This is a genomic window from Nocardioides sp. SLBN-35 (assembly GCF_006715725.1).
Classification (GTDB): Bacteria; Actinomycetota; Actinomycetes; order Propionibacteriales; family Nocardioidaceae; genus Nocardioides.
On record NZ_VFNU01000001.1, the window covers coordinates 3,313,558 to 3,369,698 of the forward strand.

Genomic DNA, 56,141 nt, shown 5'->3' on the forward strand with positions numbered 1-56,141 from the left:
TCGCGGTACGGGTCCATGTAGCGCAGCTGCGCGATGGAGTTCGCGAAGTCCGGCCACGCCTTCTTGAACCGGTACGTGATCGTCTTGCCGTCGCAGGTGACGGCCTTGTCGTAGAGGTCCTGGCCCTTCTTGGTGTAGGGGCCCTTGTACTGCGGCAGGCCGTCGTCACCGGTCGGGATGTCCAGGTAGGTGAACAGGTAGTTGGCGGGACCACCGATGATCACGTCGGTCGCGAAGTTGCGCGACGCGCCGTACTTGAAGTCCTCACAGGTGATGTCCTTGCCGTCCTCCCACTTCACGCCGTCCTTGACGGTGAAGCTCCAGGACTTGCCGCCGTCGGTCGTGGTGCCGGTGTCGGTCGCCAGGTCCGGGACGGGCGTGGTGCCCTCGACCGGGTCGTTGGAGGCGGGCAGCGCCACCAGGCTGCGGTAGAACAGCCGGCCCGAGTTGTTGAGGTCACGGCCGATGTACATGCGCTGGGGGTCCCAGTGCTCGACGTTGCGGACACCGACGAGGAAGATGGCGTTGCCACCCTTCTCGGCCTTGCCCCCGCTGCTCCCGCTGTTGTCGCCGTCGTCACTGCCACCGCCGCACGCGGCGAGTGTCGCCGCGAGCGCTGTGGCAGCCACGGCAGCCAATGGCTTCTTGAAGGCCATCCAACTATCTCCTTTTCGGTAGTGACGCCGGCTCGGCCGGCGCCGCGATGCTCCGGGTCCCGTGTGATGTCGGCGGAGCACCGGGTCCTTTGTTGTTATCGGTGCGACTTGGGGTCGAGCGCGTCGCGGGCGCCGTCACCGACGAGGTTGAACACCACGACGATGAGGGCCAGCAGGGCACCCGGCAGGAAGAAGTACGTCGGGTCGGCGCTGGTGTAGCTGACCGAGTCGGCGAGGATGTTGCCCAGCGTCGGGGTCGGCGGCTTGATGCCGACGCCCAGGAAGTTGAACGCGGCCTCTGCGGAGATGTAGGCCGGCACGAGCAGCGTCACGTAGACCAGGACGGGCGCCCACACGTTGGGCAGCACCTCCTTGAAGTACAGCCGGCGGCGCGACGCACCCAGCAGGCGGGCGGCCTCGATGAACTCGCGCTCGCGGATCGAGAGCACCTGGCCGCGGACCACGCGGGCCACCGGCGGCCAGCCGAAGGCCGCGAGGATGACGATGACGAAGGCACCGTTGGCGAGGTCGGGGTTGCTGAAGAAGCCGAGCCCCGGGAAGTCGGACACGTCGCCGCGGATCATCACGACCACCGGGCCGGACAGGGCCAGCAGCATCAGGGTCTGCGGGAACGACAGCGTCAGGTCGATGATCCGGCCCACGACCGCGTCGACGAAGCCGCCGGAGAAGCCGGCGACGATGCCGAGGATCGCACCGATGACGACGGTGATGATCGTGCCGGTCAGCGCGATGGTGAGCGAGGACGTGATCGCCAGCATCAGGCGGGCGAGCAGGTCGCGGCCCAGGCCGGGGTCGACACCGAAGGGGTGGCTCCACGAGATCCCGCCGAAGGCGCCCTCGGGCACCACGCCGTCAGCCGACAGGAGGTTCTGGTGCTGCTCGTTGGGCGCCAGCACGCCGAGGGCCACCAGGATCGGCGCCGCGATCGCGCAGATGATGATGAACGCCGTCAGCACGAAGGAGATCATCGACAGCTTGTCGGCCCGGAACCGGGCGATGGCCAGCTGGGTGGGTGACCGGCCGGCCACCGAGACGACTGCGTCGTCCTCGACCGGGGTCTCGGTCTCGTGGATCTCCAGTTCGGAGCCCGGGATCGTCATCTTCACCTCGTCGCCGTGCGTCACGGATGCGACGCGGGCCACATCGGCCACGCGCCGTCCGTGACACTAGGCGCACCAGGTGCGTCAAGGCGATAGCGACGCGGTAACGGTTTGGTCTCGACGCCCGGCAAACCGTCCGGCGGAGGGGCCTCAGCCCTTGTTTTCCTCCGTCGGACGGGCATCCACACCGGCTTCCTTCCGCTGCTCCCGCGTGATCGGCGCGGGAGCGGCGGTCAACGGGTCGTAGCCGCCACCGGTCTTCGGGAAGGCGATGACGTCGCGGATGGAGTCCGTGCCGGCCAGCAGAGCGACCACCCGATCCCAGCCGAACGCGATGCCGCCGTGCGGGGGCGCGCCGAACTTGAACGCCTCGAGCAGGAAGCCGAACTTCTCCTCGGCCTCGGCCTCGCCGATCCCCATCACCTCGAAGACCCGCTTCTGGATGTCCTCGCGGTGGATACGGATCGAGCCGCCGCCGATCTCGTTGCCGTTGCAGACGATGTCGTAGGCCCACGCCAGCGCGTTGCCGGGGTCGGTGTCGAAGGCCTCGAGGTCCTGCGGGCTGGTGAAGGCGTGGTGGACGGCGGTCCACGCTCCTCCGCCGACCGCGACGTCACCGGCGGCGGTGGCCTCGTCGGCGGGCTCGAACAGCGGCGCGTCGACGACCCACAGGAAGCTCCACGCGTCCTCGTCGAGCAGGCCGCCTCGGCGGCCGATCTCGAGCCGGGCGGCGCCGAGCAGGGCACGGCTGGACTTCACCGCACCCGCCGCGAAGAAGATGCAGTCGCCGGGCTGCGCGCCGACGTGGGCGGCCAGGCCGGCCTTCTCCTCGTCGGTGATGTTCTTGGCCACCGGACCGCCGAGCTCGCCGTCCTCCTGGACCAGGACGTACGCCAGGCCCTTGGCACCGCGCTGCTTGGCCCACTCCTGCCAGGCGTCGAGCTGCTTGCGGGGCTGGCTCGCGCCGCCCGGCATCACCACGGCACCGACGTACGGCGCCTGGAAGACGCGGAACGGGGTGTCCTTGAAGTAGTCGGTGCACTCGACGAGCTCGAGGCCCATCCGCAGGTCGGGCTTGTCGGAGCCGTAGCGGGCCATCGCGTCGGCGTACGTCATCCGCGGCAGGGGTAGCGGGACGTCGTAGCCGATCAGCTTCCACAGCGCTGCGACGATCTGCTCGCCGAGGGCGATCACGTCGTCCTGGGTCACGAAGCTCATCTCGATGTCGAGCTGGGTGAACTCGGGCTGGCGGTCGGCGCGGAAGTCCTCGTCGCGGTAGCAGCGCGCGATCTGGTAGTAGCGCTCCATGCCGGCGACCATGAGCAGCTGCTTGAACAGCTGGGGGCTCTGCGGCAGGGCGTACCAGCTGCCGGGCTGCAGGCGCGCGGGCACCAGGAAGTCGCGGGCGCCCTCGGGGGTGCTGCGCGTCAGCGTCGGCGTCTCGATCTCGACGAAGTCGTGGCCGGCCAGCACGTCGCGGGCGGCCTTGTTGACGTTGCTGCGCAACCGGATCGCGCTGCCCGGGGCGCTGCGCCGCAGGTCGAGGTAGCGGTGCTTGAGGCGCACCTCCTCCCCCACGTCGACGTGGTCGCTGATCGGGAACGGCAGCGGCGCGGCGGCGCTGAGCACCTCGACGTCGCTCGCGACGACCTCGTAGTGGCCGGTCGGCAGGTTGGGGTTGATGTTGCCCTCGGTGCGCTCGACCACCTCACCGGTGACCTTCAGGCAGAACTCGCTGCGCAGCGGGTGCGCCACCTCGGGGTCGCGGATGACGACCTGGACCACGCCCGAGGCGTCGCGCAGGTCGATGAAGGCCACACCGCCGTGATCGCGCCGGTTGGCCACCCACCCGGTGAGGGTGACGGTCTTGCCGACGTTCGCAGGCACGGTCAGGTCGCCGGCGACATGGGTGCGGATCACTTGGATTCCCCTTCATCGATGGTGATGACCTGCGGTCGCAGGTCCTCGGTCGGAGGCTGCCACGTCGCCGGATCGGCGGCGACCTGGTTTCCGGAGCGGATGTCCTTGACCTCGCTCGTGCCGTCGGCCTGGCGGAACCAGACGTACGGGATGCCGCGCCGCTCGGCGTGGCGGATCTGCTTGCCGAACTTCGCGGCGGTGGGCGCGACCTCGCACGAGATGGCGCGGGCTCGCAGGGCGGTGGCGATCTCGTCGGCGTCGGCGCGGGACTCCTCGTCGGTGACCGCGACCAGGACCACGCTCGGCACGGAGCGGTCGGCGGTGAGAGCCCCGCGCTGGACGAGCGTCACGAGGAGCCGGCTGAGGCCGAGCGAGATGCCGACGCCGGGGTAGGTCGTACGCCCGTCGGAGGCGAGGGCGTCGTACCGGCCCCCGGAGCAGATCGAGCCGAGCGACTCGTAGCCGTCGAGGCGGGTCTCGAAGACGGTGCCGGTGTAGTAGTCCAGTCCCCGGGCGATGGACAGGTCGGCCTCGATGCGGGCGCGGTCGGTGGCGAGCGGCGCGCAGGCGCGGACCAGGGTGGCGAGCTCGTCGAGGCCCTCGTCGAGCAGCTCGTGGCTGACGCCGAGGTCGCGGACCCGCTGGACGAAGGAGTCGTCGACCGCCTTGATGGTGGCCAGGGCGAGGGCCTTGTCGGCCTGCTCCTCGCTGACTCCGGCCTCGGCCAGCAGCAGCTCGCGGACCTTGTCGGCCGGCAGCTTGTCGAGCTTGTCGACCAGGCGCATGACCTCGTCGATGCCGTCGCCCGACACGCCGAGGCCGGCGTAGAAGCCCTGGATCAGCTTGCGGTTGTTGACCTGGAGCCGGAAGCCGGGCAGACCGATCGAATCCGGGTGGGCCAGCTTGCCGAGCGCCTCGAGCATCACCCGCGCGACCTCGACGTCGTGGTGGAACGGGAGCGTGTCGCGCCCGACGATGTCGATGTCGGCCTGGGTGAACTCGCGGAAGCGGCCCTCCTGGGGCCGCTCGCCGCGCCACACCTTCTGGATCTGGTAGCGGCGGAACGGGAACTCGAGCTTGCCGGCGTTCTCGAGCACGAAGCGCGCGAAGGGGACGGTCAGGTCGAAGTGGAGCCCGATCCCCTTGTCTCTGTCACTGGCGGAGCCGTCGTCCGCTGCCTGCAAGCGCCGCAGGACGTAGACCTCCTTGGAGGTGTCGCCCTTGCGCAGCAGCTGGTCGAGCGGCTCCACGGCCCGGGTCTCGATGTTGGCGAACCCGTGCAGCTCGAAGGTTTGCGCGAGGGTCGCGATCACCTGCTGCTCGACGTAGCGCTGGGCAGGCAGGAGCTCGGGGAAGCCGCTCAGCGGCGTGGGCTTGGCCATCTCTACAGTCCTCGGGTGACGCGGCCGGCCGCGTTGTCGGTGCCGGAGTCGAGCAGGTCGAGCAGGAACGGGTTGGTGGCGCGCTCGCGGCCGATCGAGGTCTGCTCGCCGTGGCCCGGGAGCACCACGACGTCGTCGGCCAGCGGCAACACCTTGGTGGCCAGCGAGGCGAGCATCTTCGTATGGTCGCCGCCGGGCAGGTCGGTGCGGCCGATCGAGCCCTGGAAGAGCAGGTCGCCGGAGAACATGACCTCGGAGATGTCCGGGCCGCCGGATGTCCGGCCCCAGGGAGTGCGGAAGGTGACCGAGCCCTCGGTGTGGCCGGGGGTGTGGTCGACGAGGAAGCGCAGGCCCGCGAGCTCCAGGCTGGCGCCGTCGGCCAGCTCCGCGACGTCGTCGGGCTCGGTGAACTCGTAGTCGCCGCCGAGCAGCATGCCGGCCGACTCGCGCGAGATGCCCGCCATCGGGTCGGCGAGCAGGTGCCGGTCGCCCGGGTGGATCCACGCGGTGGCGTCGTACGTCCCGGCGACGGGGGTCACCGACCACATGTGGTCGATGTGGCCATGGGTCAGCAGCACGGCGACGGGCTTCAACCGGTGCTCGCGGACGACCTCCGCGACGCCGGCCGCGGCGTCCTTCCCGGGGTCGATCACGACGCACTCGGCGCCGGGTGCGGTGGCCGCGACGTAGCAGTTGGTGCCCCACGGTCCGGCGGGGAAAGCGGCGATCAGCACCGGCCCAGCCTATCGAGCGCTCCGGCTTTGATTAGCATGGGCCACTGTGACTACCTCCGACTGGGGCCGCGTCGGCGACGACGGCACCGTCTACGTGAAGACGACCGATGGCGAGCGGGCGGTCGGGCAGATGCCCGACGCGACGCCCGAGGAGGCCTTGGCCTTCTACACCAAGCGGTACGAGAACCTCTCGCTCGAGGTGGACCTGCTCCACCAACGGGTGCTGACCGGCGTGCTGTCGCCCGAGGAGGCGACGTCATCGGTCAAGCTCGTGCGCGAGCAGCTGGTCGACGTGCACGCCGTCGGGGACATCGCCGCCCTGGTCCGCAAGCTCGACGAGCTCGGGCCGGTCATCGCCACCCAGCGCGACGCCCGGCGTGCGGCCAAGGCGCAGCGGGTCGCCGACGCGCGGGCCGAGAAGGAGCGACTCGCCGGTGAGGCCGAGAAGATCGCCGCCGGGCGCGACTGGCGCAACGGCGCCAACCGGCTGCGCGAGCTCCTCGAGGAGTGGAAGAAGCTCCCCCGCATCGACAAGGCGGCCGACGACGAGCTGTGGCGGCGGTTCTCCTCGGCGCGCTCGGCGTACACGAAGGCGCGCAAGTCGCACTTCGCCGAGCAGGACGAGAAGCGCGAGGGCGCCCGGGTCATCAAGGAGCGCCTGGTCACCGAGGCCGAGGCGCTGGCGTCGTCGACCGAGTGGGGCCCGACCTCGGGCCGCTACCGCGACCTGATGCGCGACTGGAAGGCCGCCGGCCCGGCCCCCAAGGCCGTCGACGACGAGCTCTGGCGCCGCTTCCGCGGCGCTCAGGACACCTTCTTCGGCGCCCGCGACGCCGCCAACGCCGCCCTCGACACGGAGTTCGCCGCGAACGCCGTGGTCAAGGAGGAGCTGTTGGTCGAGGCCGAGGCGATCGCCGCCGCCCTGGAGTCGTCCGGGGACCTGGCGGCCGCGAAGACGGCCTTCCGCGTCGTCGCCGAGAAGTGGGACGAGGCCGGCAAGGTCCCGCGCGATCGCATCAAGGATCTCGAGGGCCGCATGCGCGCCGTCGAGCAGGTCATCCGCCGCGCCGAGGACGACCAGTGGCGTCGTACCGACCCCGAGAAGTCGGCCCGCGCCGACGACATGGTCTCCAAGCTCGAGGCCGCCATCGCCGAGGCCGAGGCCAAGCTCGACGCCGCCCGGGCGCGCGGGGACGAGAAGAAGGTCCGCGAGCTCGAGGAGAACCTCCAGGGGCGCCGGTCGTTCCTCGAGATGGCCAAGAAGGCGTCGGCCGACTTCAGCTGACCTGGCTCGGGCTGTTGCATGGATCCCCGGACATCCGGGGATCCATGCAGCTGCTACTGCGTGACCCGGTAGGCGTCGAACACACCGGGGACGGAGCGGACCGCGTTGAGCACCGTGTCGAGGTGCTTGGCATCGGCCATCTCGAAGGTGAAGCGGGACTTCGCCGTGCGGTCGCGGGAGGTCGTGAGGTTCGCCGACAGGATGTTCACGTGGGCGTCGGACAGCACCATGGTGATGTCGGACAGCAGGCGGGAGCGGTCGAGGGCCTCGACCTGGATGTTGACCAGGAAGGTCGACTGCCCGGTGGGGGCCCACTCGACGTCGACCAGCTTCTCGGGCTGGGCGAGCAGGCTGGCGGCGTTGGTGCAGTCCTTGCGGTGCACCGAGACTCCGCCGCCCTTGGTGACGAACCCGAGGATCGTGTCGGGCGGGACGGGGGTGCAGCACTTGGCGAGCTTGACCCACACGTCGGGCGAGCCGGTGACGATGACGCCGGCGTCGCCGCTCGTGGGCCGGCGGGGACGGCCGCGGCGGCCGGTGATGGTGACGGCCTCGGCGAGATCCTCCTGGGCGCCCTCGTCGCCGCCGTGGAGCTCGATGACCTTGCGTACGACGGTCTGCGCGCCGAGGTTGCCCTCGCCGACGGCGGCGTAGAGCGCGCTGACGTCGGTGAGGCGGAACGCGGACGCGACGAGGGTGAGCGAGTCGTGGGACAGCAGGCGCTTGAGGGGCAGGCCCTCCTTGCGCATCAGCTTGGCGATCTCGTCCTTGCCGCGCTCGATCGCCTCCTCGCGCCGCTCCTTCGTGAACCACTGGCGGATCTTGGAGCGGGCGCGCTGCGACTTGACGAAGTTCAGCCAGTCGCGCGACGGGCCGGCGCCCTCGGCCTTTGAGGTGAAGACCTCGACGACGTCGCCGTTCTCGAGGGTCGACTCGAGCGGCACGAGGCGGCCGTTGACCCGGGCGCCGATCGTGCGGTTGCCGACCTCGGTGTGCACGGCGTACGCGAAGTCGACCGGGGTGGAGCCGGACGGCAGCGCGATGACGTCGCCGCGCGGGGTGAACACGTAGGTCTCGGCCTGGTTGATCTCGAAGCGCAGGGACTCCAGGAACTCGCCCGGGTCCTCGACCTCGCTCTGCCAGTCGAGCAGCTGGCGCACCCAGCTCATGTCGTCGAGGTCGCCGGGCCGGTCGGTGTCGTTGCCGGCCCGCCCGTCCTCCTTGTACTTCCAGTGCGCCGCGACGCCGTACTCCGCGCGGCGGTGCATCGCGAAGGTGCGGATCTGCATCTCGACCGGCTTGCCCTGCGGGCCGATGACCGTCGTGTGCAGCGACTGGTACATGTTGAACTTCGGCATCGCGACATAGTCCTTGAACCGGCCCAGGACCGGGTTCCACCGTGAGTGGAGCACGCCGAGGACGCCGTAGCAGTCGCGGTCCTCCTCGACGAGGATGCGGATGCCGACGAGGTCGTAGATGTCGGAGAAGTCGCGGCCGCCGACGATCATCTTCTGGTAGATCGAATAGTAGTGCTTCGGCCGGCCGGTGACCGTCGCCTTGATCTTCGCCTCACGCAGGTCCTTCTCGACCTGGGAGATGACCTCGGCGAGGAAGGAGTCGCGCGACGGCGCGCGCTCGGCGACCAGGCGCACGATCTCGTCGTAGATCTTGGGGTGGAGGGTCGCGAAGGCGAGGTCCTCGAGCTCCCACTTGATGGTGTTCATGCCGAGCCGGTGGGCCAGCGGGGCGTAGATGTCGAGCGTCTCGCGGGCCTTTCGCTCCTGCGTGGACTGCTTGACGAAGCGCAGCGTGCGCATGTTGTGGAGCCGGTCGGCGAGCTTGATGACCAGCACCCGGATGTCGCGCGACATCGCGACGATCATCTTGCGGATGGTCTCGGCGTTGGCCGAGTCGCCGTAGACGACCTTGTCGAGCTTCGTGACGCCGTCGACGAGCAGCGCGACCTCGTCACCGAAGTCGCGGCGACACTCCTCGAGGGTGTACGGCGTGTCCTCGACCGTGTCGTGCAGCAGGGCGGCCACCAGGGTCGGCTCGGTCATGCCGATGCCGGCGAGGATGGTGGTCACCGCGAGCGGGTGGGTGATGTAGGGATCGCCGCTCTTGCGCTTCTGGTCGGCGTGCAGCCGCTCGGCAGTGAGGTAGGCGCGCTCCAGGAGCTGAAGGTCGGCCTTCGGGTGGTTGGCCCGCACCGCGCGGAACAACGACTCGAGGACCGGGTTGGACACCTGGCCGCGACTGCCCATCCGGGCCAGCCGGGCACGCACGCCGCGCCCGCCGCCGGGCTCGCTCGGGACCGGGGTGGGCGCTGTCGGCACCCGCGGCGTCGTGCGCTCCTCGGTCATGAGGTGAGTCTAGTGCCGCCCTCAGATCCGCTGCAGCGCGTGCACGGGAACCTCGCCGAGGGCGGTGCGCCCGTCGAGGAAGCCCAGCTCCATCAGTACGGCGAAGCCGACCGGCTCCGCGCCGCAGCGCCGGACCAGGTCGCAGGTGGCGCCCGCGGTACCGCCGGTGGCGAGCACGTCGTCAACGAGGAGTACGCGCTCCCCCGGTGCGACGGCGTCCTGGTGGAGCTCGAGCACGGCCTCGCCGTACTCGAGGGCGTAGTCGACCTGGTGGGTGTCGTGCGGCAGCTTGCCGGCCTTGCGGACCGGGGCGAAGCCGACGCCAAGGGTCAGCGCGACGGGCGCCGCGAGGATGAACCCGCGGGCCTCCATGCCGACGACCTTGTCGACGACGACCGCGCCGGTCTCGTCGCGCCCGGCCGCGGCCATCGCCTCGACGACCGCGCCGAAGCCGACCGGGTCGGCCAGCAGCGGCGTGATGTCCTTGAACACGATGCCCGGCTCCGGGAAGTCCGCGATGTCGCGGACCAGCCGGGTGAGCGCGTCGACCGCGCGCTCGCGGACGTCGTCGCGAACGCTCACCGCGCTACTTCTTGCCGCGCTTGGACCGCGTCTGGCGCACCGGCTGCTTGCGACCCGAGCTCCCGCTCTCGTTGACCGGACGGCTGTTGGTCGGGACCACGCGGCCCTTGCCGACGGCCTCCGTGTTGGGTGCCGTACGACGGGGAGCCGGCTCCTCGTCGACCTCGATCTCGAACTCCTCCTCGAGCAGCTCGTCCGGGATCTCGTCGGGGTCGCCGCCGCGACGGCCGGCGACGGGCGTGTCGTCGGTGGCGGCGGGGACCGAGGCGTAGCGGTCGGCGAGCGCGCGCTGCTTGGCCTTGGCGCGCCGCGCCTGGACCTGCATCTCGCTCTCCTGCATCTTCAGGTGGACCAGCACGCGCGGGGCGAGCATCACCGAGGAGTAGACGCCGACGCCCATGCCGACGAACTGTGCGAGCGCGAGGTCCTGCAGCGAGCTGGCACCGAGCTGGACGGCGGAGACGTAGAGGATCGCGCCGATCGGGATGAGCGCGACGATCGAGGTGTTGATCGAGCGCACCAGGGTCTGGTTGACCGCGAGGTTGGCCGCGTCGGCGTACGACTGGGTGTTCTTGCGGAGAACGGTGGTGTTCTCCTTGATCTTGTCGAACACGACGACGGTGTCGTAGAGCGAGAAGCCGAGGATCGCCAGCACACCCGTGACCGCGGCAGGCGTCACCTGGAAGCCGGACAGCGCGTAGACGCCGACGGTCAGCATGACGTCGTGGATCAGCGCGACCAGCGCGGCGACCGACATCCGCCACTCGCGGAAGTAGCCCCAGATGAACAGCACGACGAGCAGCAGGAAGATGCCGACGCCGATGGCCGCGCGCTTGGCGACCTCCTGCCCCCAGCTCGGACCGATGTCCTGGACGGACAGGTCGTTCTCTGCGACGTTCGGGAACTCGTCGTGGACCAGCGCGGCGATCTCGCCGCGCTGCTTCTCGCTGAGGTTCTCGACCTGGATCACCAGGGCGGAGTCACCCTCGGTGGTGACCGTGGGGTTCTCGGCGTTCTGGATGCCGGAGTCGGCGACCTTGGTCCGCAGGTCGTCGGCGGCCGACTGGGTGGCCTCGCCGGCGCCCACCGGCACCGAGACCGTCGTGCCACCGGTGAACTCGACGCCCATGTTGAGCGGCTTGACGAACAGCACCAGCACCGCGAGCCCGACCAGCACACCGGAGATGAGGTAGAAGAGCCACGGCTTGCCGATGAAGTTGATCGACTTGCGGCCCTGGTAGAGCTCGTTGCCGAGCCGGGACATCTTGCCCATCAGGCGTCACCTCCGGCGACGGCGGAACGACGGGGGCGGGAGGGCGTGATGTCCATGCCCAGCGTCTCCTTGCTGAGGCCGGACAGCTTGTGCCCGGAGTTGAACGCCTTGAACTGCGCGAGCCAGGACACCATCGGCTTGGTGAACCAGAACAGCACCGCGAGGTCGATGAGGGTGGTCAGGCCCAGCGCGAAGCCGAAGCCCTTCACCGCACCGGTGGCGAAGATGTAGAGCACCAGCGCCGAGAGGATCTGGACCGTGTTGGCCGCGACCCGGGTGACTCGCGCCCGGGCCCATCCGGTCTCGACCGCGACCCGCATCGACTTGCCCTCGCGCATCTCGTCACGGATGCGTTCGAAGAAGATGACGAACGAGTCGGCGGTGATGCCGACCGCGATGACCAGTCCGGCGATGCCGGGCAGGGTCAGCGTGAAGCCGGCGGTCTTGCTCAGCAGGAGCACCAGGGCGTAGGTGATCGCCGCGGCCACGAACAGCGAGCTGACGACCACCAGGCCGAGGCCGCGGTAGTAGAAGAGGCAGTAGAGCATCACCAGGATGAGGCCGATGGCGCCCGCGGTCAGGCCCGCGGAGAGCTGGTTGCCCGCCAGCGACGGGCCGATCTCCTCGACGGAGGTCTGCTTGTCGTTGAACTTGATCGGCAGCGCACCGAACTTGAGGCTGTTGGCGAGGTCGAGCGCCTCCTGCTCGGTGAAGTCACCCTCAATCTGCGAGCGACCGTCGGTGATGACGCTGTTGAGGACCGGGTAGGTCAGCACCTGGCCGTCGAGGACCACGGCGAACTGCTCGTCGGTGCCGGCGAACGCACGGGTGACGGCCTCGAAGTCCGAGGCGGCGCCCGCGGAGCCCTTCGGGTGCGCGCGGTCCTTGCTGTTGCCCATCTCGATGGCGACGACCCAGCCGACGCCGTTCTGCGGGGTCTGGGCGCTCGCGTTGTCGAGCTCGGTGCCCTCGACGACGGAGCGGCTCAGCAGGAACTTGATCGCCGGGGTGGTCTCGTCACCGTTCTTGTCCTTCTCGGGCTCCGTGCACGCCACGAGCGGCTTGTCCGGGTCGTCGACCTGGTCGGCGGGCTTACCGTCGGCGTCGACGACGACGCCCTTGGCGTCGCAGGTGTAGCTGTTGAACAGCGCGATCGCGGCCTGGTCGGGGCTGCGGGACCAGGCGATGTCGTCCTTCACGGTCCACGCCTTGCCGTCGCCGCCCGGGTCCTCGGCGGTCGGGGTGCCGGTCGCGCCGTCGGTCGGCGTACCGGACGGGGCGTCGGTGGCCGGGGCGTCTGTCGCCGTGCCCGACGCGGTGTCGGTGGCGCCGTCGGAGGCAGCGTCGGAAGGGGCGTCCGACGGGGTGTCGGTCGGGTCGTCCTCAGCGAGCGAGAGCGGAGCGCGGCCCAGGCCCATGCCGCCGGTGCTGGCACCGGACGTGTCGCACCCGGCCGGGCGGGCGTCGGAGCAGGCGACGAGGCGGAAGCGCAGCTGCGCCTGGCGCTTGACGGTCTCCTCGAGCTGGTTGCGGTTCTTGGTCTTGCCCGGGACCTCGACCACGATGTTGCGGCCGCCCTGGGTGGTGACCGCGGCCTCGGCGACACCGGAGCCGTTGACGCGCTGGTCGATGATCCGGCGGGCCTCGTCGAGGTTCTCCTTCGAGGGCGCCTTGAGCGCGGTCAGCGTGATCCGGGTGCCGCCCTGCAGGTCGAGGCCCAGCGCGGGCCGCCAGGGGGTTTCGGGGTCCTTCACGCCGGCCTGCGAGAGCGCGGTGAGGCCGTAGAGCACGGCCAGGGCGAGGAAGAAGACGATCAGGTGGCGCCCAGGGCGCGGACGGCGGGACGCCATGCTCAGCGCTCCTCTTCGTCGTCGGGACGGTCGGTCAGGTCGTGGGAGGCGGTCTCCTCGGGTGCCTCCTCGGCGTCGCGACGCACGGACGCGACCGCGCCCCGCACCACCCGGATCACCACTCCGGGCGCGAGCTCGACCTCGAGGTGGTCGTCGGCCTCTCCCGTGATGGTGCCGAAGATGCCGGACGTCAGCATCACGTCGTCGCCGACGGCGAGGGACGCCTGCAGGGAGGCGGCCTCCTTGCGCTGGCGCGAGGCGGGGCGGATGATCAGCAGCCAGAAGATGGCCGCGATCGCCACGATCGGCAGCAGGGACGCAGCGTCTTTCACAGACAAACCTCTCCAAAGGGCACGGACGGACACCGCAGGACGAAGCCGTCCCCGGGACCGCCGGTCAGTGTAGCCACGGACCCGTGGGAAAACCTGATCGATGCCGGTCAGTCCTCGAAGAGGGTCGGCCCGGCCTCGTCGTACGGCAGCACGGGCGGGGTGAGCCCGAGGTGGATCCAGGCGGCCGGGGTGGCGATCCGGCCGCGCGGGGTGCGGGCGAGGAAGCCGTTGCGGACCAGGAAGGGCTCGGCGACCTCCTCGACGGTCTCCCGCTCCTCGCCGACCGCGACGGCCAGCGTGGAGACACCGACCGGTCCCCCGCCGAAGCGCCGGCACAGGGCGTCGAGCACGGCGCGGTCGAGCCGGTCGAGGCCGAGCTCGTCGACCTCGTAGAGGTCGAGGGCGGCCTGCGCGACGGGTCGGGTGACGACACCGTTGGCCCGGACCTGGGCGTAGTCGCGCACCCGGCGCAGCAGCCGGTTGGCGATGCGCGGCGTGCCGCGGGAGCGGCCGGCGATCTCGGAAGAGCCGTCGTGGGCCAGGTCGACGCCGAGCAGGTCGGCGGAGCGGCGCACGATCCGGTCGAGCTCGTCGGGCTCGTAGAACTCGAGGTGGGCGGTGAAGCCGAACCGGTCGCGCAGCGGGCCGGGCAGCAGGCCGGCCCGGGTGGTGGCGCCGACCAGGGTGAACGGCGGCAGCTCGAGCGGGATCGCGGTGGCACCGGGCCCCTTGCCGATCACGACGTCGACCCGGAAGTCCTCCATGGCGAGGTAGAGCATCTCCTCGGCCGGGCGCGACATCCGGTGGATCTCGTCGACGAAGAGCACCTCGCCCTCGCCCAGGCCCGACAGGATCGCCGCGAGGTCGCCGGCGTGGGTGATCGCGGGGCCGCTGGTGATGCGCAGCGGCGCGTTCATCTCGTGGGAGATGATCATCGCCAGCGTGGTCTTGCCGAGCCCGGGCGGGCCGGAGAGCAGCACGTGGTCGGGCGCCCTCCCCCGCTGCCGTGCCGCCTCGAGGACCAGGCCGAGCTGGTCGCGGACCCGGGACTGGCCGACCACCTCGTCGAGGCTGCGCGGACGCAGCGCTGCCTCGACCGCGCGCTCGTCGCCCTCGGCCTCGGCGGCGGTCAGCGAGCGGAGGTGGAGGTCCTCCGCCGCCTCGAGCTCGTCCTCGTGGAAGGGCATGTCCTACCTTCTCAGGCCTTCGAGAGCGAGCGCAGGGCGGCCCGCAGCAGCGCGCGTACGTCGGGAGCCGCGCCGGCCTCGCCCGCGACCGCGTCGACCGCCTTGTCGGCGTCCTTGGCGTTGTAGCCGAGCCCGACCAGGCCCTGGTGGACCTGGTCGCGCCAGGCCGCGTCGGCGACTGGGCCGGCGCCGGAGGTGCCGGGAGCGACGCCGATGCGGTCCTTGAGCTCGAGGATGATCCGCTGCGCGCCCTTCTGCCCGATGCCGGGCACCTTGGTGAGGGTGCGCACGTCGTCGGAGGCGATGGCGTTACGCACCCCGTCGGGCGAGAGCACCGCGACGATGGCCTGGGCGAGCTTCGGCCCGACCCCGGAGGCGGTCTGGACGAGCTCGAAGATCGTCTTCTCCTCCTCGTCGGCGAAGCCGTAGAGGGTGAGGGAGTCCTCGCGCACGATCATGCTGGTGGGCAGCGTTGCCGTGGACCCGGTGCGCAGCTGGGCGAGGGTGCCGGGCGTGCACATCAGCTCGAGGCCGACTCCCCCGACCTCGACGACGGCGCTGGTGAGGGAGAGCGCGGCTACCTGGCCGCGGACGAACGCGATCAACGGGTCCTCCTGCCCGCGGCCGCGAGGGCCGCGTCGATGCGCGCCTGCGAGCCGCCGCGCCAGATGTGGGTGATCGCCAGGGCGAGCGCGTCGGCCGCGTCGGCCGGCTTCGGGGCCGCGTCGAGGCGCAGGATCCGGGCCACCATCGAGCCGACCTGGGCCTTGTCGGCGCGGCCGTTGCCGGACACCGCGGCCTTCACCTCGCTCGGCGTGTGCAGCGCGACGGGCAACCCGCGCCGGGCCGCGCAGACCATCGCGATGCCGGCGGCCTGAGCGGTGCCCATGATCGTGCTGACGTCGGACCGGGCGAAGATCCGCTCGATCGCGACCGCGTCGGGCTGGTACTCGTCGAGCCGGGCGTCGATCCCCCGCTCGATGGTCACCAACCGCTCGGGCACGGCCAGCTGTGCTGACGTCCGCACGACGCTCACGTCGACCAGCGTCAGCGGACGGCCGATCGAGCCCTCGACCACGCCGAGGCCGCAGCGGGTCAGCCCCGGGTCGATCCCGAGCACGCGCACGTCGTCACCTTTCGCCCGAACATGTGTTCGGACCCAAGGTAGGCGACCCGGTCCCGCCGTGGCGGCGGGACACGCCGGGTCAGTCCTCGATCTGGTCGAGGACCTCGTCGGGGATGTCGGCGTTGGTGAAGACGTTCTGCACGTCATCGAGGTCGTCGACCGCGTCGACGAGCTTGAACACCTTGCCGGCGGCGGCCGGGTCGGCGACCGGGATGTCCATGGTCGCGACGAACTGGACCTCGGCGGAGTCGTAGTCGATGCCGGCGTCCTGCAGCGCCGTGCGGACCGCGACGACGTCGGTGGCCTCGGACTGGACCTCGAAGCTGTCGCCGAGGTCGGCGACCTCCTCGGCACCCGCGTCGAGGGTGGCCTCGAGCAGGTCGTCCTCGGAGACCTCCTTGGCCTCCTGGCTCTTGGCGACCACGACCACGCCCTTGCGGGTGAACAGCCGCGAGACCGAGCCCGGGTCGGCCATGGTGCCGCCGTTGCGGGTGACCGCGGTGCGGACCTCCATCGCGGCGCGGTTGCGGTTGTCGGTGAGGCACTCGACGAGGAGCGCGACGCCCTGGGGTCCGTAGACCTCGTACATGATCGTCTCGTAGTCGACGCCGCCGCCCTCGAGACCGCCGCCGCGCTTGACGGCGGAGTCGATGTTCTTGTTGGGCACCGACTGCTTCTTGGCCTTCTGGATGGCGTCGAAGAGCGTCGGGTTCCCGGAGGGGTCGGGGCCACCCATCTTCGCGGCGATCTCGATGTTCTTGATCAGCTTCGCGAAGAGCTTGCCGCGCTTGGCGTCGATCGCGGCCTTCTTGTGCTTCGTGGTCGCCCACTTGGAGTGGCCAGACATCAGTCCCTCTGTCTCTCAGCGTTGTCTCTGGGCAAGCGCAGGCACCTCCTCGGGCACCGACGCACCGATGCGCTCGGTGACGGCCGTGGAGTCTACCCGGGGCCACACGAACAGCGCGTCGGCCCAGCGGTGACGCCGCAGGCGGACCAGCAGGGCCCCCACCGCCAGCGGTACGACGACCGCCACCGGCACGACCAGCCGCGGCTCGGTCACGCCGAGGCGGTGGACCAGCCGGACGGCGTACACCATCACGATCAGGTGGCAGGCGTAGTAGACGACCGACTGACGCCCGATCGTCGCCAGGAACCCCCACCGGAAGCGGCCGACGAGGTCCGTCACGGCGCCCGGGACCCGCGGGCCGACGACGCGCCCGAGCAGGTCGCCGACGAGGAACCATCCGGCGAGCGTGACGAACCGGTGGAGGTCGCTGGACCCGATCGTGGCGCCGAGGAGCAGCAGCGTGGGCGCGGCGATGCTGCGTGCCCACGCGGGCAGCGGCGTTGCGAGCACGTGGTAGCAGAACAGGAAGGCGAGGAACCACAGGTAGCCCGACGGGTTGTAGAGCGCCAGCCGGGGCAGGTCGGGCGGCAGCGGCTCGCCGGTCGCGAGCAGGTGGAGGCACACCTGGGTGAGGTCCAGGCTCGCCCACACGACGTACGGCCACAGCACGGCGCGTGCCTTGCCGCTGAGGTGGCGCCGTGGCCCCTTCGCCAGCGAGCGGGCCAGCAGCAGGCCGGAGAGCCCCATCAGCAGCGGCATCCGGTAGTGCGCCAGCTCCTGGTTGACCTCCGACAGCCAGATCAGTGGCCCGCCGACGAGCTCGGCGTGGAACAGCACGACCGCCACGATCGCGAGGCCGCGCATCCCGTCCATCCACTGCTGGCGCACCCGCCGACGATCGCGCGCCGCGACGTCGTCCCGGCGACCACACCGGGAACGCCGGCTGAACTACCCGACGAGCTACCCGACGAGCTGCCCGACGAGGTCGAGGAAGTACCGGTGCACCCGGCCGTCCCCGTCGACCTCCGGGTGGAAGGACGTCGCCATCAGGTGCCCCTGCCGTACGGCGACCGGGTGGCCCTGCGCCTCGGCGAGCACCTCGACCTCGGGACCGGTGCGCTCGACCCACGGCGCGCGGATGAAGACGGCGTGCACGGGGTCGGCCAGTCCCGTGAAGGGCAGGTCGGCCTCGAACGAGTCGACCTGGCGACCGAACGCGTTGCGGCGCACGGTCACGTCGAGGCCGCCGATGGTCTCCTGGTCGGAGGTGCCCCCCTCGATCCGGTCGGCCAGCAGGATCATCCCGGCACAGGTGCCGAAGGTCGGCATCCCCTCGCGGACCCGGGCCCGCAGCGGCTCGAGCAGCTCGAAGGTCCGGGCCAGCTTGGCCATGGTGGTCGACTCGCCTCCCGGGAGGACCAGGCCGTCGCAGCGCTCGAGCTCGGTCGGGCGCCGGACGGGGAAGGCGTCGGCACCGAGGCCGGCCAGCGTGGCGAGGTGCTCGCGCACGTCGCCCTGGAGGGCGAAGACTCCGATCTGCACGAGGGAATCGTAGAGTCCGGCCGGCCGGCGCCCGCCTCAGGCCCAGCCGCAGCGCATGGCGGCGCCGATGATGAGGATGCTCACCCGCCGCACCTGGGTGGTGGTGGTGCTCGCCGCGACCCACGTGGTGGTGCCGGTGAGCCGGGCCCGGATCACGAGGCTGTAGTTGGCGTTGACGCCGATCAGGCCGGTGGTGACGTCGATCGTGACGGTGCCGCCGGTCGCCGTGCCGGCGCCGACGGTGCCGCTGGCGACGACGGTCCCGCCGGTGGTGCGCAGCTCCCAGGCGTACTCGTAGCGGTCGCTGACCTGGCTCCACGTCACGCGGGCGATGTTGCCGAGGACCAGCAGGCCGTCGAGGTCCTGGCAGGCGGGCGCGGCCTGGGAGGTGACGGTGTGCGCGACGACCCCGCCGCTGGTGGCGGCCGCGGTGTCGGTGAAGCTGGCGGCGGTGCCGGTGCTGGTAGCCGCGACGACCGCTGCCGCGAGCGGCGCCGCCGCGAGGACGCCGGCGCGTCTCCGTCCGCCGGGGCGGCGCGGGCGCAGGATCACGGCCAGCAGCCCGGTCACCATGGCGCCGAGGAGGAACAGGCCGAGGGGGCTGCCGAGCCACGCGAGGACATACCCGGCCACGGGGACGGCGAGCACGAGCCGGTCGGCTCGTCGTACCGGGTAGGTCTCGGCGTCGGGGACCGGGTTGGCGTCGCCCTGCAGGGTCAGGCGGCGGGTGGCGCCGCTGCCGTCGATCGCCACGATGCGGTGGGTGATCCGGGTGCGGTCGGCGGAGATGACGCTGACGACGTCGCCGACCTTGAGGTCGCCGGCCGCGGCCGGCCGGGTGATCCCGACGGAGCCCGCCGGGATCTCGGGCCCCATCGAGCCTGAGCGGAACACCAGCGCCTTCACCCCGAAGGCGAGGCCGGCGAGGGTGAGCACGAGGCACAGCGCGCCGAGCACCGCGCCGACGGTGAGCAGGACGTCGCGGACCCGGGTCACGACGTCACCTGGGTCGCGGTGAGGTCGAGGCGAAGCTGGCCCTGCTTGCCCTGGTTGGCGTTGTCCGCACTTGTGACCATGGTGACCAGCAGGCACAGCTGGCTGTCGCTGGCGCCCTTGTTGACCCGGCGCGGAGTGGTGACGACGGTGGTCGCGCCGACGACCACCGTGGCGGCCGGCGCGAGCGCCGTACCGCCGCAGGCCTGCTGGACCGGGTACGTCGCGTCGGTCGTGTTGGCAGTGCCGGCGAAGAGCTGGACCGTGATCGGGTCGCCGACGAAGGACCAGGCCGGGCTGGCGCCCTGGCGCACGGTCGCGGTGTAGGTGAAGTCGGCGGCGCCGACGTTGCGCACCGCGAGCGGGAACGCGTAGGCCTCGGACGGGGTCAGGTTGCTGATCGTGACGTGCGTGGCGGCGTACGCCGCGTCGGTGCCGACCGCGCTCCACGGTCCGGCCGTGGTCTGCGCGACCTGCAGGTCCATCGACCCCGACGCGATGGCCCCGGCGTCGACCTGCGCGGTGTCGGTCCAGGCCGCGGCGGTGCCGACGGCGCCCAGCGCCAGGAGCGTGCCGAGCGAGAGCAGCGCCCGGGTGCGGCCCCGACCGAACCAGGACCGCCAGGCCGACGCGCGGTGGCTAGGAGCGTGCTGAACAATCCGCACGGCTATGCGACGCCCGGTGGAGCGTTCGCTGCGTTCGGCTCGGTTGAAGTGACCCGCCACGCCTGCCCTCACCGCTCTGGCGACCGCACGCACCCGGCGTCGCTCGCGGTCGCCCGTCTTGTTCAGCAGGCCCCTAGCCACCGCCGGCCTCCTGCCGCCGGCGGCCGACCAGGCCGAGACCGCTGCCGACCAGCGCCGCACCGAGCAGCAACAGCCACGGCGTGACGCCGCTGCCGGTGCCGGGCAGCACCTCGCCGCCCGGGCTGTTCTCCCCCGCGACGACGTCGGCATCGCTGAGCCGCACCACGAGGTCGAAGGAGGTCCGCCGGTTCATCGTCGGGTCGGGCGCCTGCCAGCCGAACCCGACCCGCACGTCGACCTTCGCCGACCCACGCCGCACGAGCTCGCCCTCGACCAGCGGCATCGCGTCGGCGCCGTCCGGGACGCCCTGCCAGGCGCCGCCGGCGAGCCGCACGGCGAGCACGACCTGTCCGTCGGCCAGCAGGCCGTCCTCGTCGTGGGTGTCGACCCCGATCCGCAGCACGCTGTCGCTCGGCCCGGCGTCGCGCACCCAGAACGAGCGCACCCGGGTCTCGCCGGGCACCCAGCGCGCGCCGGCGTCGTACAGCGGGCTGCGCAGCTCGTCGCTCCATGTCTGGCCGTCGAGGCTGAGCCGGACCTCGTCCGCGGCGGCCGGCGCCGCGCTCGCCACGACGAGGAGGAGCGCGACGACGACGCCGATCCTCCGGCTCACGGAGCGACCTCCAGCTTCGGCCGGACCCGGCCGCGCAGGGCACGGGTGAACATCGCGGCGGCGTAGGCCGCGAGGCCGCCGGCGACGAGGTAGACGACCCCCTGCCGTTGCCGGCCGGTCAGCAGGTCGTTGACGCGGCCGAGGAGCGGGACGTCGTACCAGACCCGGCCGCGGACCTGGACCGCCCGGACCGGCTCGGGGTCGGCCACGCTGTTGGCATCGCCGCGGGTGACCAGCCGGGTCTCGCCGGCGAGCGTGACCTCGGTCGCCACGACCCGGTGGGTCACGACGGCCGCCCTGCCCGAGGTGAGCTGGTAGGTGACGACGTCGCCGACCCGGACCTCGTCGAACGCGACCGGCCGCACCACGACGAGGGTGCCGGGAGGCAGGCCGGGGCGCATCGACCCGGTCGTGACGGTGTACGGCGTCGCACCGGCCAGCCGCGGCACCAGCACCGCGATGCCCAGCACGAAGACTGCGCCGAGGACGACCAGCCACGCGACGACCTGGCCGCACCAGCCGAAGCCGGCCGGCCCCCTCCCCCGGGGTTGCCGCGCCATCACCGTGTCGCCGGTCAGGCGTTCGGGTCGTCCTGCGTCAGCGTGACCGTGAGGTCGTCGAGCGTCGCGACGAGGTTCTGGGTGTCGTTGAGGTTGACCGTGGTCGCGTCGCCGTACGGGAACGTGACGGTGATCGCCGCGGTCAGCGTCTGCCCGTTGTCGGCCGGCGTGATCGTGGTGACCGGCGCGCTGTTGATCGTGTACGCCGCCCCGACGGTGAGGCTCAGCGTCGGCGCCGGGTTCACGTCGCCCGCGGTCTGCTGGTAGGTGAGCGTCGTGGGCGTCGTCGGCGTCGCCGACAGGTGGTCGCCCTTCGCGAGCACGGTGAACGTGCAGCTCTTGGAGATCGCGTCGCCGGGCACGATCGTGGTCACGGCGCCACCCGCGCCGGCGTTGCCGGGCGCGTAGACCCAGCCGGCATCGCAGCCGACCGCGGTCAGCTTCAGCTCACCGGCGGCGATGGCGCCGCCGTTGACGTCGTCCTCGGCGGTCCAGAAGGCCAGTGTGCCCGCGCCCCCCATCAGCAGCACGGCGGCGGTCCCCGCCGCCAGCGCGCCCTTCGTGACGTTCTTCATGGTCGCTCCCTCGGGTCGGACGACCCGGGGCGTGGTCGGACCGGGCCGGTGCGGCCCACGCTCGTCGAGCGCGAGCCGACCGACCCATCGTCAGCGGCGCGCCGGACCTGAGCAATCAGGCCCGAGAAGTCAGGACGAAGTCCCGGAGGTCACCAGCCGCGCTCGGCGAACTGGATCGAGCGGGCCGGCTCGTCGACGTTGATGCCGACCATGGCCTCGCCCAGGCCGCGCGAGACCTTCGCGACCACGTCGGGGTCGTCGTGGAAGGTCGTGGCCTTCACGATCGCCTCGGCCCGCTGGGCCGGGTTGCCCGACTTGAAGATGCCGGAGCCGACGAACACGCCCTCGGCGCCCAGCTGCATCATCATCGCCGCGTCGGCCGGAGTGGCGATGCCACCCGCGGTGAACAGCACGACCGGCAGCTTGCCGGTGCGCGCGACCTCGACCACCAGGTCGTAGGGAGCCTGGAGCTCCTTCGCGGCGACGTACAGCTCGTCGTCGGCCAGCGAGCCGAGTCGGCGGATCTCGGCGCGGATGGTGCGCATGTGAGTGACCGCGTTGGACACGTCGCCGGTGCCGGCCTCGCCCTTGGAGCGGATCATGGCCGCGCCCTCGGTGATCCGGCGCAGCGCCTCACCCAGGTTGGTCGCGCCGCACACGAAGGGAACCGTGAAGGCCCACTTGTCGATGTGGTTGGCGTAGTCGGCCGGGGTGAGGACCTCGGACTCGTCGATGTAGTCGACACCGAGCGACTGCAGGACCTGGGCCTCGGCGAAGTGACCGATCCGGGCCTTCGCCATCACCGGGATCGAGACGGCCTCGATGATGCCGTCGATCATGTCGGGATCGCTCATCCGCGACACGCCACCCTGGGCGCGGATGTCGGCGGGGACCCGCTCCAGCGCCATCACGGCGACCGCGCCGGCGTCCTCGGCGATCTTCGCCTGCTCGGGGGTGACGACGTCCATGATGACGCCACCCTTGAGCATCTCGGCCATGCCACGCTTGACCCGGGTGGTGCCGTGCTCCTGCTGCTCGCTCATGTGACCAATCGTACGGCGGCGAGCCGGTGCGCTACGCGGGGGGCTGGCCCTCGGACGCGAGCGCCTGCCGGCGTACCTTCAGCACCCGGAAGACGACCGTGTAGGTGCTCGCCAGGGCCAGTGCCCAGAGGGTGACGTACATCAGGATCGGGAGGTCGAACATGCCCGCGAGACCGGTCATCACGAGGATCGAGACCAGCCGGTCGGCCCGCTCTGCGATGCCGCCCTTGGCGTCCATCCCGAGGGACTCGGCGCGGGCCCGGGCGTAGGAGGTGACCGAGCCCATCACCAGGCACCACAGGGTCACGCACAGGTAGAGGTAGCTGTCGCCCTGGTCCTCCCCGGTGCCGGCGAAGTAGAGGGCGAGGCCGCCGAAGATCGCGCCGTCGCCGATCCGGTCGAGGGTGGAGTCCCAGAAGGCACCGAACTTCGAGACCCGGCCGGTCTCGCGGGCCATCCGGCCGTCGATGAGGTCGCTGAACACGAACGCCGTGATGAACAGGACACCGATCAGCAGCTCGCCCTGGGGGAAGAAGATCAGGGCACCCGCGCTGACGCCGAGGGTGCCGACGAGGGTCACCGCGTCGGGGCTGATGCCCAGCCGGATGAACAGCCGCACCACCGGGTGCAGCACGGTCCCGGCCCAGAACTCCTTGAAGCGCTCCAACACGGGTCGAGAACATACCCTCGATCCCCCACAGGCTGACTACCGAGCACCGACATAGGGCGCGCTGGCTGCGTTGCAGATGCTCGATGGTGCACCCAGACCGCCCTTGCGCCTGCGCCTTGCCGTCACGCCGTCTGCCGAAGCTCGCCACGCCACCCTGCGGGCGATCGAGGGCTACTACTGCCAGGCGTCCGCGAGCAGATCGCGGGTCTCCCCCAGCAGCTGCGGCAGGGTCTTGGTGCCGCCGATCACGGTCATGAAGTTCGCGTCTCCCGACCAGCGCGGTACGACGTGCTGGTGCAGGTGGCCCGAGAGCGATCCGCCCGCGGCGCCGCCGAGGTTGAGCCCGACGTTGAACGCGTGCGGCTGGGACACCGCGCGGATGGTGCGCAGCGCCGCCTTGGTCAGCGCGGTCACCTCGTCGGTCTCCGCGTCGTCGAGGTCCAGGTAGTCGGCGACGTGGCGGTAGGGCAGCACCATCAGGTGGCCGGGGTTGTAGGGGTACAGGTTGAGCACGACGTAGGCCGTGCGCCCCCGCACCACCACGAGCTCGTCGTCGGTGGAGGTCGCCGGGTCGTCGGTGATCCGGCAGAACGGGCAGGCCGGACGCGGGTCGGCGTGCGCCGGCTCCTCCGGGTCGTCGGCCTCGCCGCGGACATAGGCCATCCGGTGCGGCGTCCACAGCCGGTCGAGCCCGTCGGGCCCGGTAGTGGGGCTCATGCGCCGCCCTCGGAGCTGGCGTCGTCGGTGGGGCCGAGGGTCTGGAGCAGCTGGGCGACCGGCAGGTCGGGGAGGTTGAGGCCGCGCGAGAGTGCCATGCCGTTGATCTGCAGCCAGATCGACTCGGACAGGATGCTGATGCACGCGTCGATGCCGGGCTCGCGCACGGGGCGCTCCAGCCAGCGGCGGACCGCGGCGAACACGGCGCCGATCATGCCGAACACCCACGGGTCCAGGGCGGCACGGTCGTCGTCGGAGAGCTCGACACCCATCGCCGCGACGACGATGGCCATGATCCCCTCGATGCCCTCGGCGACCTGCTCGACGGCCTGGCTCAGTGGGCTCGGGCCCCAGCCGGCGAGGTCGCGCTCGGCGAACCAGTAGAGGGTGGGGTGGGCCTCCGCCCAGCGGATGAAGCTGCCGACGATGCGGTGGATGATCTGGTCCGGGGTGCCGTCGTACGACAGTGCGGGCAGCAGCTCCACGCCGACCTGCTCGCAGACCGCGCGCTGCACGGCCCGGTCGAGGTCGGAGCGGTCCTCGAAGTGGCGGTAGATGACGGTCCGGCTCATGCCGGCCTCGTCGGCGACCGCCTGGACCTGGACCTCCTCGCCCGGCGCCTGGCGCTCGAGCACGGCGATCGCCGCGTCGATGATCACCTGGCGGCGCACCTGGTTGTGCTCCTGCCAGCGACGCCGGCGCCCGTCGAGCGGCTCGGTGTCCACACCCTCGCTGGTCATGAGGAAACCCTCTCACGTCGCCCCATGGGCACGACCCCGGTCACGAGAACCGGTGGAACCAGCGACCGAGGTCGGCCGCGATCCCCGGACAGGTGAGGTTCAGGTCGCGCTCCTGCTCCACCCACTGTCCCATGACGGCGATGCCACCCTGGATGGACCAGTCGGGTCCGCAGCGGTGGAGCGCCTCCTCGCGCGAGGTCTGGCCCGCGGCCCGCCACTCCGGGACGCCGCCGAGGCTCAGGTCGCCGACGACGCGCTGGTAGAGGTGAGGTGTGGAGTAGACGCCGATCGCGAAGCCGGCGTCGGTGTAGCCGCGGGCCACGCCCTCGATCACCGCCGCGTTGGCCTGCACGTCGGTGCTCCAGTCGAAGTTCGGCACCGGCTCGACGTCGATCCACACGATCGGGCTGACCACGCCGACCTGGCCCATGGTGCCGATGTTGAACCTGGCCTGCTGGTAGCCGACGTTGCGCAGCCTCCCGAGCCGGTCGGTCGCCTCGAACGGGCCGTCGGCACCGTACTTCTTCAGCGTGGCCGCGCTCGGGTAGCTCGACACGGCGTACACCGACACGAGGACGTCGTTGTCCTTCGCCCATGCGACCTGGTCGGCCAGGCACGGGTTCGGCGTGAACCCGGGGCCGTTGGTGAGCCCGAGGACGACGTACTCCGCCTCGGGCAGCGGCATCGGCAATCCCTTGCCCTGCTTCTCCGGGATGCCGGTGCCGGGCGGGCACTGCGGCCAGCTCACGTCACCGCCGAGCACCTCTCCGTCGCGCGGGGCGATGTCGCTGGTCGGCTGCTGACCGGCGTTGCGCGCGGCCTCCTCGGCCAGCTTCGCCAGGTCGCTGGCGTCGGCGCCGGGATCGCCGGCGTCACCGCCGGGCGCGCCGTCGACGGCCGTGTCGGTGGCGGTCGGCGTACTGACCGGCGGGAGCGGCGGGGCGCCCGAGGGCGTGGACCCGCCGCACCCGACGAGTACGGCGGCGAGCGCCGTGGCGGCGCACGTCAGCGCGACTCGCCGACCGGCGCCGCCCATGGCTCAGACCTGCTCGCGGGACTCGACCGCCGCCACGACGCGGGCGACGGCCTCGGCGATCGGGACGCCGTTGTCCTGGCGCCCGTCGCGGTAGCGGAAGCTGACCGCGCCCGCCTCGAGGTCCTGGTCACCGGCGATGACCATGAACGGCACCTTCTGCAGCTGGGCGTTGCGGATCTTCTTCTGCATCCGGTCGTCCGACTCGTCGATCTCGACCCGGATCCCGTGCTTCCGAAGCTCGGCGGCCACCTCGTGCAGGTAGTCGACGTGCCGCTCGGCGATCGGGATGCCCTGCACCTGGACGGGAGCCAGCCAGGGAGGGAACGCACCGGCGTAGTGCTCGACGAGGACGCCCATGAAGCGCTCGATCGAGCCGAACTTCGCCGAGTGGATCATCACCGGCTGCTGGCGGGTGCCGTCCGCGGCGACGTACTCCAGGTTGAAGCGGTCGGGCGAGGGCTGGTTGAAGTCGTACTGGACGGTGCCCATCTGCCAGGTCCGGCCGATCGCGTCCTTGGCCTGGACCGAGATCTTCGGGCCGTAGTACGCCGCTCCGCCCGGGTCGGGCACGAGCTCGAGCCCGGTGGCGCGGGCGACGTCCTCGAGCACCTGGGTCGCCTTCGCCCAGTCCTCGTCGGAGCCGATGAACTTGTCCTTGGACTCGTCGCGGGTCGAGAGCTCCAGGTAGAAGTCCTCGATCCCGAAGTCGCGCAGCAGGCTGAGCATGAAGTTCAGCAGGTGCTCGACCTCGGCCGGGGCCTGCTCCGGGGTGACGTAGGAGTGCGAGTCGTCCTGGGCGAAGCCGCGCACGCGGGTCAGGCCGTGGATCACGCCGGACTTCTCGTGCCGGTAGACGTGGCCGAACTCGAACAGGCGCAACGGCAGCTCGCGGTAGGAGCGCTGCCGCGAGCGGTAGATGAGGTTGTGCATCGGGCAGTTCATCGCCTTGAGGCGGTACTCCATGCCGTCGACGTCGAGCGCGGGGTACATCCCCTCGCCGTAGTAGGGCAGGTGCCCGGAGGTGTAGAAGAGCCCCTCCTTGGCGATGTGCGGGGTGCCGACGTACTCGAAGCCCTCAGCGATGTGGCGCTCGCGGACGTAGTCCTCCATCGCGCGCTTGATCACGCCGCCCTTGGGGTGGAAGACCGGCAGTCCGGAGCCGATCTCGTCGGGGAAGCTGAACAGGTCGAGCTCGCGGCCGAGCTTGCGGTGGTCGCGGCGCTCGGCCTCCTCGAGGCGGTGCAGGTGGGCGTCGAGCTCCTCCTTGCTCGGCCAGGCGGTGCCGTAGATGCGCTGGAGCTGCTTGTTCTTCTCGTCGCCGCGCCAGTAGGCCGCCGCGCTGCGCATCAGCTTGAACGCGGGGATCCGCTTGGTGGTCGGCAGGTGCGGGCCCCGGCAGAGGTCCTTCCAGGCGACCTCGCCGTTGCGGTTGATGTTGTCGTAGATCGTCAGCTCGCCGGCGCCGACCTCGGCGCTGGCTCCCTCCGCGGCTTCGCCCGCGTTGCCCTTGAGACCGATGAGCTCGACCTTGTAGGGCTCATCGGCGAGCTCGACCAGCGCGTCCTCGTCGGTGGTGACCCGCCGGTCGAAGCGCTGGTTCTCCTTGACGATCTTGCGCATCGCGGTCTCGAGCTTGACCAGGTCCTCGGGCACGAACGGGGTCTCGACGTCGAAGTCGTAGTAGAAGCCGTCCTGGATCGGCGGGCCGATGCCGAGCTTGGCCTCGGGGAACACCTGCTGCACGGCCTGGGCCAGCACGTGGGCGGTGGAGTGCCGCAGGATGTCGAGACCGTCGGGGCTGCCGATGAGCACGCCCTCCACCTCGTCGCCGTCGCCCAGGGCGTAGGAGAGGTCCTTGAGCTGGCCGTTGACACGCGCGGCGATGACGTCGGCGTCCTCGCGGAACAGCTCCCAGGCCTTCGTGCCCTCCGTGACCGTCTCCTCCTGGCGTGCGTCAGGGTTGAGTACGGCGACCTTGATGTCGGGCACGGAAGGGCTCCCTCGGTGGAACGTGGATGGCGGCGCGACCGGTCGGCGCGCCGGGTCACGATCGTACCGAGCCGAGCGGGGGTGCCGCGCGGCAGTTCGGCGACCCCGCCCTCGGACCGTGTGAACCCGCGCCGATCGCGTACCGCAGGACCATGGCAACCACTGCGACCCTGCATTTCACCACGCCCGGACTCGACGAGAAGGCGGCCGTGCGGGTCGTCGAGCTCCTCCAGAGTCGGCTCGACGCCTGCACCGACCTGCACCTGACGCTCAAGCACGTGCACTGGAACGTCGTCGGGCCGCACTTCATCGCGGTCCACGAGATGCTCGACCCCCAGGTCGACACGGTTCGCGGCTTCGCGGACGCGCTCGCCGAGCGGATCGCGACGCTCGGCGGCTCGCCCCAGGGCACGCCGGGCGGCCTGGTCGGGCGGCGGGCGTGGGACGACTACGACATCGGCCGCGGCACCACCCAGCAGCACCTCGCGGCGCTCGACCTCGTCTACCAGGGCGTCATCACGACCTACCGCGACGGCATCAAGGAGCTCGACGACCTCGACCTGGTCACCCAGGACATGTTCATCGCGCAGACCGAGCAGCTGGAGCTGTTCCACTGGTTCGTCCGCGCGCACCTCGAGGACACCGGCGGCCGGCTGAGCACCGCCGGCGACACGACCGAGAAGGAAGCCGCCGCGGACGCCTGAGTCCTGCCGGGACCTCAGGCCTTCTCGCAGGCGATCCCGTCCTTGTCACGGTCGCTCTTGGCGTTGGCGTTATAGAGCTTGGCGTTGCGGGTGAAGTTGGTGACCCTCGTCCCCGACGTCTTGTCGACCGCGCCGGGCTTGCCGACGCCGTGTGGGTAGGCCTTGTTGAGCGCCGTGCAGTTCCGGTAGGTCTTCGGGCCGGCCGCGTCCGCCGGGCCGGCGAGGGCGAGCGAGGCGGGCGCCAGCAGAGCGGCGGTGGCGAGGACAGCGGCGAGACGACGGCTCTTCATGGCGCTGGAGCGTAGGTCGGCAGCCGCGTCCTGTCCGGCGAATGCGGCAGGTCGGGACCGTCCCGGGACGTGCCGGCTCACCCCGGCTGCAGCACCACCGTGATCATCGCGGCCCGGCTGGACGCGTCGGTCGATGCGGTCAGGGCGGGCGCGGTCCCCTCGGGCGCCGCTCCCCCGCCGTCGGCCAGGAGCGCGTCGATGTGCCCGCCGCCGGTGCCGATCGTCTCGTCGCGGACCGCCACGCCCGCGGGCGGCTGCCAGTCGGTCGTCGCCGACGACTTGTCGGCCCAGTACGACACCACCCAGCGTCCGGCGCCGCTCACCGCGACGGCGGGGGTGGGGTGGCTCAGGGTGTTCGCGGGGTCGCCGCGGGTGGCGACGAGGGCGACCGGCGTCGTGCGGGAGGCGCCGGAGTAGGCCGCGACCTGGAGGGCGACCTTCGCGTAGCCGCTCAGCTGCACGCTCACCGGCGTCCCCGCGTCGGCGGCGCTCGCGACCCGCCGCCACAGCAGGGTCCGTTGCGAGCCGGTGACGAAGTCGGCCAGCTGGGTCCACCCGGCGGGTGTGGTCACGTTGAGGGTGGTGACGTTGAGCGTCGCGAAGAGCAGCAGCGCGTCCCCGTCGCGTACGGCGGCCGGCACCGTCACCGACGGCGCCGTGCTGTTCACGTTGGCCCGGGCGAGGGCCCGGAACCCGATCGGCGTGCTGTCCGCGACGCTGACCTGGTGGGTCACGGTGGCGGTCTGGCCGGCGGAGTCGGTCACGACGAGCGCGACGTCGTAGGTCCCCGGGGCGGCGTAGGTGCGGTTGGCGAGCGCGCCGGTGGCGGTGCCGCCGTCGCCGAACGACCACTGCAGCGAGGCCAGCGGGCCCTGGTCGTCGAAGGAGCCGGACCCGTCGAAGGTGCAGCTGAGCGCGCTGCAGCTGGACGTGAACGACGCGGTCGGCGGCGAGTCCTGCTGCTGCGGCACGGTGTAGGCGAGGTGCAGCACGGGCGGCGTCGCGCCGTCGTGGGAGGACGCGCGGCGCTCGCCGGTGCCGGTCATCACGAAGGCGAGCGCGTTGCCCTGCCGCCACCCGGGCCGGCCGACGACCTCCTGCACGATGCTCCTCAGGTCAGTGGTCCGCTGGGCGGCACCGCGCTGGCCCGAGGTCCAGGCCGGCGGGCTCCAGGCGACCTGCGCGGCGGTCCGCGGCTTGGAGGAGACCGTGGTGGACGAGGTGGTGAAGGTCGGGGTGTCGTCGGCCGCGATGCCGCGCACCTGGATCGACGTGGCGGTGCTGGTCGAGCCGCTCGCGGCGAACTGGATCCACGCCTCGGTGATGCTCGCGCCGACCGGCACGGCGAGGTCGGCGAAGCGGATCCCGACGGTCTGGGTGGTGGTGCCGGCGTTGGGGACGTTCAGGGTCGCGCCGAGCCAGTCGGCGTACCCGGTGGGTCGCTGCTCGACGTCGTCGAAGGCCTTGGCGACCGGGGTGTCGAGCGGGCGTGGGGCGCCGCGGGCGACGACGGTGATGGTGACGTCGTCGGACGCGGTGAGCTGGCCGTCGGAAGCCGTGGCGCGCAGGACGTAGCTGCCCGGCGTCGTGAAGGTGGCGCTCGTCTGCGGCTGCGTGGGCGCCGAGAGGCTCACCGGGCCGGGCCCGGACACGGCGCTCCACTGCAGGCTCGCCGGTGCCGGCACGCCGTCGTCGCGGACGGTGGCGCTGACGTCGATCGGCGTACCGACCTCGACGGGTGCGTCCCTGCTGACGTCGACCACCGGAGCCAGGTTGCCGATCGACGGCAGGTCGGCGCGCAGCTCGTAGAGCCGGCCGTCGTTCTCGTTGGGGTTGGCGTCGTTGTCGACTCCGCGGTCGACGACGTAGTAGTCGTAGCGGCTCGGGTCGTTGCTCGCCGGGGCCACCGCGACCCCGGCCGCGAACCGCTGGTTGGTCACCCCGATGTCGATCTGGGAGACCAGGACCAGGTCGCGGTTGAGCTCGTAGATCCGGTCCGAGGTGCTGTCGACGACCACGAGCGTGCCGCGACCCGGGTGGTAGCCGATGCCCTCGGGGTCCTCGGCGCCGTACCGCTGGATGTCGAACTCGGTGGCCGTGTCGTCCCCCGTGGGCGCGACGCCGTCGAAGACCCCGTTCGGCCCCGGCGAGACCCGGTGCACGTCGTTGTCGGCGCCGTCGAGAACGAACAGCTCGCCGGTCGGCGGGAAGTAGGTCACGTCCTCCGGGTCGGTGCTCCCGAACGCCGCCGTGCTGATCGAGGTGTGTCCGTCGTCGGCCGTGCCGTACCGCGCGTCCGCACCCGCGGTGATCTCGTGCACCCGGAACTGGTCGTCGTCCGAGACGTACACGTGCCCGTTGGCCGGGTTGCTGGCGATCCCCGCCGCCTCCTTGCTGTACGCCGTCGTGACGCCGCGGTCCACGATCGTCCCGGTCCGGGTCGTCTCCAGCACGTTCGCGTTCTGGAACACCGGCGTCTCGTCGACCTCGGAGTCGGAGATCAGGAAGTGGTCGCGCCCCGGCAGGTAGGTGATGCCCGCCGGGTCGGGCAGCGGCGTGGTCCAGGCCGCCGTCGAGATGTTCTGCACCAGGCTCGCCACCACCGTCGGCACCGCGGCCGATGCGGGCGGTGTCGCCGGGACGAGGGCCAGGCCCGTCGCGCCGAGCACGACGGCCGCCGCGGTGGGGAGCTTCATGGGTTCGACACTAGGAACGCTGCGGCGGCTCGCGCATACCCGGATTCGGTGAAGCCCGGAGACCGAGAAGCACAAGAGCCGCGCTCGATGAGCGCGGCTCTGCCGGTGCCGTCCGGTGGGCGATACTGGGTTCGAACCAGTGACCTCTTCGGTGTGAACGAAGCGCGCTACCACTGCGCCAATCGCCCGGACGCGGAACCGAAGGAACCGCGGTCGGAGACTCTAACGCATCTCGCGACCGCGGTTCGCATCGGGGTGGCTCGGGATCCTCAGCCGAGGTGATGGACCTCCTGGAGCCGGTGCACCGGGGTGTCGATCCCGACGTGCCGGGCCTTGAGCTGGAGGGCCAGGTAAAGCGAGTAGTGGCGCGACTGGTGCAGGTTGCCGCCGTGGAACCAGAGGTTCTCCTGCTGGGTCGGCTTCCACATGTTGCGCTGCTCGCCCTCCCACGGGCCGGGGTCCTTGGTGGTGTCGGAGCCGAGGCCCCACACCTTGCCGACGCGGTCCGCGACCTCCTGGCTGATCAGGTCGGCGGCCCAGCCGTTCATCGAGCCGTAGCCGGTCGCGTAGACGACGAGGTCAGCCGGGAGCTCGGTGCCGTCGGCCAGCACGACGGACGTCTCGGTCAGGTGGTCGACCTGGCCGTGCGCGAGCTTGACGTCGCCGTTGGCCACCAGCTCGGCCGCACCGACGTCGATGTAGTAGCCCGAGCCGCGGCGCAGGTACTTCATGAACAGTCCGGACCCGTCGTCCCCCCAGTCGAGGTCGAAGCCGGCGGCGGCCATCCGGTCGTAGAAGTCCTTGTCGCGCTCGCGCATCTTGTCGTACAGCGGGATCTGGAACTCGTGCATGATCTTGTACGGCAGCGACGCGAAGATCAGGTCGGCCTTCTCGGTGGTGACGCCGTTCTCGACCGCGCGCTCGGAGTAGAGGTCGCCCAGGCCGATGTCCATCAGGGTGTCGCTCTTGACGATGTGCGTCGACGAGCGCTGCACCATCGTCACGTCGGCGCCGGACTCCCACAGCGCGCCGCAGATGTCGAAGGCCGAGTTGTTGCTGCCGATCACGACGACCTTCTTGTCGGCGTACGCGTCCGGGCCGGGGTGCTGCGAGGAGTGGTGCTGCTCGCCCTGGAAGACGTCGGCACCGGGGTAGGTCGGCACGTTGGCCTTGCCCGACATGCCGGTCGCCATCACCAGGTGGGTGGGCTTGAGGACGAGCGGCTTGCCCTCGCGCTCGAGGTGGACGGTCCACTCCCCCGTGCCCTCGTCGTACGACGCACTGGTGGCGACCGTGTTCGACCAGTACGGCACCTCCATCACCCGCGTGTAGAACTCGAGCCAGTCGCCGACCTTGTCCTTGGGCGCGAAGACCGGCCAGTTGTCGGGGAACTTCAGGTAGGGCAGGTGGTCGTACCAGACCGGGTCGTGCAGGCACAGCGACTTGTAGCGGTTGCGCCACTGGTCGCCCGGGCGCGGGTGCTTGTCGATGACGAGGGCCGGTACGCCGAGCTGGCGCAGCCGGGCGCCGAGGGCGATGCCGCCCTGGCCGCCGCCGACGACGAGGACGTAGGGCTGGGTGTCGACGCCCAGTGCGGCGTCCTCCGCCTGGCGCTTCTCCAGCCAGGTCACCCGCTCCTTGGTCGCACCGTGCACGGCACCCATCGGGCGTCGTACGCCCTTGGGCTCCTCGTGGCCCTTGAGCTCGTACAAGGTGGTGAGGAAGGTCCACGCCTTCGGTCCGTCCTCGTCGACGACGCGCACGAGGCCGCGGCCGCGGCCGACCGACGTCTCGAACTCGAACCACGCGGTGGTGACGCCGTCGGCGGTGTCGGCGGGCTCGGTGAGCCGGAAGCCGCGCGGGTCGACCCGGTCGAGGGTGTGGGTGAGGAGGTCCGCGACGCCGTCGGGGTTCTCGACGGTGGTGAGGTTCCAGGAGAAGGCGATCAGGTCGCGCCAGAAGCTGGTCGCGGCGAACAAGCCGGCGGCGCGGTCGACGTCGCGGGCGGTGAGGGCGTCCTCGAAGGCCGCGAACCAGGCGGTGGCGGGATCGATCTCGGGGTCGGTGTCGGCCGTGGTGACGGGCCGGTCGTCGAGCTGGGTCATGCCGAGAAGTCGACCTCCGGACCGCCGTTGCCGGGAACCGTTGCACGTTGTTGCATGTGGCCTCGATCACACCGCACCGCCTACGGTGGTGACATGGCCACGCACGACCTCGCGATGCGGGCCCGCGACCTGGTCCGGATCCACGACGCGGTGCTCTCCGGGTCCGCGCCGCCCGAGCGGCCGCGGGCCGTCGTCGCGCGGTCCTGGACCCGGGTGCTGAGCCTCGGGATCGATCCCGACGGCCGCAACGGCCGTGACCCGCTGCCGCCCTCCGACGTCGAGGAGCGGCGTCGTACGTCGCGGCTCTCGCTGGTCATCGACGAGATCCGTGAGCTGTTGCTCAGCGCCGCCGACGCGTCGAACTACCTGGTCGTCGTGACCGACGCCGAGGGTGTGGTGCTGTGGCGCAGCGGCTCGCCGCGGGTGAAGCGGCAGGCCGACGGGCTCGGCTTCGCCGACGGCGCGACCTGGACCGAGCAGGCCGTCGGCACCAACGCGATCGGCACCGCGCTCGCGGAGGCCGCGCCGGTGCAGCTGTTCGCGGCCGAGCACTTCGAGAACGCCCAGGTGCCCTGGTACTGCACCGCCTCCCCCATCCACGACCCGATCGACGGCTCGCTGCTCGGCATCGTCGACGTCAGCGGACCCGCGCTCACGCTCCACCCGGCGATCGAGGCGCTCGTCACGGCATCGGTCCGGCTCGCGGAGGCACGGTTGTGGCGCCACCACGAGGAACGTCTCGACCAGCTGCGGCGCACGGCGGAGCCGCTGCTCTCCGGCGCCAACGGCCCGCTGCTCGTGGTCGACGACCACGGCTGGGTCGCCGCGCACCAGGGCGTCGCCGTCCGCGACCGGGTCGAGGCGCCCCAACCCGACCGGGCCCTCGCCGTACCGGGGATCGGGCTGTGCCTGCCCGAGCGCCTGCGAGGTGGCTGGCTGATCCGGCCCTCGGCCTCCGCGCACGTGCTCTCGGCAGTGCTCGATCTCGGCGCCTCGCCCGCGACCCTCGAGGTACGCGGCGGCGACTCGCCGTGGCGGGTCGCACTCACACCCCGGCACGCCGAGCTCCTCGCAGCCATCGCCGCCGCCGGCCCAGCCGGCGTCTCCGCGGGCCGGCTCAGCCAGGTGCTGTACGGCGACAGCGGGCGCCAGGTCACCGTGCGCGCGGAGATCTCGCGGATGCGCCGGGTGCTCGGCGCGCTGCTGGCGACCAACCCCTACCGCCTCGGTGAGGGCGTGTCGCTCAGCGTGGTCGGCGCTCGCTAGCTGTCGATTCCGAGCAGCTCCGGCTCGCGCTCCCGCCAGGCCGCCGCGGCCTGCTTCGTCACGGGGCCGGGCGCCTCGAGGGTGCGGTCGTCCCAGCGGTGCACGCCCTGCACGTCGCGGGTCGTCGAGACCAGGAAGATCTCGTCGGCGCCGGCCGCCACGTCGATCGGCTCGTCCACCTCGACCGCCCCGACCCACTCCAGGACCAGCGCCCGCGTCACTCCGGCCAGGCAGCCGCTGGCCAGCGTGGACGTGCGCACCTCGCCGTCGACCACGTAGAACACGTTGGTGCCGGTGCCCTCGCACAGGTTCCCGGCGAGGTTCGCGAACACCGCCTCGCTCGCGCCCTGCTCGCGCGCAGCGGCCAGGGCGACGACGTTCTCGGCGTACGACGTCGTCTTGAGTCCCGCCAGCGGCCCCCGCTCGTTGCGCGGCCACGGCACGGTGATCACCGCCGTCGTCTCCTGCGCCGGATCCATCGGGGCGGCCACCACGATCGCGGTCAGCGGGTCGTCGCCGCGCCCGCTGCCCAGCGGTGCGTTGCCGCCGGTGACGGTGATCCGCAGCCGACCCAGCGGCAGCGGTTCGCCTTCGAGCACGGCGGCCACGCCCCGTCGTACGTCATCGACGTCGAGGCCCACCAGCCCCAGCCCGGCCGCCGACCGCTCCAGCCGGTCGAGGTGGCGCCCCAGCGCGAACGGCTTGCCGTCGACGACCTTGACCGCCTCGAACACCGCGTCCCCGACGGTCAGTCCGTGATCGGTCACCGGCACCGCCGGCGCCATCGGGTCGGACAGGACTCGGCCGTTGATCCACACGCGCATGGGCCCAGCGTAGAAGGGGCCGACATGCCGGAAGTGGACCCCCGTTTTGGCGCGGTTCACGCAATCGGCTACTGTTCTCAACGCACCGCAGGGCGGGCCGAAAGGCACGCAGGGCAGTGCGATGCGGACGTAGCTCAGTTGGTAGAGCGCAACCTTGCCAAGGTTGAGGTCGCGAGTTCGAGCCTCGTCGTCCGCTCGGAGTGGTCAGACCCACTGCCTGACCAGGCCAGTGTGTAGGGCCGCCGCGGTGGGTTGGCCGAGAGGCGAGGCAACGGACTGCAAATCCGTGTACACGGGTTCAAATCCCGTACCCACCTCACAGACAACTCCACAGGGGCGATTGGCGCAGCGGTAGCGCGCTTCCTTGACACGGAAGAGGTCACTGGTTCAAACCCAGTATCGCCCACCAGCCTTCGGGCACCGAGCCGGCTCGGATCCTCACGGATCGGGCCGGTTTGTTCGTTTCCGGTGCCCGTTCAAGCGACGCCCTCGCCCCGCTCCCCCGCCAGGAACCGCTCGACCCGCCGGTCCGGCACCAGCCACATCGCGGCCACGACCACCATCGGCACGATCCCGGCGACCGGCTCCCACAGCGCGAGCAGGATGCCGGCGATGTAGAGCACGGGCGAGATCTTGCCCTTCATGTCGCGGCCGAGCGCTTCCCTGGTACGCCGACCGGACGGCGTGCGCTCGACGACCAGCTGCAGCAGGTAGTAGGCGAGGGCAGCGCCGAGCAGGTTGAGACCGTAGACGATCGTCGGCACCTCGGCGATGCGGCTCTCGTCGAGCCAGGCGGTGGTGAACGGGTACAGGCTGAGCCAGAACAGCAGGTGCAGGTTGGCCCAGAGCACGGCGCCGTCGACGTGCTCGACCAGCTGGAACAGGTGGTGGTGGTTGCTCCAGTAGATGCCGATGTAGACGAAGCTGAGCACGTACGTCAGCAGGCCCAGTCCCGTGGAGTGGAACAGCGCGTGCCAGTCATCGCCGGCCGGCGGCTTGAGCTCCAGGACCATGACGGTGATCGCGATGGCGAGGACGCCGTCGCTGAATGCCTCGAGGCGACCGGTGTGCATGCGCGGATCCTAGGTTCAGGAGGCCGCGCTGCGCCGCACCTCGCCCGCGCTGACGCCGTACCGGCGGCGGAAGGCCTGCGAGAAGTACGACGCCGAGGCGAACCCGCATCGGGTGGCGACGTCGACCGTCCGCCCAGCGGCACCGGCGGCGAGGAGTGCATGGGCCAGGTCGAGGCGGCGGGCGAGGATCTGGCGCGGGACCGAGGTGCCGGCATCGGCGAAGACCCGCGACAGCTGACGTTCGCTGATCCCGGCGCCGGCGGCGACCGAGGCCGCCGAGAGCGCGGGGTCGGTGAGGTGGTCGTCGATGTACGCGCGGGCGGCGGCCCGGTGGGCGAGGGCGAGGGAGCCGCGGGAGCCGGTGGCGAGGACGGAGACCAGCTCGAGGACGGCGCGCTCGTCCGCCGGCACCGGTACGTCGGCCGCCACCGACCGCCCGACCAGCCGGACCAGGGCCCGGGCGAGCGGGTCGGCGCCATCTCCGGCGGCGTCGATGACCAGCGGCGCGTCGAGCGAGGCCAGGCCGGTGACCTCGGTGAACAGCGGCCGCGGGATCTTGACGGCGAGCTCCTCGAGCCCGTGCCCGAAGCCCCGCAGGAACGGGCGGTCCACGTCGCAGACCAGCAGCTGTCCGGGCCGGACCACACGGCGCCGGCCACCGGACTCGAGCAGCGCCTCGCCCCGCAGCGCGGCATACACGGCGATCGCGTCGGCGGGACGCTCGGCCACGAGCCCCGCGTCGCGCGAGACCGTGTGCGCCGTGCCGGAGACGAGGGCGACATGCACCCGGTCGAGCTGCAGGTTGACCTCCCGCGCGCGGAATGCCCCGTCCGGGAGCGCACAGGCGAGCTCGATCAGCGCCTCGGCGTTGTGCCGCTCCCAGGCACCGACCTCGGCCACGCCGCCGACCTCGAAGACCCGCGCCTCCGGAACCGCCCTCATGCAGAAAGGATGACACGTCAACCATCATTGCGCCAGAGACCGCGCCGGAAGCCCGGGCCAGACACACGGCCACGAGGTGCGCATTTCCGCCATCACAGCTCCCACCTGTGGCGACGGCCACACCGGGGCCGCAGTCTCGGGACATGGCTGAGTTCAACGACGGCATCGCCGACACCGAGCTGCCCGCGGTCGAGGACGTGGTCGAGACCGAGGTGCTGGTCGTCGGCTCGGGTCCCGGCGGCGCCGCGGCGGCGCTCTTCCTGAGCACCCTCGGGGTCCCCAACATCATGATCACCAAGTACCGCTGGACCGCGAACACCCCGCGCGCCCACATCACCAACCAGCGCGCGATGGAGGTCTTCCGCGACCTCGGCATCGAGCAGCAGGTGCTGGCCGACGCGACGCCCCACGAGCTGTGCGGCGACACCGTCTTCTGCACGAGCATCGCGGGCGAGGAGATCGGCCGGATCCACACCTGGGGCACGCGTCCGGACCGCGAGGCCGACTACCAGCTCGCCTCGCCGTGCCTGACGGTCGACATCCCGCAGACCTACCTCGAGCCGATCCTGGTCCGCAACGCGACCGAGCGTGGCACCCAGGCGCGGTTCTCGACCGAGTACCTCTCGCACGTGCAGGACGACGACAAGGTCGACGTGCGGGTACGCGACCGGCTCACCGGCCACGAGTACACGATCCGCTGCCGCTATCTGATCGGCGCGGACGGCGCCCGCTCCAAGGTCGCCGCCGACATCGACCTGCCGTTCGAGGGCGCGATGGACATCGCCGGGTCGATGAACATCACCTTCAAGGCCGACATCGGTGCGTACGTCGACCACCGGCCCTCCGTCCTCTACTGGGTGATCCAGCCCGGCTCCAATGTCGGCGGGATCGGCACCGGGCTGGTCCGCATGGTCCGGCCGTGGGACGAGTGGCTGATCGTGTGGGGCTACGACATCGACGAGGAGCCCCCGCACCTCGACGACGCCGAAGCCACTCGGATCGTGCGCGACCTGCTCGGCATGCCCGACCTGGAGCCTGAGATCACCGGGTACTCGCTGTGGGGCGTCAACGAGATGTACGCGACGCACCTGCAGCGGGGACGGGTGTTCTGCGTCGGCGACGCCATCCACCGGCACCCCCCGAGCAACGGCCTCGGCTCCAACACCTCGGTCCAGGACTCCTACAACCTGGCGTGGAAGCTGGCCGCCGTCCTCAGGGGCGAGGCCGACTCGAGCCTGCTGGAGAGCTACTCCGAGGAGCGCGCGCCCGTCGCGAAGAGGATCGTCACGCGCGCCAACCGGAGCGCACGCGAGTTCGCGGAGATCTTCGACGCACTCGGCGTCACCGGGCTCACCGACCCGGCCGCGATGGCCGCGGTCATCGAGCAGCGCAAGGACAACACCCCCGAGGGCGCGGCCCGACGGGCCGCCCTGGTGACGGCGATGGATCGCAAGAACTACGAGTTCAACGCGCACGGCGTCGAGCTCGGCCAGTTCTACGAGTCACGGGCGATCCTGTCCGACGGCACTCGGCCGGCACCCAGTGCCGACGAGGACCTGTTCCACGTCATGTCGACCTCGCCCGGCGCGCACCTGCCGCACGCCTGGGTCGGCGACAACGTCGCGAAGCGGGCGATGATGGACCTGGCGCCGTACGACCGCTGGACACTGATCACCGGCGTCGCCGGCGAGGCCTGGGCTCCCGCCGCGGAGAAGGTGGCCGCCGAGTTCGGCGTGCCGCTGGCGAGCGTGGTGATCGGGCCTGGCCGCGAGGTCACCGACCTCTACTACGACTGGTCCAAGCTGCGCGAGGTCGAGGAGAGCGGAGCCCTCCTCGTCCGACCCGACAAGCACGTCGCCTGGCGCGCCCACACCCTCGCCGAGGACCCTGGGGCGGCCCTGCGCACCGCGCTCGGCACGCTGCTCGGGAGGGACGCATGAGGTTCGTCCACGACACCCTGCCCCAGCGGGTCCGGCTCGCGTCCGGCGACGCGGCGGCCTCGGTCGCCGAGGAGGTCGCCGCCCTCGGCGCCACGCGCGTGATGGTGATCGCCTCCGAGCGGGAGGCCGCGCTCGCGGCGGCGGTGACCGACGGACTGCCCGTCGCCCTGACGTACGACGAGGTGGTCATGCACGTCCCCGTCGAGGTCGCCGACCGCGCCCGTGCGGCCGCCACCGACGCGCGGGTCGACGTGGTCGTCACCGTCGGCGGCGGCTCGACGACCGGACTCGGCAAGGCGGTCGCCCTCACCACCGGGCTCCCGATCATCGCCGTGCCGACGACGTACGCCGGCTCCGAGGCCACCGACGTCTGGGGCCTCACCGCGGGCGCCGTGAAGACCACCGGCGTCGACCGGCGGGTACTCCCCCACGCCGTCGTGTACGACGCCACGCTGATGACCGGCCTGCCCGTGGACCTCTCCGTCGCCAGCGGCCTCAACGCGCTCGCGCACTGCGTCGACTCGCTGTGGGCGCCGCGCGCCGACCCGATCAACGCGGCGCTGGCCACCGAGGGCGCCCGGGCGCTGTACGCCGGCCTGCCGGCGGTCGTCGCCGATCCGCGCTCGGTCGAGGGACGGGAGCAGACCATCCATGGCGCCTACCTCGCCGCCGTCGCCTTCGCGTCCGCCGGGTCCGGGCTGCACCACAAGATCTGCCACGTGCTGGGCGGCCGCTACGACCTCCCGCACGCGCAGACCCACGCCGCGGTGCTGCCGCACGTGCTGGCGCTCAACGTCGCGAACGCCCCCGAGGCGGACGCCCGGCTGGCGACGGCGTTCGGCGCACCCACCGCCCTGGCCGGGCTCGAGCGACTGCGCACCGACGTCGGCGCGCCGCGGGCGCTGCGCGACCACGGGTTCCGCGAGGACCAGATCCCCGACGCGGTGGCGGCCGTGCTGCCCGTCGTACCACCATCGAACCCCACGCCGGTCACCACCGAGAACCTCACCGCGCTCCTCCGTGCGGTCTGGGAAGGAGCCGATCCCGCATGAGCACGCCCGTCCCACCCGAGCAGCAGGCCCGCGAGCAGGACCTGGTCGAGCGCGTGCTGCGCTCCTTCGACGCCACCGCCGACCCGCGCCTGAAGGAGCTGATGCAGGCGCTGACCCGGCACCTCCACGCCTTCCTGCGCGAGGTCCGGCTGACCGAGGCCGAGTGGGAGGCCGGGATCGGCTTCCTCACCGACACGGGACACATCACCGACGAGCGGCGCCAGGAGTTCATCCTGCTCTCCGACGTGCTCGGCGCGTCCATGCAGACGATCGCGATGAACAACCAGGCCCACGGCGACGCCACCGAGGCCACCGTGTTCGGACCGTTCTTCGTCGACGGCTCGCCGCGGATCGAGTCCGGCGGCGACATCGCCGGTGGCGCGGCGGGCGAGCCGTGCTGGGTCGAGGGCACCGTCACCGACACCGACGGCAACCCCGTGCCGGGCGCACGGATCGAGGTGTGGGAGGCCGACGACGACGGCTTCTACGACGTGCAGTACGACGACGACCGGACCGCCGCACGCGCCCACCTGCACAGCGGGCCGGACGGGAACTATGCCTTCTGGGCGATCACACCGACGCCGTACCCGATCCCGCACGACGGTCCGGTCGGCCGGATGCTCGCGGCCACCGGCCGCTCCCCGATGCGCGCCTCGCACCTGCACTTCATGGTCACCGCCGCGGGGCGGCGCACCCTGGTCACGCACATCTTCGTCGAGGGCGACGAGCTGCTCGACCGCGACTCGGTCTTCGGCGTGAAGGACTCGCTGGTCAAGAGGTTCGAGCAGCAGCCGGCGGGTACCCCCGCTCCCGCGGACCGCGTGGTCGACGGGGCCTGGTCCCGGGTGCGCTTCGACATCGTGCTGGCCCCGGCCTAGTGTCCTGCCGCGCGAGCGTTCCCGCTGCGCCGCCTCATCCCGCGAGGAAGCTGAACCGCACCTCACGCTCGTGGTTGTCGACGTTGAGGTCCACCAGGCAGATGCTCTGCCAGGTCCCGAGCGCGAGGCTGCCGGCGAGCACCGGCACGGTGGCGTACGGCGGCACCAGGGCCGGCAGCACGTGGGACCGCCCGTGGCCGCGGGTGCCGTGGCGGTGCAGCCAGCGGTCGTCGGCGGGCAGCAGGTCGCCGAGGAGGGCGAGCAGGTCGTCGTCGCTGCCGGCGCCGGTCTCGAGGATCGCGAGGCCGCAGGTGGCGTGCGGCACGAAGACGTGGAGCAGGCCGTCGCCACGGCCCGCGACGAAGGCCGCGCAGTCGCGGGTCAGGTCGAGGACCACGTCGCGCTCGCCGGTGCGGTAGGTCCTGGTCTCGGTGTCCACGGGTCCATCATGGCGGCCGGGTGGTCGTCCGCTCCGTCGCGGGCGCGCTCTTCCCGCAACGGAGCGGACACCCGGGATTCCCGGGTCCGACAGGCACTCAGTGGTCTCCCGGAGAGCACCCGCCCATGGTCAGGCTGAGTGGGGACGCCTCACCACGGCCGGCCCGATGCAGGGAACAGCCACGAGCCGGGGAAGGGGGGACGCAGGGAGCCACGTCGAGCTGCGGACGCACGATCGACATGCGCGGGATCCCTTCATCGTCGCAACCTGGCCGATCCCGAGAATCGCCTGGTGTGGCTCAGAGTAGGTCGGCGGCCGGAGCACCGGAGGCACTTCGCGAAGGCTTTACCCGCCGCACGACGGGCGACATCACGAGCGACCAGGTCCGGGTACGAAGAACGCCCTGCCCGGCGATGCCGGGCAGGGCGTCCCGTGCCCGGCGAGTGTGGGGTTCGTCGGGCACGCTGTGGTTGGGGAACCGGGACCGAGAGTAGTGGCCAGAGCCGCCACGCGGGGCGAAAACGACGAGATGACCTCCGACGATCCCGCACGCCGTCGCCGTCCGGGTCACGGCGCCGGCGAGCCGCCCTTCTGCTCGAGCGGCACCGGCCGCAGAGCGGTCGCGGCCAGCCAGTCGGTCACCGCCCGACCCTCGCGGTCGACGTACGACACCAGGCCCTCCCAGCCGTTGTCGGTCGCGCGCCAGTGGAGCACCAGGCCGGGCAGCTCGACGGGCACGAACGGCAGTCGGACCCACACGTGCCGCACCCCCGCCATGAGCCCAGAATAGAACACATGTTCGAATACGTCAGGCCCGGTCCTGCTCGTCGATCCCGGTCGCCACGGGGCGTTCGGGTGGGGCCTGCCGCCGGCGGGCGACGACCGCAGCGCCTGCACCGAGAAGGCCGAGCGCGCCGAGCACGAGCAGCGTCCGGCCCCGCCTGCGGTGCGGCTGCGGGAGCCGGTCCGCGACCGTGTCCGGCAGCCGATCGATGACCGGGTCCGGGATCCGCTGGGCGAGCGACGTCGCCGCCCGCGTGCCCTTCTCGACGGCCACCGCGCGGCCGTGGTGGATCAGCGGTGGTGCCTTCTCCGCGACGGCGTGGGCCGCGGACTCGACCTCGGGCACGACAGCGTCGACGAGATCGCGCAGGTCGTCCCTCAACTGTTCGGCCGTGCTCTTGCGGTGCATGAGTGCCTCCTCCTCGGATACGGACTTCGACCGCGCAGTACCCGATCCCCAGAGGCCAACCCCGCTGTCACACGCTCAGCTGGCCGCGGCGTGGCCCAGGTCGGCCGAGCACTCGTTGCAGCGCACCCGCCGCTCGTGCTGGTCCGGCGGCTCGCCGAGTAGTCGTCGGTACCAACGCGTCTGCTCCGTCAGGCGGTAGCAACGTGGGCACCAGTCGTGGCGCACCCACGGTCCGAAGTCCTTCCCCATGCGACCCACCCTGCCGGTTCGCGGAGCCGATGTCGCGCGGCGCGAGCCGGATCGGACCGATCGACACTCAGGTCAGGACGGTCGTCGGCGACCGGCGTAGTCCGGGAGGACCAGGGGTCCCGCCGAGGGTCCCGGGCTCAGCCTGCCTTCACCGGCTCAGTCCTCGTCCGCGGCGAAGTCCTCGTCGTGCGTGCCCGGACGGGGGGCCCAGGGCAGCTCCTTGGCCGGGCGTACGACGACCAGCCGGTCCCCGCGGGCGAGCAGGGTCACGACCGGGTCGAAGTAGCGGTAGACCTTCTCGTCGCGGACCACCGCGATCACCTGGTCGGGCAGCGACTGGGGCGGCATGCCGACCTCGTTGACGAGCAGCTCGCGCTCGGCGACCTCGAGTCCCTCGCCGTAGGTGAGCAGGTCCTCCATCACCGTGCCGAGCGTGGGCGAGAGAGTGGAGAGGCCGAGGAGCCGGCCGACGGCGTCGGAGGAGGTGATGACCGAGTCGGCACCGGACTGCCGCATCAGCGGTGCGTTCTCCTGCTCGCTGACCGCGGCGACGATCCAGGCGTCGGGGTTGAGCTGGCGCACGGTGAGCGCGGCGAGCACGTTGGAGTCGTCGCGGCCGGTGGTGATGATGACCTGCTCGGCCTCCGCGACGCCGGCGCGCTGCAGGACGCCGCGACGGGTGGCATCGCCCGTGACGACGGCGAGCTGGTCGGCGTGGGCGTCGGCCAGCGCGACCGGACTCGGGTCGACCACCACGACGTGCTCGCGGTCGAGGCCGTTGCCGACCAGCGTCTCGACGGCGCTGCGGCCCTTGGTGCCGTAGCCGATCACCACGACGTGGTGTCCCATGTTGTTCCTCCAACGGGAGATCCGGAAGAGCTCGCGAGTGCGCTGGGCGAGCACCTCGAGGGTGGTGCCGATCAAGAGCACGAGGAACCCGATGCGGGCCGGGGTGATGATGAACGCGTTGACCAAGCGGGCGCCGTCGCTGACCGGCGAGATGTCGCCGTAGCCGGTGGTGCTCAAGGTGACGGTCGTGTAGTAGATCGCGTCGATCAGGGTGATCCTGCCGGTGGGGTCGCCCGCCGTGGCGTCGCCGGAGTCGCGATAGCCGTCGCGGTCGAGGTAGACCAGCAGCACGGTGCCGGCCAGGATCGCCAGGGCGAGCAGCAGGCGCCGCCCCAGCTGCCACCAGGGCGACCGGATCCGCTCGGGCAGCGCGACCTGCCCCGTCAGGGGGGTCTCGGCCGGTCCTCCGCTCAGCACACCCACGGCGGGAACCTACTCCACCGGGTCCGGCGTACGACGCAGCAGGCGGTCGAGCAGCTCCCGGCGCGCCCGCTGCGTGGCCTCCTGCGGGAACACCTCGTCGAAGGCGGCGTTGACGCCCGCACCGATGAGCACGGCGAGCGCGGCGATGTAGAGCCACACCAGGATCGCGATCGGCGCGGCCAGTGGGCCGTAGATCGAGTGGGAGTCCTCGGCGGTCACGGTCAGCACCCAGCGCAGGAGGTAGGACCCGACGACCCAGCTGGTCAGCGAGAACACCGCACCGGGCAGGTTGAAGCTCCAGTTGGTCCGCACCGGCACCGAGACGTGGTAGAGCGTGGCGAGGAAGCACACGCACATCACGATGATCAGCGGCCAGTAGAACCCCATCAGGAACTCCGCCCGGTTGGGCAGCCAGGACCGCACCAGCTTGGGCCCGGCCACCACCAGCGGCAGCGTGATCGCGCCGGAGATCACGGCGAGGATGTAGAGCACGAACGACAGGGCCCGGGTGCGCACGATCCCCCGGTGCCCGCCGAGCCCGTGCATGATCGTGATGGTGTCGACGAAGACGTTGAGCGCCCGGGAGCCCGACCACAGGGCCAGCACGAACCCGAGCGAGATCACGTCGAACCGGCCGCCGCGCAGCACGTCGTCCATGGTCGGCTTGATCACCTTGTTGACGGCCGTGTCGGTGAGGAAGCGCGAGAACAGGTCGACGACGGCACGACGCACCTCGTCGACCTGGGCGGCGGTGAAGTGCTCGGTGACGTAGCCGACGCCGCCGGCGAGGGCGAAGACCAGCGGCGGCACCGAGACCACCGCGAAGAAGGCGGCCTCGGCCGCGAGCCCGGTGACGCGGTACTTCAGGCACGAGCTCACCGTCGTGACCACCAGGCGCCACACCAGGTGGGCGAGGCGACGGGGCCACGGCACCACGACCTGGGTGCCCGAGTCCTCCGCCATGGCCCTCACGCTAGCGGCCCGGAGCCAGTGCCCCGGGGACCCGCACGGCCCTACGATCGGGTGATCTGCATCGCTCGGGACTCGCTGCCAGGAGGTCACCGTGCACGACCGATCCGCTCTCGGTGCGGCCGATGTCGGCGATGACGTGCTCGCGGCGATGGTCGCCGAGCTGCTCGGGGTCGACGACGTCGAGCTGCTCTCCTCCCGCGCCGAGGTCGTCGACTACGCGCTGCCCGCGATCACCACCGGAGGTCGCTGGTGGGTGCGCGGGACCGCGGCGGTCGACGGCCATGCCCACGACTTCCGGATGTTCGTGAAGCACGTCCACGAGTGGTCGCGCTCGCCGTTCTTCCTCGACGTCCCGGAGGAGATCCGGTCCTGGGCCGCCGGGATGGTGCCGTGGCGCACCGAGGGCGCGGTCTACTCCTCGGACCTCGCCGACCACCTGCCCGAGGGCCTGGCGATCCCGCGCGCGCTGGGCGTCCACGACATCGACGACGGCGCGTACACCGTGTGGCTCGAGGTGGTGCCGACGGCCGACGTGACGTGGGACTTGGCCCGCTACCGGCACGCAGCGCACCTGCTCGGCAGGTTCGCGGCCCGCCCCGGTGTGCGGGCCCTGGCCCGGATCGGCAGCCGGGAGTGGGATGTCCGCAGCTACGTCGACGGCCGGCTCGGCCACCAGGTGCTGCCGATCCTCGGCGACGAGGGCGTGTGGCGGCACCCGCTCGTCGCCGGCGCGTTCGCCGACCTTCGACCGCGCCTGCTGGCCGCCGTCGACGCCCTGCCGCGGCTCACCGAGGAGCTGCTGGACCAGCCGGAGCTGGTCGGCCACGGCGACGCCTGTCCCAACAACCTGCTGGTGCGGCCCGACCGCGACGGCTTCACGATGATCGACTTCGGGTTCTTCATGGCACTGCCGGTCGGGTTCGACCTCGGCCAGCTGCTCGTCGGCGACGTCCAGATCGGTCGCCGCGATGCGAGCGACCTCGGTGAGCGTGACGCGACCTGCCTGGCGGCGTACGTCGAGGGCCTGGTCGCCGAGGGCGTCGACCTCGGCATCGACGCGGTCAGGCGCGCGCACGCGCTGCACCTGCTGATCTTCAGCGGGCTCTCGGCGATCCCCTTCGAGGTGCTCGAAGAGGAGCCCACCGACGCGCTGCGGGCGATGGCCGCCACCAGGGCAGCCACCGCCCGCTACGTCCTGGACCTGGTCGATCAGACCGGCTGAGGCACCCGCCGCGCCTCGGCATCCGGCGCCGGCGCGTGGTCGTCGACCATCGTGGTCTCGTCGAACGGCTCCTCGCCGGCGAGCACCCGGTCCAGCCGGGCCCGGTCGATGCTGCCGGTCCAGTGGCCGACCAGGACGGTGCCGACCGCGTTGCCGGCGAAGTTGGTCAGCGCCCGGGCCTCGGACATGAACCGGTCGATGCCGACGATCAGGCCGACGCCGTCGACCAGCTCGGGCCGGTGCGACTGCAGGCCACCGGCCAGCACGGCCATGCCGGAGCCGGTCACGCCGGCGGCGCCCTTGGCGGCGATCATCATGAACAGCAGCAGCGAGACCTGCTCGCCCAGCGCGAGCGGGGTGCCCATCGCCTCGGCGATGAAGATCGAGGCCATGGTCAGGTAGATCGCGGTGCCGTCGAGGTTGAACGAGTAGCCGGTCGGGACGACGACGCCGACGGTGGTCTTGTCGATGCCGGCGTGCTCGAGCTTGGCGATGGCCCGGGGCAGCGCGGACTCCGAGGACGAGGTGGCGAGGATGAGCAGGAACTCGCGGCCCAGGTAGCGCAGCAGCGCGAAGATGTTGATGCCGGTGGCGAGCTTGAGCAGCGCGCCGAGAACGACGACGACGAACAGCACGCAGGTGATGTAGAAGCCCACCATCAGCACGGCGAGGCTCTTCAGCGCGTCCACGCCGCCCTGGCCGGTGACCGCGGCCATCGCGCCGAAGGCGCCGACCGGGGCGGCCCACATGATCATCGCCAGCAGCCGGAACACGAGGCGCTGCAGGTGGCTGACGGCGGTGATGATCGGTGCGCTGGTCGCGCCCATGCGCTGCAGCGCGAAGCCGACGAGCAGCGCGACCAGGAGGGTCTGCAGCACGCTGCCGCTGGTGAGCGCACTGAAGGCCGAGGTCGGGATGATCCCGAGCAGGAAGGCGGTGGTGTCGGCGTGCCCCTCGGCCGCCTTCTCCTGCGCGGTCGCGGCCGCCTCGGCGGTCAGGTGCAGGCCGTCGCCGGGCTGCAGCAGGTTGCCGACGAGCATGCCGATCGACAGCGCGACCGTCGACATGACGAGGAAGTAGCCGAGGGCGAGTCCGCCGACCCGGCCGACCTTCGCGGCGCTGGCGACCGAGCCGACGCCGAGGACGATCGTGCAGAAGATGACCGGCTGGATCATCATCTTGATCAGGTTGACGAAGCCCTCGCCGAGCGGCTTCAGCTCGACCGCGAAGGTGGGGAACAGCAGGCCGGTCGCGATGCCGAGCAGCACTGCGCCGATCACCGCGAGGTAGAGATAGTGCGTCCGCGCGCCGCGCTGGGTCGCGCTCGCCGTACTGGTGGTGCCCATGGTTCCTCCGGGTTTCGCATGGTCGGGCTGGGGTTCTCCGCAACTCTGCGACCGGTCGTGACGACCGTCACCGTTGTGTTCGTTGTGTTCGTGGCGCAGGTCACATGCAGGGGCCCCGGCTGCGCGAGAATGGCGACGTGCCCCGCCCACGCCCGCTCCGCGACCGCCCGGTCGCCCGCCAGGTGCTGGTGCTGCAGGTCGGCACGGTGCTGCTGCTCGTCGTGGTCGGCATCCTGATGGCGTCCTACGACGCCCGGCGCGACTCGCGCAGCCGGGCCACCCAGCGCGCGGTCGCCGTGGCCCAGACCGTGGCCGACTCCCCCGCCGTCCGCGAGGCGCTGCGCAGCGCCGACCCGACTGCCGAGCTGCAGCCGTGGGCCGAGCAGGTACGCCGCGACACCGACACCGACTTCGTCGTGGTGATGGGCCTGGACCGCACCCGCTTCACGCATCCCGACCCCACGCAGATCGGCCGGAGGTTCGTCGGCGACCTCGGCGACGCACCCCGGGGCGAGGTCTTCACCCAGCAGTACACCGGCACCCTCGGCCCGTCGGTGCGCTCCGTCGTACCGGTGGAGGACGGGGGCGAGGTGGTCGCCCTGGTCTCGGTCGGCATCACCGTCAGCGACATCGACCGCGGGCTGCGCCGCGACGTGACCATCGTGGTGCTGTGCGGGCTGCTGGTGCTCCTGCTCGGCCTCACCGGTGCGTGGCTGCTCGGCCGGCGGCTGCACCGGGTCACCCACGGGATGGGCGAGCAGGAGCTGGCGAGGATGTACGAGTACTACTCCGCCGTCCTGCACTCCGTGCGCGAGGGCCTGCTGCTCCTCGACGGATCCGGCCGGGTCCAGCTCGCCAACGACGAGGCGCGGCGGCTGCTCGCGCTGCCCGAGGACGTCGTCGGCCGTCCGGTCGAGGACCTCGGCCTCGCGCCGGGCCTGGTCGCCGCCGCGCGTGGACGCACCGCGGAGTCCGACGACCTCTACCTAGCCGGCGAGCGGATGCTCGTCGTGTCCGCCGCCCCCGCCCGGTGGGACGGCCGCGACGTGGGCTCGGTCGTCACCCTGCGCGACCACACCGAGCTGCGCTCGGTCACCGGCGAGCTCGAGGTCGTACGACGGCTCACGGAGTCCCTGCGCTCGCAGAACCACGAGTCGGCCAACCGCCTGCACACCGTCGTGTCCCTCATCGAGATGGGCCGCCCCGGCGACGCGGTCGAGTTCGCGACCTCCGAGCTCCAGGTCGCCCAGCTGCTGACCGACCAGGTCGTCGGCGCCGTCGAGGACCCGGTGCTGGCCGCGCTGCTGCTCGGCAAGACCGCCGAGGGCGCCGAGCGCGGCATCGACCTGGCCATCTCCGGCACCGTGCCGGCCGGCAGCAGCATCCCGGCCCGCGACCTGGTCACCGTGGTCGGCAACCTCGTCGACAACGCCTTCGACGCCGTGGCGCTCGTCGACCCGCGCCGGGTCGCCGTCGCCTTCGAGGGCGACGCCGGCACCCTCGTCGTCCGGGTCGGCGACAGCGGCCCGGGGCTCGACGCGGAGGCCGCCGGCCGGGTGCTCGACCGCGGCTGGACCACCAAGGCCGAGCCCGGCACCGGCCGTGGCCTGGGCCTCGCGCTCGTCGTCCAGGTCGCCCGCAAGCACGACGGCCACGTCGCGGTCGGCCGGTCCGGGCTCGGCGGCGCCGAGTTCACGGTCACCCTGCGCACCGGGACGGCGCCGTGAGCGTGCGGGTGCTCGTCGTCGAGGACGAGGAGCTGGCGGCCGAGGCGCACGCGTCGTACGTCGGACGGGTGCCGGGCTTCGCGCTGGCAGGGGTCGCCCGCTCGGCACGCGACGCGGCCCGGGCCCTGGACGCCGCCCGCGATGCCGGCGCCCCCGTCGACCTGGTGCTGCTCGACATGAACCTGCCCGACACCCACGGGCTGGGGCTGCTGGCCGGCCTGCGCGGCGCCGGCCACCTGTGCGACGTGATCGCGGTGACCGCTGCCCGCGACACCCAGGTGGTGCGCCAGGCGGTCGGCCAGGGCGTGGTGCTCTACCTGCTCAAGCCGTTCACGTTCGCCACCTTCCGCGCCAAGCTCGAGCAGTACGCCGCCTACCGGGCAGAGCTGGACGCCGCACCCGCCGAGGTCGTGCAGGACGAGGTCGACCGGCTGCTGGGCTCGCTACGACCCAGCGCGACCGCGCCGCTGCCGAAGGGGATGAGCACGGAGACGCTGCGCGCCGTCACGGCCGCGCTGCGCGAGGCCGGTGGCGACCTCTCCGCGAGCGAGGTCGCCACCGCCGTCGGCAGCTCGCGCGTCACCGCGCGGCGCTACCTCGAGCACCTCGCCGACCAAGGGCTCGCCGCCCGCGGCCTGAGGTACGGCGCGAGCGGCGGGCGGCCCGAGGTCAGCTACTCCTGGAGGTAGCTCAGGAGAGGTCGAGACCGGGGTACAGCGGGTGCTTGTCGAGCAGCTCCGCCGACGCCGAGCGGACCTTGTCGGCCACGCCGTCGGCGAGGACGTAGGACGCCTTCGAGGGCGCACCGGCCGACGTCGTGCCGGGCGTGGTGTTCTTGAGGACCTCGACGATCAGGTCGGCGACCGCGTCGAACTCGGCGCCGCCGAAGCCGCGGCTGGTGAGCGCGGGGGTGCCGATCCGGATGCCCGAGGTGTACCAGGCGCCGTTGGGGTCGGACGGGACCGAGTTGCGGTTGGTGACGACACCGGCGTCGAGCAGCGCCGACTCGGCCTGGCGACCGGTCAGCCCGAAGGAGGACACGTCGAGCAGCACGATGTGGTTGTCGGTGCCGTCGGTGACCAGCTTGGTGCCGCGGGTCTGCAGCCCCTCGGCCAGGGACTTCGCGTTGTCGGCGACAGCCTGGGCGTAGGTCTGGAAGGCGGGCGTGCGGGCCTCCGCGAAGGCGACGGCCTTGGCGGCCATCACGTGCGAGAGCGGGCCACCGAGCACCATCGGGCAGCCGCGGTCGACGCTCGGGGCGTACTCCTCGGTCGCGAGGATGAAGCCACCGCGCGGGCCGCGCAACGACTTGTGCGAGGTGCTGGTGACCACGTGGGCGTGCGGGATCGGGTCCTCGTCGCCGGTGAACACCTTGCCGGCGACCAGGCCGGCGAAGTGGGCCATGTCGACCATGAGGGTCGCACCGACCTCGTCGGCGATCTCGCGCATCTTGGCGAAGTTCACCCGGCGCGGGTACGCCGAGTAGCCGGCGACCAGGATGAGGGGCTTGAACTCCTTGGCCTTGGCCCGCAGGGCGTCGTAGTCGATCAGCCCGGTCTCCGGGTCGGTGCCGTACTGCTGCTGGTGGAACATCTTGCCGCTGATGTTCGGGCGGAAGCCGTGGGTGAGGTGGCCGCCGGTGTCGAGGCTCATGCCCAGCAACCGCTGGTTGCCGAGCTCGTGCCGCAGCCGCTCCCAGTCGGCGTCGGAGAGGTCGTTCATGTTCTTCACGCCGGCGTCCTGCAGCCAGGGTCCCTCGACCCGGTGGGCCAGGATCGCCCAGTACGCCGTCAGGTTGGCGTCGATGCCGGAGTGCGGCTGGACGTAGGCGTACTCGGCGCCGAACAGCTCGCGGGCGTGCTCGGCGGCGAGCGCCTCGACGGTGTCGACGTTCTGGCAGCCGGCGTAGAAGCGGTGCCCGACGGTGCCCTCGGCGTACTTGTCGCTGAACCAGGTGCCCATGGTGAGCAGCACGGCGGGCGAGGCGTAGTTCTCGCTCGCGATCAGCTTGAGCGACGCGCGCTGGTCGGCGAGCTCCTGGCGCGTCGCGTCCGCGATGCGGGGCTCGACGGAGGCGATGACCTCCAGGGCCTGGTTGTAGGCGCTGCTGACGAGGGCGCCGTTGAGGGAGTTGTCGCTCATGGCGCACAGCGTAGTGGCGAACACCTGCTGGCGCGCTGGCAGGCGGCACCCGGTGTGACGTGCGTCGCAGGCCCCGCCTGAGCGGGCGGGTCAGGCGCACGATACGTCCACATGTTGGGAACGGCATCCAGATAATGAGATTCGGATTTGTGGACCAGGAGTCCGAGGGGTGAGACTCATTGACATGGTCACTGCTGCCACCCATGCGCACCTCGTGGTTCGACGCCACGTGGACTTCGGGCGCACGCGCAGCATGATGTGTTGGCCCCGCTGACGTCGCCGCCGCATCCACCCGAGCCGTACGCCTCCACAGCCGGGCGTACCCATCAGCGAAGGACCTCCTCTCCGCATGCCTGACCTGCGCTTCAAGCCCGAACGTGCCAAGTTCACCGAGATCCCGCGCCCGAAGCGCGCGGAGGGCCAGTGGGCCCTCGGCTACACCGAGCCGCTCAACAAGAACGAGCAGTCCAAGAAGGACGACGACCCGCTCAACGTGCGGGACCGGATCCTCTACACCTACTCCAAGCGCGGCTTCGACTCGATCGACCCCGCCGACCTGCGCGGCCGCTTCCGCTGGATGGGTCTCTACACCCAGCGCCGGCCCGGGATCCTCGGCAACGAGACCGCCGCCCTCGAGGAAGAGGAGCTGGACGACCGCTACTTCATGATGCGGGTCCGCTCCGACGGCAAGCTGCTCTCGTCGGCCGCCGTCCGGGCCCTCGGCTCGATCGGCGTCGACTTCGCCCGCGACACCGCCGACGTCAGCGACCGCGCCAACATCCAGTACCACTGGATCGAGATCGAGAAGGTCCCCGAGATCTGGGAGCGCCTCGACGCGGTCGGCCTCCACTCCATCGAGGCCTGCGGCGACTCCCCCCGACCGTTCCTGGGCTCGCCGGTCGCCGGCATCGCCAAGGACGAGATCATCGACGGGACGCCCGCGCTGCTCGAGATCGAGCGTCGCTACATCGGCAACAAGGACTTCTCGAACTTCCCGCGCAAGTTCAAGACCGCCGTCACGGGTCACCCCAGCATGGACGTCTCCCCCGAGACCAACGACGTCTCCTTCGTCGGCTCGGTGCACCCCGAGCACGGCCCGGGCTTCGACGTGTGGGTCGGCGGCGGCCTGTCCACCAACCCGATGCTCGCCCAGAAGCTCGGCGTGTGGATCCCGCTGGACGAGGTGGCGGACGTGTGGGCCGGGGTCGCCGGCATCTTCCGCGACTACGGCTACCGCCGCCTGCGCTCGCGCGCCCGGCTCAAGTTCCTGGTCGCCGACTGGGGCGTGGAGAAGTTCCGCGAGGTCCTCGAGAACGAGTACCTCGGCAAGAAGCTTGCCACCCTCGCCTCTCCCGAGACGCCGGTCGGCCACCGCGACCACGTCGGTGTCCACGAGCAGAAGGACGGCCGCTTCTACGTCGGCCTCGCTCCCTCGGCAGGCCGGATCTCCGGCACCGCCCTGGTCCAGCTCGCCGAGCTGATGGACGAGTTCGGCGTCGAGGGCGCCCGCCTCACGGCGTACCAGAAGATCGTCCTGATCGGCGTCGACGGCGACAAGACCGAGGCCCTGCTCGAGCGCCTCGACGGCATCGGCCTGACGGCCCGTCCCTCGAACTGGCGACGCAACACGATGGCCTGCACCGGCATCGAGTTCTGCAAGCTCGCCCTGGTCGACACCAAGGAGCGCGCACGCCTGCTCACCCTCGAGCTCGAGAAGCGCTTCCCCGACCTCGACACCCCCATCACGATCAACGTGAACGGCTGCCCCAACGCGTGCGCGCGCACGCAGGTCGCCGACATCGGCCTCAAGGGCCAGATGGTGCTCTCCGAGGGCGAGCAGGTCGAGGGCTTCCAGGTGCACCTCGGCGGCGCCACGGGCCTGCGCGCCAACTTCGGCCGCAAGCTGCGCGCCCACAAGGTCACCAGCGCCGGTCTCGACGACTACGTCACCACGATCGTCACCAACTACCTCGCCGACCGCACCGACGGCGAGGCGTTCGACGAGTGGGTCCACCGCGCGGACGAGGAGCTGCTGCGCGGCGAGAAGACCCTGGAATCGGTCTGATGGGACACGGGTCGGTCGAGCCGGGCAGCGGACGGAGCGCGCGTGCCGCGTCGCCGTACCACTGCCCCTACTGCGGCGACACCGACCTGTGGCCCCGCGAAGCAGGCGGCTGGGAATGCCGCAGCTGCCTCCGGGCCTTCAGCCTCCAGTTCCTGGGGCCCGCCGCCCCGTCCGCCCGCACCCCTGAAGGAGGTGCTTCATGACCACTGCCACCACGCGTGCCGCCCGCGAGTTCCGTGGGTCGCACACCGCCGGCCGGTCCCCTGAGGAGCTCCGCGAGCTCGTGTCCCACTGGGGCGCCGAGCTCGAGCTCGCCCCCGCCGAGGTCATCATCGAGTGGGCCGCGGCCACGTTCGGCGAGCGGTTCTGCATCACCTCCTCGATGGGCGACGCCGTCCTGGCGCACCTCGCCGAGAAGGTCGTGCCCGGCGTCGACGTCGTGTTCCTCGACACCGGCTACCACTTCATCGAGACCATCGGGACCCGCGACGCGGTCGCGGCCACGATGAACGTCAACCTGATCTCGATCACCCCGGTCCAGGCCGTGGCCGAGCAGGACGCCGAGTACGGCCCCGAGCTCTACAAGCGCGACCCCGACCTGTGCTGCGCCCTGCGCAAGGTCAAGCCGCTGGCCGACTCGCTGGCCGGGTACGACGCGTGGGCGACCGGCCTGCGCCGCGCGGAGACGCACAACCGGGTGATCGCGCCGGTGATCGGCTGGGACGCCAAGAAGCAGAAGGTCAAGGTCTCCCCCATCGCCCGGTGGAGCGACGAGCAGGTCGAGCGCTACATCGCCGAGAACGGCGTGCTCGTCAACCCGCTCGTCTACGACGGCTACCCGTCCATCGGCTGCGCGCCGTGCACCCGCCGGGTCGCCCCCGGCGAGGACCCGCGCAGCGGCCGCTGGGCCGGCACCAACAAGACCGAATGCGGGATCCACTCATGACCGCCCGCATCCCGGAGGAGAGGGGGAACCGACGATGACCGCTCCGGCACTCATCGCCCTTGCCCACGGCAGCCGCGACCCGCGCTCGGCCGCCACCGTTTCCGCGCTCGTCGACGCGACGAAGGCGTTGCGTCCCGACCTGCGCATCGAGAAGGCGTTCCTCGACCTCGCCAAGCCGAACTTCCACACCGTCGTGGACCGGCTGGTGAAGGCGGGGTACGACGAGATCGTCGTCGTACCGCTGCTGCTGGTCGAGGCCTTCCACGCCCGGGTCGACGTACCCGAGGTGATCGCCGAGGCGACCACGCGCCACCCCGGCCTGCAGATCCGCGCCACGGCCGTGCTCGGCCTCGAGGCGCGCTTCTTGGAGGTGCTCGACGAGCGGCTGCGTGAAGCCCTGCGCGGTGCCCGGGTGCGCGAGCTCGACGCGCTCGTGCTCGCCGCCGCCGGTACGTCGGACCCGCTGGCCAACCAGGCCGTCGCCCGGCTCGCCCGGCTGTGGGGCGCGCACCACAAGCTGCCCGTCACGGCCGCGTACGCCACCAGCGCGCCGCCGGCCACCGGCGAGGCCGTGCGTGCCTTCCGGGCCGAGGGGCGTCGCCACATCGCGGTCGCCTCGCTGTTCCTGGCGCCCGGCAACCTGGTCGACCGGGCCACCGAGCTCGCCCTCGAGGCCGGCGCCGTCGCCGTGTCCGAGCCGCTCGGCGCCCACCCGGAGATCGCCCGCACGATCCTCGCCCGCTACGCCGTCGGCGCGGTCGAGCTGGTCCCGGTCTGAGCCAGTTTCACCGGCCGGCCGGTGAAACTGGCGCTTGGACGAGGAAGCATCGTCGTCCCAGCGCCAGTTTCGTCGTCCC

Annotated in this window: 53 protein-coding genes and 4 tRNA genes (1 of these 57 running past the window's edge); 15 read left to right on the forward strand and 42 right to left on the reverse strand. The window is 71.6% G+C overall.

The window, feature by feature from the left end:
* From FBY23_RS16110 to FBY23_RS16130, 5 genes are all read right to left on the reverse strand, one after another.
* Positions 1–656, reverse strand: partial view of an ABC transporter substrate-binding protein gene (locus tag FBY23_RS16110; RefSeq protein WP_141799071.1) — the beginning only. Its footprint begins 1,084 nt before the window's first position; the window shows 656 of its 1,740 coding nt (coding positions 1–656); its start codon is at positions 654–656; the stop codon falls past the left edge of the window.
* A 95-nt stretch (positions 657–751) separates the two neighbouring features.
* Entirely contained in the window at positions 752–1,828 is a 1,077-nt protein-coding gene (locus FBY23_RS16115) for an ABC transporter permease (protein ID WP_260806023.1), read from the reverse strand.
* Positions 1,829–1,927: 99 nt separating this feature from the next.
* On the reverse strand, positions 1,928–3,697 hold the full coding sequence (gene aspS, locus FBY23_RS16120; RefSeq protein ID WP_141799072.1) for an aspartate--tRNA ligase: 1,770 nt from the start codon (positions 3,695–3,697) through the stop codon (positions 1,928–1,930).
* Positions 3,694–5,079 (reverse strand): histidine--tRNA ligase, encoded by a 1,386-nt coding sequence (gene hisS / locus FBY23_RS16125; RefSeq protein WP_141799073.1) that lies wholly within the window; start codon positions 5,077–5,079, stop codon positions 3,694–3,696. Before hisS ends, aspS begins: the two co-directional genes overlap by 4 nt.
* Before the next feature lie 2 nt (positions 5,080–5,081).
* Complete coding sequence (locus FBY23_RS16130; RefSeq protein WP_141799074.1) at positions 5,082–5,813, reverse strand: MBL fold metallo-hydrolase; 732 nt, start codon at positions 5,811–5,813, stop codon at positions 5,082–5,084.
* Positions 5,814–5,859: 46 nt separating this feature from the next.
* Between FBY23_RS16130 and FBY23_RS16135 the strand changes: the two genes are divergently transcribed.
* Positions 5,860–7,098, forward strand: a complete 1,239-nt coding sequence (locus FBY23_RS16135) for a DUF349 domain-containing protein (RefSeq protein WP_260806025.1) — start codon at positions 5,860–5,862, stop codon at positions 7,096–7,098.
* Positions 7,099–7,151: 53 nt separating this feature from the next.
* Here the strand turns inward: FBY23_RS16135 and FBY23_RS16140 are convergent, their stop codons facing one another.
* From FBY23_RS16140 to thrS, 22 genes are all read right to left on the reverse strand, one after another.
* Positions 7,152–9,461, reverse strand: a complete 2,310-nt coding sequence (locus FBY23_RS16140) for a bifunctional (p)ppGpp synthetase/guanosine-3',5'-bis(diphosphate) 3'-pyrophosphohydrolase (protein ID WP_174245219.1) — start codon at positions 9,459–9,461, stop codon at positions 7,152–7,154.
* Positions 9,462–9,482: 21 nt separating this feature from the next.
* Complete coding sequence (locus FBY23_RS16145) at positions 9,483–10,043, reverse strand: adenine phosphoribosyltransferase (RefSeq protein WP_141799075.1); 561 nt, start codon at positions 10,041–10,043, stop codon at positions 9,483–9,485.
* 4 nt (positions 10,044–10,047) lie between these two features.
* Entirely contained in the window at positions 10,048–11,316 is a 1,269-nt protein-coding gene (gene secF, locus FBY23_RS16150; RefSeq protein WP_141799076.1) for a protein translocase subunit SecF, read from the reverse strand.
* Positions 11,316–13,166 (reverse strand): protein translocase subunit SecD, encoded by a 1,851-nt coding sequence (secD, locus tag FBY23_RS16155; protein ID WP_141799077.1) that lies wholly within the window; start codon positions 13,164–13,166, stop codon positions 11,316–11,318. Before secD ends, secF begins: the two co-directional genes overlap by 1 nt.
* Positions 13,167–13,168: 2 nt before the next feature.
* Entirely contained in the window at positions 13,169–13,498 is a 330-nt protein-coding gene (gene yajC, locus FBY23_RS26005; RefSeq protein WP_160158267.1) for a preprotein translocase subunit YajC, read from the reverse strand.
* A gap of 107 nt (positions 13,499–13,605) precedes the next feature.
* A complete protein-coding gene (gene ruvB / locus FBY23_RS16165; RefSeq protein WP_141799079.1) occupies positions 13,606–14,685 on the reverse strand; it encodes a Holliday junction branch migration DNA helicase RuvB in 1,080 nt (359 codons plus the stop codon).
* Between the two features lie 11 nt (positions 14,686–14,696).
* On the reverse strand, positions 14,697–15,290 hold the full coding sequence (gene ruvA, locus FBY23_RS16170; protein ID WP_141799080.1) for a Holliday junction branch migration protein RuvA: 594 nt from the start codon (positions 15,288–15,290) through the stop codon (positions 14,697–14,699).
* Positions 15,287–15,811: a crossover junction endodeoxyribonuclease RuvC gene (gene ruvC / locus FBY23_RS16175; RefSeq protein WP_141799081.1), complete on the reverse strand. Its 525-nt coding sequence runs from the start codon at positions 15,809–15,811 to the stop codon at positions 15,287–15,289. Before ruvC ends, ruvA begins: the two co-directional genes overlap by 4 nt.
* 79 nt (positions 15,812–15,890) lie before the next feature.
* Positions 15,891–16,658: a YebC/PmpR family DNA-binding transcriptional regulator gene (locus FBY23_RS16180; protein ID WP_141799082.1), complete on the reverse strand. Its 768-nt coding sequence runs from the start codon at positions 16,656–16,658 to the stop codon at positions 15,891–15,893.
* Positions 16,659–16,673: 15 nt separating this feature from the next.
* Complete coding sequence (locus tag FBY23_RS16185) at positions 16,674–17,546, reverse strand: acyltransferase family protein (protein ID WP_141799083.1); 873 nt, start codon at positions 17,544–17,546, stop codon at positions 16,674–16,676.
* A gap of 72 nt (positions 17,547–17,618) precedes the next feature.
* On the reverse strand, positions 17,619–18,200 hold the full coding sequence (gene pdxT, locus FBY23_RS16190; RefSeq protein WP_222117847.1) for a pyridoxal 5'-phosphate synthase glutaminase subunit PdxT: 582 nt from the start codon (positions 18,198–18,200) through the stop codon (positions 17,619–17,621).
* Positions 18,201–18,236: 36 nt separating this feature from the next.
* A complete protein-coding gene (locus tag FBY23_RS16195; protein ID WP_141799084.1) occupies positions 18,237–19,196 on the reverse strand; it encodes a signal peptidase I in 960 nt (319 codons plus the stop codon).
* Positions 19,193–19,858: a SipW-dependent-type signal peptide-containing protein gene (locus tag FBY23_RS16200; RefSeq protein WP_160158268.1), complete on the reverse strand. Its 666-nt coding sequence runs from the start codon at positions 19,856–19,858 to the stop codon at positions 19,193–19,195. Before FBY23_RS16200 ends, FBY23_RS16195 begins: the two co-directional genes overlap by 4 nt.
* 133 nt (positions 19,859–19,991) lie before the next feature.
* On the reverse strand, positions 19,992–20,612 hold the full coding sequence (locus FBY23_RS16205) for an LPXTG cell wall anchor domain-containing protein (RefSeq protein ID WP_141799086.1): 621 nt from the start codon (positions 20,610–20,612) through the stop codon (positions 19,992–19,994).
* Positions 20,609–21,172: a signal peptidase I gene (locus tag FBY23_RS16210; RefSeq protein ID WP_141799087.1), complete on the reverse strand. Its 564-nt coding sequence runs from the start codon at positions 21,170–21,172 to the stop codon at positions 20,609–20,611. The genes FBY23_RS16205 and FBY23_RS16210 overlap by 4 nt, the downstream gene beginning before the upstream one ends.
* 14 nt (positions 21,173–21,186) lie before the next feature.
* Positions 21,187–21,747: an alternate-type signal peptide domain-containing protein gene (locus tag FBY23_RS16215; protein WP_141799088.1), complete on the reverse strand. Its 561-nt coding sequence runs from the start codon at positions 21,745–21,747 to the stop codon at positions 21,187–21,189.
* A gap of 149 nt (positions 21,748–21,896) precedes the next feature.
* Positions 21,897–22,790: a pyridoxal 5'-phosphate synthase lyase subunit PdxS gene (gene pdxS / locus FBY23_RS16220; RefSeq protein ID WP_141799089.1), complete on the reverse strand. Its 894-nt coding sequence runs from the start codon at positions 22,788–22,790 to the stop codon at positions 21,897–21,899.
* 31 nt (positions 22,791–22,821) lie between these two features.
* Positions 22,822–23,460, reverse strand: a complete 639-nt coding sequence (gene pgsA, locus FBY23_RS16225) for a phosphatidylinositol phosphate synthase (RefSeq protein ID WP_141799090.1) — start codon at positions 23,458–23,460, stop codon at positions 22,822–22,824.
* Between the two features lie 174 nt (positions 23,461–23,634).
* Positions 23,635–24,177, reverse strand: a complete 543-nt coding sequence (locus FBY23_RS16230; protein ID WP_141799091.1) for an HIT domain-containing protein — start codon at positions 24,175–24,177, stop codon at positions 23,635–23,637.
* Positions 24,174–24,917, reverse strand: a complete 744-nt coding sequence (locus tag FBY23_RS16235) for a TetR/AcrR family transcriptional regulator (RefSeq protein WP_141799092.1) — start codon at positions 24,915–24,917, stop codon at positions 24,174–24,176. Before FBY23_RS16235 ends, FBY23_RS16230 begins: the two co-directional genes overlap by 4 nt.
* A 40-nt stretch (positions 24,918–24,957) precedes the next feature.
* Positions 24,958–25,953, reverse strand: coding sequence for a hypothetical protein (locus tag FBY23_RS16240; RefSeq protein ID WP_141799093.1), 996 nt, complete (start codon positions 25,951–25,953; stop codon positions 24,958–24,960).
* A gap of 3 nt (positions 25,954–25,956) precedes the next feature.
* Positions 25,957–27,942: a threonine--tRNA ligase gene (gene thrS / locus FBY23_RS16245; RefSeq protein ID WP_141799094.1), complete on the reverse strand. Its 1,986-nt coding sequence runs from the start codon at positions 27,940–27,942 to the stop codon at positions 25,957–25,959.
* 152 nt (positions 27,943–28,094) lie between these two features.
* Between thrS and FBY23_RS16250 the strand changes: the two genes are divergently transcribed.
* Positions 28,095–28,646, forward strand: coding sequence for a Dps family protein (locus FBY23_RS16250; protein ID WP_141799095.1), 552 nt, complete (start codon positions 28,095–28,097; stop codon positions 28,644–28,646).
* 14 nt (positions 28,647–28,660) lie between these two features.
* On the opposite strand, the gene FBY23_RS16255 is transcribed toward FBY23_RS16250, so the two are convergent.
* The 4 genes from FBY23_RS16255 to FBY23_RS16270 form a co-directional block, all read right to left on the reverse strand.
* Entirely contained in the window at positions 28,661–28,936 is a 276-nt protein-coding gene (locus tag FBY23_RS16255; protein WP_141799096.1) for an excalibur calcium-binding domain-containing protein, read from the reverse strand.
* 77 nt (positions 28,937–29,013) lie between these two features.
* Positions 29,014–31,632 carry a PKD domain-containing protein gene (locus tag FBY23_RS16260; protein ID WP_141799097.1) on the reverse strand — a complete coding sequence of 873 codons (2,619 nt, stop codon included), beginning with the start codon at positions 31,630–31,632 and terminating at the stop codon, positions 29,014–29,016.
* A 116-nt stretch (positions 31,633–31,748) separates the two neighbouring features.
* Positions 31,749–31,820 (reverse strand) — tRNA-Val (locus FBY23_RS16265).
* Positions 31,821–31,901: 81 nt separating this feature from the next.
* A complete protein-coding gene (locus FBY23_RS16270; protein ID WP_141799098.1) occupies positions 31,902–33,737 on the reverse strand; it encodes an NAD(P)/FAD-dependent oxidoreductase in 1,836 nt (611 codons plus the stop codon).
* Between the two features lie 93 nt (positions 33,738–33,830).
* Between FBY23_RS16270 and FBY23_RS16275 the strand changes: the two genes are divergently transcribed.
* Entirely contained in the window at positions 33,831–35,003 is a 1,173-nt protein-coding gene (locus tag FBY23_RS16275; protein WP_141799099.1) for a GAF domain-containing protein, read from the forward strand.
* Here the strand turns inward: FBY23_RS16275 and FBY23_RS16280 are convergent.
* Positions 35,000–35,827: an aminotransferase class IV gene (locus tag FBY23_RS16280; protein WP_141799100.1), complete on the reverse strand. Its 828-nt coding sequence runs from the start codon at positions 35,825–35,827 to the stop codon at positions 35,000–35,002. The two genes, FBY23_RS16275 and FBY23_RS16280, sit on opposite strands and share 4 nt — an antisense overlap.
* A gap of 123 nt (positions 35,828–35,950) precedes the next feature.
* Between FBY23_RS16280 and FBY23_RS16285 the strand changes: the two genes are divergently transcribed.
* From FBY23_RS16285 to FBY23_RS16295, 3 genes are all read left to right on the forward strand, one after another.
* Positions 35,951–36,023 (forward strand) — tRNA-Gly (locus tag FBY23_RS16285).
* A gap of 50 nt (positions 36,024–36,073) precedes the next feature.
* Positions 36,074–36,144, forward strand: a tRNA-Cys gene (locus FBY23_RS16290).
* 17 nt (positions 36,145–36,161) lie between these two features.
* Positions 36,162–36,236: transfer RNA gene (locus tag FBY23_RS16295), tRNA-Val, on the forward strand.
* Between the two features lie 67 nt (positions 36,237–36,303).
* Here the strand turns inward: FBY23_RS16295 and FBY23_RS16300 are convergent.
* Together FBY23_RS16300 and FBY23_RS16305 are read right to left on the reverse strand one after the other, a co-directional pair.
* Positions 36,304–36,900 (reverse strand): TMEM175 family protein, encoded by a 597-nt coding sequence (locus FBY23_RS16300; protein ID WP_141799101.1) that lies wholly within the window; start codon positions 36,898–36,900, stop codon positions 36,304–36,306.
* 15 nt (positions 36,901–36,915) lie between these two features.
* Positions 36,916–37,842: a helix-turn-helix domain-containing protein gene (locus FBY23_RS16305; protein ID WP_141799102.1), complete on the reverse strand. Its 927-nt coding sequence runs from the start codon at positions 37,840–37,842 to the stop codon at positions 36,916–36,918.
* A gap of 143 nt (positions 37,843–37,985) precedes the next feature.
* Here FBY23_RS16305 and FBY23_RS16310 point away from each other — a divergent pair, with 143 nt between their 5' ends.
* From FBY23_RS16310 to FBY23_RS16320, 3 genes are read left to right on the forward strand one after another with little or no spacing between them, the layout of a single operon-like run.
* A complete protein-coding gene (locus tag FBY23_RS16310) occupies positions 37,986–39,782 on the forward strand; it encodes an FAD-dependent monooxygenase (protein ID WP_141799103.1) in 1,797 nt (598 codons plus the stop codon).
* Entirely contained in the window at positions 39,779–40,834 is a 1,056-nt protein-coding gene (locus FBY23_RS16315; protein WP_141799104.1) for a maleylacetate reductase, read from the forward strand. Before FBY23_RS16310 ends, FBY23_RS16315 begins: the two co-directional genes overlap by 4 nt.
* Positions 40,831–41,712 carry an intradiol ring-cleavage dioxygenase gene (locus FBY23_RS16320; protein WP_141799105.1) on the forward strand — a complete coding sequence of 294 codons (882 nt, stop codon included), beginning with the start codon at positions 40,831–40,833 and terminating at the stop codon, positions 41,710–41,712. Before FBY23_RS16315 ends, FBY23_RS16320 begins: the two co-directional genes overlap by 4 nt.
* Before the next feature lie 34 nt (positions 41,713–41,746).
* Here the strand turns inward: FBY23_RS16320 and FBY23_RS16325 are convergent, their stop codons facing one another.
* The 6 genes from FBY23_RS16325 to FBY23_RS16345 form a co-directional block, all read right to left on the reverse strand.
* Positions 41,747–42,151: a YjbQ family protein gene (locus FBY23_RS16325; RefSeq protein ID WP_141799106.1), complete on the reverse strand. Its 405-nt coding sequence runs from the start codon at positions 42,149–42,151 to the stop codon at positions 41,747–41,749.
* A gap of 567 nt (positions 42,152–42,718) precedes the next feature.
* Complete coding sequence (locus tag FBY23_RS16330) at positions 42,719–42,928, reverse strand: hypothetical protein (RefSeq protein ID WP_141799107.1); 210 nt, start codon at positions 42,926–42,928, stop codon at positions 42,719–42,721.
* 31 nt (positions 42,929–42,959) lie between these two features.
* On the reverse strand, positions 42,960–43,343 hold the full coding sequence (locus FBY23_RS16335) for a hypothetical protein (RefSeq protein ID WP_141799108.1): 384 nt from the start codon (positions 43,341–43,343) through the stop codon (positions 42,960–42,962).
* Between the two features lie 75 nt (positions 43,344–43,418).
* A complete protein-coding gene (locus FBY23_RS26010; RefSeq protein WP_160158269.1) occupies positions 43,419–43,592 on the reverse strand; it encodes a hypothetical protein in 174 nt (57 codons plus the stop codon).
* Between the two features lie 156 nt (positions 43,593–43,748).
* Positions 43,749–44,864, reverse strand: a complete 1,116-nt coding sequence (locus FBY23_RS16340; protein ID WP_313901098.1) for a TrkA family potassium uptake protein — start codon at positions 44,862–44,864, stop codon at positions 43,749–43,751.
* Between the two features lie 9 nt (positions 44,865–44,873).
* Positions 44,874–45,827, reverse strand: a complete 954-nt coding sequence (locus FBY23_RS16345; RefSeq protein WP_141799109.1) for a YihY/virulence factor BrkB family protein — start codon at positions 45,825–45,827, stop codon at positions 44,874–44,876.
* 100 nt (positions 45,828–45,927) lie between these two features.
* Here FBY23_RS16345 and FBY23_RS16350 point away from each other — a divergent pair, with 100 nt between their 5' ends.
* Complete coding sequence (locus FBY23_RS16350; RefSeq protein WP_141799110.1) at positions 45,928–47,058, forward strand: phosphotransferase; 1,131 nt, start codon at positions 45,928–45,930, stop codon at positions 47,056–47,058.
* Here the strand turns inward: FBY23_RS16350 and FBY23_RS16355 are convergent.
* A complete protein-coding gene (locus FBY23_RS16355; RefSeq protein WP_141799111.1) occupies positions 47,046–48,404 on the reverse strand; it encodes a cation:dicarboxylate symporter family transporter in 1,359 nt (452 codons plus the stop codon). The genes FBY23_RS16350 and FBY23_RS16355 overlap by 13 nt on opposite strands.
* A 137-nt stretch (positions 48,405–48,541) precedes the next feature.
* Between FBY23_RS16355 and FBY23_RS16360 the strand changes: the two genes are divergently transcribed.
* Both FBY23_RS16360 and FBY23_RS16365 read left to right on the forward strand, forming a co-directional pair.
* Positions 48,542–50,131, forward strand: a complete 1,590-nt coding sequence (locus tag FBY23_RS16360; RefSeq protein WP_260806036.1) for a sensor histidine kinase — start codon at positions 48,542–48,544, stop codon at positions 50,129–50,131.
* The gene (locus tag FBY23_RS16365) at positions 50,128–50,820 is read left to right on the forward strand and encodes a response regulator (RefSeq protein ID WP_141799112.1); all 693 of its coding nucleotides are present in this window, start codon (positions 50,128–50,130) and stop codon (positions 50,818–50,820) included. Before FBY23_RS16360 ends, FBY23_RS16365 begins: the two co-directional genes overlap by 4 nt.
* Before the next feature lies 1 nt (position 50,821).
* Here FBY23_RS16365 and FBY23_RS16370 read toward each other — a convergent pair whose 3' ends face one another.
* Positions 50,822–52,273: a glycine hydroxymethyltransferase gene (locus tag FBY23_RS16370; RefSeq protein ID WP_141799113.1), complete on the reverse strand. Its 1,452-nt coding sequence runs from the start codon at positions 52,271–52,273 to the stop codon at positions 50,822–50,824.
* A gap of 349 nt (positions 52,274–52,622) precedes the next feature.
* Between FBY23_RS16370 and FBY23_RS16375 the strand changes: the two genes are divergently transcribed.
* The 3 genes from FBY23_RS16375 (at position 52,623) to FBY23_RS16390 (ending at position 56,062) form a co-directional block, all read left to right on the forward strand.
* Positions 52,623–54,338, forward strand: a complete 1,716-nt coding sequence (locus tag FBY23_RS16375; protein ID WP_141799114.1) for a nitrite/sulfite reductase — start codon at positions 52,623–52,625, stop codon at positions 54,336–54,338.
* Between the two features lie 199 nt (positions 54,339–54,537).
* Positions 54,538–55,284: a phosphoadenylyl-sulfate reductase gene (locus tag FBY23_RS16385; protein ID WP_141799116.1), complete on the forward strand. Its 747-nt coding sequence runs from the start codon at positions 54,538–54,540 to the stop codon at positions 55,282–55,284.
* Between the two features lie 34 nt (positions 55,285–55,318).
* On the forward strand, positions 55,319–56,062 hold the full coding sequence (locus FBY23_RS16390) for a sirohydrochlorin chelatase (RefSeq protein WP_141799117.1): 744 nt from the start codon (positions 55,319–55,321) through the stop codon (positions 56,060–56,062).
* Positions 56,063–56,141: the final 79 nt, after the last annotated feature.

What these genes read in the sequence shown, in the direction of transcription:
- hisS (WP_141799073.1), bottom strand. Translation starts at nt 5,079, where the DNA reads ATGGCCAAGCCCACGCCGCTGAGCGGCTTCCCCGAGCTCCTGCCTGCC.
- FBY23_RS16140 (WP_174245219.1), bottom strand. Translation starts at nt 9,461, where the DNA reads ATGACCGAGGAGCGCACGACGCCGCGGGTGCCGACAGCGCCCACCCCG.
- secF (WP_141799076.1), bottom strand. Translation starts at nt 11,316, where the DNA reads ATGGGCAAGATGTCCCGGCTCGGCAACGAGCTCTACCAGGGCCGCAAG.
- secD (WP_141799077.1), bottom strand. Translation starts at nt 13,166, where the DNA reads ATGGCGTCCCGCCGTCCGCGCCCTGGGCGCCACCTGATCGTCTTCTTC.
- ruvB (WP_141799079.1), bottom strand. Translation starts at nt 14,685, where the DNA reads ATGCCCTTCCACGAGGACGAGCTCGAGGCGGCGGAGGACCTCCACCTC.
- FBY23_RS16180 (WP_141799082.1), bottom strand. Translation starts at nt 16,658, where the DNA reads ATGTCTGGCCACTCCAAGTGGGCGACCACGAAGCACAAGAAGGCCGCG.
- FBY23_RS16210 (WP_141799087.1), bottom strand. Translation starts at nt 21,172, where the DNA reads ATGGCGCGGCAACCCCGGGGGAGGGGGCCGGCCGGCTTCGGCTGGTGC.
- FBY23_RS16215 (WP_141799088.1), bottom strand. Translation starts at nt 21,747, where the DNA reads ATGAAGAACGTCACGAAGGGCGCGCTGGCGGCGGGGACCGCCGCCGTG.
- pdxS (WP_141799089.1), bottom strand. Translation starts at nt 22,790, where the DNA reads ATGAGCGAGCAGCAGGAGCACGGCACCACCCGGGTCAAGCGTGGCATG.
- FBY23_RS16230 (WP_141799091.1), bottom strand. Translation starts at nt 24,177, where the DNA reads ATGAGCCCCACTACCGGGCCCGACGGGCTCGACCGGCTGTGGACGCCG.
- FBY23_RS16235 (WP_141799092.1), bottom strand. Translation starts at nt 24,917, where the DNA reads ATGACCAGCGAGGGTGTGGACACCGAGCCGCTCGACGGGCGCCGGCGT.
- FBY23_RS16240 (WP_141799093.1), bottom strand. Translation starts at nt 25,953, where the DNA reads ATGGGCGGCGCCGGTCGGCGAGTCGCGCTGACGTGCGCCGCCACGGCG.
- FBY23_RS16250 (WP_141799095.1), top strand. Translation starts at nt 28,095, where the DNA reads ATGGCAACCACTGCGACCCTGCATTTCACCACGCCCGGACTCGACGAG.
- FBY23_RS16255 (WP_141799096.1), bottom strand. Translation starts at nt 28,936, where the DNA reads ATGAAGAGCCGTCGTCTCGCCGCTGTCCTCGCCACCGCCGCTCTGCTG.
- FBY23_RS16260 (WP_141799097.1), bottom strand. Translation starts at nt 31,632, where the DNA reads ATGAAGCTCCCCACCGCGGCGGCCGTCGTGCTCGGCGCGACGGGCCTG.
- FBY23_RS16270 (WP_141799098.1), bottom strand. Translation starts at nt 33,737, where the DNA reads ATGACCCAGCTCGACGACCGGCCCGTCACCACGGCCGACACCGACCCC.
- FBY23_RS16275 (WP_141799099.1), top strand. Translation starts at nt 33,831, where the DNA reads ATGGCCACGCACGACCTCGCGATGCGGGCCCGCGACCTGGTCCGGATC.
- FBY23_RS16280 (WP_141799100.1), bottom strand. Translation starts at nt 35,827, where the DNA reads ATGCGCGTGTGGATCAACGGCCGAGTCCTGTCCGACCCGATGGCGCCG.
- FBY23_RS16300 (WP_141799101.1), bottom strand. Translation starts at nt 36,900, where the DNA reads ATGCACACCGGTCGCCTCGAGGCATTCAGCGACGGCGTCCTCGCCATC.
- FBY23_RS16305 (WP_141799102.1), bottom strand. Translation starts at nt 37,842, where the DNA reads ATGAGGGCGGTTCCGGAGGCGCGGGTCTTCGAGGTCGGCGGCGTGGCC.
- FBY23_RS16310 (WP_141799103.1), top strand. Translation starts at nt 37,986, where the DNA reads ATGGCTGAGTTCAACGACGGCATCGCCGACACCGAGCTGCCCGCGGTC.
- FBY23_RS16315 (WP_141799104.1), top strand. Translation starts at nt 39,779, where the DNA reads ATGAGGTTCGTCCACGACACCCTGCCCCAGCGGGTCCGGCTCGCGTCC.
- FBY23_RS16320 (WP_141799105.1), top strand. Translation starts at nt 40,831, where the DNA reads ATGAGCACGCCCGTCCCACCCGAGCAGCAGGCCCGCGAGCAGGACCTG.
- FBY23_RS16330 (WP_141799107.1), bottom strand. Translation starts at nt 42,928, where the DNA reads ATGGCGGGGGTGCGGCACGTGTGGGTCCGACTGCCGTTCGTGCCCGTC.
- FBY23_RS16335 (WP_141799108.1), bottom strand. Translation starts at nt 43,343, where the DNA reads ATGCACCGCAAGAGCACGGCCGAACAGTTGAGGGACGACCTGCGCGAT.
- FBY23_RS26010 (WP_160158269.1), bottom strand. Translation starts at nt 43,592, where the DNA reads ATGGGGAAGGACTTCGGACCGTGGGTGCGCCACGACTGGTGCCCACGT.
- FBY23_RS16345 (WP_141799109.1), bottom strand. Translation starts at nt 45,827, where the DNA reads ATGGCGGAGGACTCGGGCACCCAGGTCGTGGTGCCGTGGCCCCGTCGC.
- FBY23_RS16355 (WP_141799111.1), bottom strand. Translation starts at nt 48,404, where the DNA reads ATGGGCACCACCAGTACGGCGAGCGCGACCCAGCGCGGCGCGCGGACG.
- FBY23_RS16370 (WP_141799113.1), bottom strand. Translation starts at nt 52,273, where the DNA reads ATGAGCGACAACTCCCTCAACGGCGCCCTCGTCAGCAGCGCCTACAAC.
- FBY23_RS16375 (WP_141799114.1), top strand. Translation starts at nt 52,623, where the DNA reads ATGCCTGACCTGCGCTTCAAGCCCGAACGTGCCAAGTTCACCGAGATC.
- FBY23_RS16385 (WP_141799116.1), top strand. Translation starts at nt 54,538, where the DNA reads ATGACCACTGCCACCACGCGTGCCGCCCGCGAGTTCCGTGGGTCGCAC.
- FBY23_RS16390 (WP_141799117.1), top strand. Translation starts at nt 55,319, where the DNA reads ATGACCGCTCCGGCACTCATCGCCCTTGCCCACGGCAGCCGCGACCCG.